54 protein-coding genes and 1 tRNA gene (2 of these 55 cut by a window edge) are annotated in these 55,300 nt (G+C 72.4%); 29 read left to right on the forward strand and 26 right to left on the reverse strand.

Annotation, left to right across the window (positions count from 1 at the left end; translation table 11 throughout):
• On the forward strand, positions 1–292 hold the end of the coding sequence (gene treZ, locus ACZ4SW_RS17375; RefSeq protein ID WP_468243568.1) for a malto-oligosyltrehalose trehalohydrolase. Its footprint begins 1,454 nt before the window's first position; 292 of the gene's 1,746 nt are visible here — the last part of the coding sequence; its start codon lies beyond the left edge, outside the window; it ends in the stop codon at positions 290–292.
• Positions 293–388: 96 nt separating this feature from the next.
• Here the strand turns inward: treZ and ACZ4SW_RS17380 are convergent, their stop codons facing one another.
• The 3 genes from ACZ4SW_RS17380 to ACZ4SW_RS17390 all read right to left on the reverse strand — a co-directional run bounded on the left by ACZ4SW_RS17380 (position 389) and on the right by ACZ4SW_RS17390 (position 3,573).
• Positions 389–1,309: an aminoglycoside phosphotransferase family protein gene (locus tag ACZ4SW_RS17380; RefSeq protein ID WP_468243798.1), complete on the reverse strand. Its 921-nt coding sequence runs from the start codon at positions 1,307–1,309 to the stop codon at positions 389–391.
• A 109-nt stretch (positions 1,310–1,418) separates the two neighbouring features.
• Positions 1,419–2,564 carry an aminopeptidase P family protein gene (locus tag ACZ4SW_RS17385; RefSeq protein WP_468243570.1) on the reverse strand — a complete coding sequence of 382 codons (1,146 nt, stop codon included), beginning with the start codon at positions 2,562–2,564 and terminating at the stop codon, positions 1,419–1,421.
• 127 nt (positions 2,565–2,691) lie between these two features.
• Entirely contained in the window at positions 2,692–3,573 is an 882-nt protein-coding gene (locus ACZ4SW_RS17390) for a LysR family transcriptional regulator (RefSeq protein ID WP_468243572.1), read from the reverse strand.
• Between the two features lie 95 nt (positions 3,574–3,668).
• Between ACZ4SW_RS17390 and ACZ4SW_RS17395 the strand changes: the two genes are divergently transcribed.
• On the forward strand, positions 3,669–4,406 hold the full coding sequence (locus ACZ4SW_RS17395) for a CTP synthase C-terminal region-related (seleno)protein (protein ID WP_468243575.1): 738 nt from the start codon (positions 3,669–3,671) through the stop codon (positions 4,404–4,406).
• Between the two features lie 67 nt (positions 4,407–4,473).
• Here the strand turns inward: ACZ4SW_RS17395 and cyc2 are convergent, their stop codons facing one another.
• Positions 4,474–6,642, reverse strand: a complete 2,169-nt coding sequence (cyc2, locus tag ACZ4SW_RS17400) for a germacradienol/geosmin synthase Cyc2 (protein WP_468243577.1) — start codon at positions 6,640–6,642, stop codon at positions 4,474–4,476.
• A 246-nt stretch (positions 6,643–6,888) separates the two neighbouring features.
• Entirely contained in the window at positions 6,889–7,431 is a 543-nt protein-coding gene (locus ACZ4SW_RS17405) for a hypothetical protein (RefSeq protein WP_468243580.1), read from the reverse strand.
• A gap of 174 nt (positions 7,432–7,605) precedes the next feature.
• On the opposite strand from ACZ4SW_RS17405, the gene ACZ4SW_RS17410 reads away from it, so the two are divergent.
• Positions 7,606–8,475, forward strand: a complete 870-nt coding sequence (locus ACZ4SW_RS17410; protein ID WP_468243582.1) for a lytic polysaccharide monooxygenase auxiliary activity family 9 protein — start codon at positions 7,606–7,608, stop codon at positions 8,473–8,475.
• Positions 8,476–8,530: 55 nt separating this feature from the next.
• Here the strand turns inward: ACZ4SW_RS17410 and ACZ4SW_RS17415 are convergent, their stop codons facing one another.
• Positions 8,531–9,196, reverse strand: coding sequence for a Tat pathway signal sequence domain protein (locus ACZ4SW_RS17415; protein WP_468243584.1), 666 nt, complete (start codon positions 9,194–9,196; stop codon positions 8,531–8,533).
• A 625-nt stretch (positions 9,197–9,821) separates the two neighbouring features.
• On the opposite strand from ACZ4SW_RS17415, the gene ACZ4SW_RS17420 reads away from it, so the two are divergent.
• A complete protein-coding gene (locus tag ACZ4SW_RS17420) occupies positions 9,822–10,502 on the forward strand; it encodes a DUF6230 family protein (protein WP_468243586.1) in 681 nt (226 codons plus the stop codon).
• Positions 10,502–10,921 (forward strand): DUF6114 domain-containing protein, encoded by a 420-nt coding sequence (locus ACZ4SW_RS17425; protein WP_468243589.1) that lies wholly within the window; start codon positions 10,502–10,504, stop codon positions 10,919–10,921. Before ACZ4SW_RS17420 ends, ACZ4SW_RS17425 begins: the two co-directional genes overlap by 1 nt.
• A 110-nt stretch (positions 10,922–11,031) precedes the next feature.
• Here the strand turns inward: ACZ4SW_RS17425 and ACZ4SW_RS17430 are convergent, their stop codons facing one another.
• The 3 genes from ACZ4SW_RS17430 to ACZ4SW_RS17440 form a co-directional block, all read right to left on the reverse strand.
• The gene (locus tag ACZ4SW_RS17430; protein ID WP_468243591.1) at positions 11,032–11,835 is read right to left on the reverse strand and encodes a VOC family protein; all 804 of its coding nucleotides are present in this window, start codon (positions 11,833–11,835) and stop codon (positions 11,032–11,034) included.
• Between the two features lie 161 nt (positions 11,836–11,996).
• Positions 11,997–12,476 carry a hypothetical protein gene (locus ACZ4SW_RS17435; RefSeq protein ID WP_468243594.1) on the reverse strand — a complete coding sequence of 160 codons (480 nt, stop codon included), beginning with the start codon at positions 12,474–12,476 and terminating at the stop codon, positions 11,997–11,999.
• Entirely contained in the window at positions 12,454–13,005 is a 552-nt protein-coding gene (locus ACZ4SW_RS17440) for an ATP-binding protein (RefSeq protein ID WP_468243596.1), read from the reverse strand. Before ACZ4SW_RS17440 ends, ACZ4SW_RS17435 begins: the two co-directional genes overlap by 23 nt.
• Positions 13,006–13,291: 286 nt before the next feature.
• On the opposite strand from ACZ4SW_RS17440, the gene ACZ4SW_RS17445 reads away from it, so the two are divergent.
• From ACZ4SW_RS17445 to ACZ4SW_RS17455, 3 genes are all read left to right on the forward strand, one after another.
• The gene (locus tag ACZ4SW_RS17445) at positions 13,292–14,167 is read left to right on the forward strand and encodes a helix-turn-helix domain-containing protein (RefSeq protein ID WP_468243598.1); all 876 of its coding nucleotides are present in this window, start codon (positions 13,292–13,294) and stop codon (positions 14,165–14,167) included.
• A gap of 26 nt (positions 14,168–14,193) precedes the next feature.
• Complete coding sequence (locus ACZ4SW_RS17450) at positions 14,194–14,406, forward strand: DUF397 domain-containing protein (protein ID WP_468243800.1); 213 nt, start codon at positions 14,194–14,196, stop codon at positions 14,404–14,406.
• Positions 14,407–14,612: 206 nt separating this feature from the next.
• On the forward strand, positions 14,613–15,428 hold the full coding sequence (locus ACZ4SW_RS17455) for an SAM-dependent methyltransferase (protein ID WP_468243601.1): 816 nt from the start codon (positions 14,613–14,615) through the stop codon (positions 15,426–15,428).
• Positions 15,429–15,523: 95 nt separating this feature from the next.
• Here the strand turns inward: ACZ4SW_RS17455 and ACZ4SW_RS17460 are convergent, their stop codons facing one another.
• Entirely contained in the window at positions 15,524–17,023 is a 1,500-nt protein-coding gene (locus ACZ4SW_RS17460) for an aromatic amino acid ammonia-lyase (protein ID WP_468243603.1), read from the reverse strand.
• 10 nt (positions 17,024–17,033) lie between these two features.
• Entirely contained in the window at positions 17,034–17,996 is a 963-nt protein-coding gene (locus tag ACZ4SW_RS17465) for an ABC transporter substrate-binding protein (RefSeq protein ID WP_468243606.1), read from the reverse strand.
• 419 nt (positions 17,997–18,415) lie between these two features.
• Between ACZ4SW_RS17465 and ACZ4SW_RS17470 the strand changes: the two genes are divergently transcribed.
• From ACZ4SW_RS17470 to ACZ4SW_RS17485, 4 genes are read left to right on the forward strand one after another with little or no spacing between them, the layout of a single operon-like run.
• Positions 18,416–21,094, forward strand: a complete 2,679-nt coding sequence (locus tag ACZ4SW_RS17470) for a sensor histidine kinase (RefSeq protein WP_468243608.1) — start codon at positions 18,416–18,418, stop codon at positions 21,092–21,094.
• Positions 21,091–21,549, forward strand: coding sequence for a roadblock/LC7 domain-containing protein (locus tag ACZ4SW_RS17475; RefSeq protein WP_468243611.1), 459 nt, complete (start codon positions 21,091–21,093; stop codon positions 21,547–21,549). Before ACZ4SW_RS17470 ends, ACZ4SW_RS17475 begins: the two co-directional genes overlap by 4 nt.
• On the forward strand, positions 21,546–21,983 hold the full coding sequence (locus ACZ4SW_RS17480) for a DUF742 domain-containing protein (RefSeq protein WP_468243613.1): 438 nt from the start codon (positions 21,546–21,548) through the stop codon (positions 21,981–21,983). Before ACZ4SW_RS17475 ends, ACZ4SW_RS17480 begins: the two co-directional genes overlap by 4 nt.
• Positions 21,970–22,569, forward strand: a complete 600-nt coding sequence (locus ACZ4SW_RS17485; RefSeq protein WP_468243616.1) for a GTP-binding protein — start codon at positions 21,970–21,972, stop codon at positions 22,567–22,569. The genes ACZ4SW_RS17480 and ACZ4SW_RS17485 overlap by 14 nt, the downstream gene beginning before the upstream one ends.
• 54 nt (positions 22,570–22,623) lie before the next feature.
• On the opposite strand, the gene ACZ4SW_RS17490 is transcribed toward ACZ4SW_RS17485, so the two are convergent.
• From ACZ4SW_RS17490 to ACZ4SW_RS17500, 3 genes are read right to left on the reverse strand one after another with little or no spacing between them, the layout of a single operon-like run.
• Positions 22,624–23,292: an ABC transporter permease gene (locus ACZ4SW_RS17490; RefSeq protein ID WP_468243619.1), complete on the reverse strand. Its 669-nt coding sequence runs from the start codon at positions 23,290–23,292 to the stop codon at positions 22,624–22,626.
• Complete coding sequence (locus ACZ4SW_RS17495; protein ID WP_468243623.1) at positions 23,289–23,999, reverse strand: ABC transporter permease; 711 nt, start codon at positions 23,997–23,999, stop codon at positions 23,289–23,291. The genes ACZ4SW_RS17490 and ACZ4SW_RS17495 overlap by 4 nt, the downstream gene beginning before the upstream one ends.
• Entirely contained in the window at positions 23,996–25,126 is a 1,131-nt protein-coding gene (locus tag ACZ4SW_RS17500) for an ABC transporter ATP-binding protein (protein ID WP_468243625.1), read from the reverse strand. Before ACZ4SW_RS17500 ends, ACZ4SW_RS17495 begins: the two co-directional genes overlap by 4 nt.
• A gap of 229 nt (positions 25,127–25,355) precedes the next feature.
• Between ACZ4SW_RS17500 and ACZ4SW_RS17505 the strand changes: the two genes are divergently transcribed.
• Positions 25,356–26,363, forward strand: a complete 1,008-nt coding sequence (locus ACZ4SW_RS17505) for a cytochrome c oxidase assembly protein (RefSeq protein WP_468243628.1) — start codon at positions 25,356–25,358, stop codon at positions 26,361–26,363.
• 183 nt (positions 26,364–26,546) lie between these two features.
• Entirely contained in the window at positions 26,547–27,458 is a 912-nt protein-coding gene (locus ACZ4SW_RS17510) for a polysaccharide deacetylase family protein (protein WP_468243630.1), read from the forward strand.
• 28 nt (positions 27,459–27,486) lie between these two features.
• On the opposite strand, the gene ACZ4SW_RS17515 is transcribed toward ACZ4SW_RS17510, so the two are convergent.
• From ACZ4SW_RS17515 to ACZ4SW_RS17535, 5 genes are all read right to left on the reverse strand, one after another.
• Entirely contained in the window at positions 27,487–28,065 is a 579-nt protein-coding gene (locus ACZ4SW_RS17515; RefSeq protein ID WP_468243632.1) for a GTP-binding protein, read from the reverse strand.
• Positions 28,052–28,408 (reverse strand): DUF742 domain-containing protein, encoded by a 357-nt coding sequence (locus tag ACZ4SW_RS17520; RefSeq protein WP_468243635.1) that lies wholly within the window; start codon positions 28,406–28,408, stop codon positions 28,052–28,054. The genes ACZ4SW_RS17515 and ACZ4SW_RS17520 overlap by 14 nt, the downstream gene beginning before the upstream one ends.
• Position 28,409: 1 nt before the next feature.
• Positions 28,410–28,838, reverse strand: a complete 429-nt coding sequence (locus tag ACZ4SW_RS17525; RefSeq protein ID WP_468243637.1) for a roadblock/LC7 domain-containing protein — start codon at positions 28,836–28,838, stop codon at positions 28,410–28,412.
• Between the two features lie 11 nt (positions 28,839–28,849).
• Positions 28,850–31,219 (reverse strand): sensor histidine kinase, encoded by a 2,370-nt coding sequence (locus ACZ4SW_RS17530; RefSeq protein WP_468243640.1) that lies wholly within the window; start codon positions 31,217–31,219, stop codon positions 28,850–28,852.
• 165 nt (positions 31,220–31,384) lie between these two features.
• A complete protein-coding gene (locus ACZ4SW_RS17535) occupies positions 31,385–32,389 on the reverse strand; it encodes a substrate-binding domain-containing protein (protein WP_468243642.1) in 1,005 nt (334 codons plus the stop codon).
• A 397-nt stretch (positions 32,390–32,786) separates the two neighbouring features.
• Here ACZ4SW_RS17535 and ACZ4SW_RS17540 point away from each other — a divergent pair, with 397 nt between their 5' ends.
• The 3 genes from ACZ4SW_RS17540 to ACZ4SW_RS17550 all read left to right on the forward strand — a co-directional run bounded on the left by ACZ4SW_RS17540 (position 32,787) and on the right by ACZ4SW_RS17550 (position 35,707).
• Positions 32,787–34,109, forward strand: coding sequence for a PP2C family protein-serine/threonine phosphatase (locus ACZ4SW_RS17540; protein WP_468243645.1), 1,323 nt, complete (start codon positions 32,787–32,789; stop codon positions 34,107–34,109).
• Between the two features lie 87 nt (positions 34,110–34,196).
• Positions 34,197–35,276 (forward strand): MASE1 domain-containing protein, encoded by a 1,080-nt coding sequence (locus ACZ4SW_RS17545; protein ID WP_468243647.1) that lies wholly within the window; start codon positions 34,197–34,199, stop codon positions 35,274–35,276.
• Between the two features lie 313 nt (positions 35,277–35,589).
• Positions 35,590–35,707 (forward strand) — tRNA-OTHER (locus ACZ4SW_RS17550).
• 16 nt (positions 35,708–35,723) lie between these two features.
• On the opposite strand, the gene ACZ4SW_RS17555 is transcribed toward ACZ4SW_RS17550, so the two are convergent.
• A complete protein-coding gene (locus tag ACZ4SW_RS17555) occupies positions 35,724–37,961 on the reverse strand; it encodes an FG-GAP repeat domain-containing protein (protein ID WP_468243650.1) in 2,238 nt (745 codons plus the stop codon).
• A gap of 211 nt (positions 37,962–38,172) precedes the next feature.
• On the opposite strand from ACZ4SW_RS17555, the gene ACZ4SW_RS17560 reads away from it, so the two are divergent.
• Complete coding sequence (locus ACZ4SW_RS17560; protein ID WP_468243803.1) at positions 38,173–38,988, forward strand: class I SAM-dependent methyltransferase; 816 nt, start codon at positions 38,173–38,175, stop codon at positions 38,986–38,988.
• Positions 38,989–39,154: 166 nt separating this feature from the next.
• On the opposite strand, the gene ACZ4SW_RS17565 is transcribed toward ACZ4SW_RS17560, so the two are convergent.
• Both ACZ4SW_RS17565 and ACZ4SW_RS17570 read right to left on the reverse strand, forming a co-directional pair.
• The gene (locus tag ACZ4SW_RS17565) at positions 39,155–39,895 is read right to left on the reverse strand and encodes a dienelactone hydrolase family protein (protein ID WP_468243652.1); all 741 of its coding nucleotides are present in this window, start codon (positions 39,893–39,895) and stop codon (positions 39,155–39,157) included.
• A 228-nt stretch (positions 39,896–40,123) separates the two neighbouring features.
• On the reverse strand, positions 40,124–41,071 hold the full coding sequence (locus ACZ4SW_RS17570; RefSeq protein WP_468243655.1) for a LysR family transcriptional regulator: 948 nt from the start codon (positions 41,069–41,071) through the stop codon (positions 40,124–40,126).
• Positions 41,072–41,213: 142 nt separating this feature from the next.
• Between ACZ4SW_RS17570 and ACZ4SW_RS17575 the strand changes: the two genes are divergently transcribed.
• From ACZ4SW_RS17575 to ACZ4SW_RS17600, 6 genes are all read left to right on the forward strand, one after another.
• Entirely contained in the window at positions 41,214–41,291 is a 78-nt protein-coding gene (locus tag ACZ4SW_RS17575; protein WP_353962189.1) for a putative leader peptide, read from the forward strand.
• A gap of 156 nt (positions 41,292–41,447) precedes the next feature.
• Positions 41,448–42,566 (forward strand): dimethylsulfone monooxygenase SfnG, encoded by a 1,119-nt coding sequence (gene sfnG, locus ACZ4SW_RS17580; protein ID WP_468243658.1) that lies wholly within the window; start codon positions 41,448–41,450, stop codon positions 42,564–42,566.
• Between the two features lie 50 nt (positions 42,567–42,616).
• Positions 42,617–43,834, forward strand: a complete 1,218-nt coding sequence (locus ACZ4SW_RS17585) for an acyl-CoA dehydrogenase family protein (protein WP_468243660.1) — start codon at positions 42,617–42,619, stop codon at positions 43,832–43,834.
• Positions 43,835–43,886: 52 nt separating this feature from the next.
• Positions 43,887–44,441, forward strand: coding sequence for an NADPH-dependent FMN reductase (gene ssuE, locus ACZ4SW_RS17590; RefSeq protein WP_468243663.1), 555 nt, complete (start codon positions 43,887–43,889; stop codon positions 44,439–44,441).
• A gap of 5 nt (positions 44,442–44,446) precedes the next feature.
• Positions 44,447–45,631, forward strand: coding sequence for an SfnB family sulfur acquisition oxidoreductase (locus ACZ4SW_RS17595; RefSeq protein WP_468243665.1), 1,185 nt, complete (start codon positions 44,447–44,449; stop codon positions 45,629–45,631).
• 32 nt (positions 45,632–45,663) lie between these two features.
• Positions 45,664–46,806 (forward strand): LLM class flavin-dependent oxidoreductase, encoded by a 1,143-nt coding sequence (locus tag ACZ4SW_RS17600; protein WP_468243667.1) that lies wholly within the window; start codon positions 45,664–45,666, stop codon positions 46,804–46,806.
• Between the two features lie 249 nt (positions 46,807–47,055).
• Here the strand turns inward: ACZ4SW_RS17600 and msrB are convergent, their stop codons facing one another.
• The 4 genes from msrB to ACZ4SW_RS17620 all read right to left on the reverse strand — a co-directional run bounded on the left by msrB (position 47,056) and on the right by ACZ4SW_RS17620 (position 50,455).
• A complete protein-coding gene (gene msrB / locus ACZ4SW_RS17605; RefSeq protein WP_468243670.1) occupies positions 47,056–47,463 on the reverse strand; it encodes a peptide-methionine (R)-S-oxide reductase MsrB in 408 nt (135 codons plus the stop codon).
• A gap of 13 nt (positions 47,464–47,476) precedes the next feature.
• Positions 47,477–48,868, reverse strand: coding sequence for a UDP-N-acetylmuramate--L-alanine ligase (gene murC / locus ACZ4SW_RS17610; protein WP_468243673.1), 1,392 nt, complete (start codon positions 48,866–48,868; stop codon positions 47,477–47,479).
• A gap of 76 nt (positions 48,869–48,944) precedes the next feature.
• A complete protein-coding gene (locus ACZ4SW_RS17615; RefSeq protein WP_468243676.1) occupies positions 48,945–49,418 on the reverse strand; it encodes an indole-3-glycerol phosphate synthase in 474 nt (157 codons plus the stop codon).
• 200 nt (positions 49,419–49,618) lie between these two features.
• The gene (locus tag ACZ4SW_RS17620) at positions 49,619–50,455 is read right to left on the reverse strand and encodes a pyrimidine reductase family protein (RefSeq protein ID WP_468243679.1); all 837 of its coding nucleotides are present in this window, start codon (positions 50,453–50,455) and stop codon (positions 49,619–49,621) included.
• 37 nt (positions 50,456–50,492) lie between these two features.
• Between ACZ4SW_RS17620 and zapE the strand changes: the two genes are divergently transcribed.
• The 5 genes from zapE to ACZ4SW_RS17645 form a co-directional block, all read left to right on the forward strand.
• Entirely contained in the window at positions 50,493–51,593 is a 1,101-nt protein-coding gene (zapE, locus tag ACZ4SW_RS17625) for a cell division protein ZapE (protein WP_468243682.1), read from the forward strand.
• Positions 51,594–51,780: 187 nt separating this feature from the next.
• Complete coding sequence (locus ACZ4SW_RS17630) at positions 51,781–52,182, forward strand: hypothetical protein (protein WP_468243685.1); 402 nt, start codon at positions 51,781–51,783, stop codon at positions 52,180–52,182.
• Positions 52,183–52,328: 146 nt separating this feature from the next.
• A complete protein-coding gene (locus ACZ4SW_RS17635) occupies positions 52,329–52,910 on the forward strand; it encodes a carbonic anhydrase (RefSeq protein ID WP_468243688.1) in 582 nt (193 codons plus the stop codon).
• 8 nt (positions 52,911–52,918) lie between these two features.
• Positions 52,919–54,403, forward strand: coding sequence for a SulP family inorganic anion transporter (locus ACZ4SW_RS17640; protein ID WP_468243690.1), 1,485 nt, complete (start codon positions 52,919–52,921; stop codon positions 54,401–54,403).
• A gap of 161 nt (positions 54,404–54,564) precedes the next feature.
• Positions 54,565–55,300: the 5' portion of a slipin family protein gene (locus ACZ4SW_RS17645; RefSeq protein WP_468243693.1), read on the forward strand. It continues 260 nt past the right edge of the window; 736 of the gene's 996 nt are visible here — the first part of the coding sequence; it begins with the start codon at positions 54,565–54,567; the stop codon falls past the right edge of the window.

A 55,300-nucleotide genomic window follows, 5' to 3' on the forward strand; every position in this document is an offset into this window, starting at 1 on the left:
GCGCGTGCTGGCCTGGTACCGGGAGCTGGTCGCCCTGCGCGGCGCCCAGCCCGACCTCTCGGACCCCGACCTCGGGGACGTGAAGGTCACCTACGACGAGGACGCGCGCTGGCTCGCCTTCCGCCGCGGGGACGTCCGGGTCGCCGTCAACCTCGCCAAGGAACCGGCGCGGATCCCCCTCGGCCTCCGTCGCGGGCGCGTACTGGCCGCCTGGGAGCCGGTCGCGCCGCCGGACGAGGACGGCGCGGTGACGCTGCCGGGCGAGTCGTGCGTGGTGCTGACGCAGGAGTGAGGCGCCGGCGTGAACGCTTGCGCGAGCGTTTGCGCACGCTTCTGACGTGACACCCGCCCGCCCCGGCACCCCCGCGCCGCACCCCGCCACGCCCGCCTACGGCGTCTCGTCGCCCGGCAGTTCCATGACGCGCTCCAGCAGGATCGGCTCCCAGGCGCGGCGCAGGCGGACCCGGAGGTCCGGCAGCGGGGCGCCGCCCCGGCCCTCGAGTCCTTCGGCCAGGACGACGAGCGCGTCGCAGCGGGCGAGCCACAGGCCGCGCAGGCAGGGGCGGGCAGCGTAGCCGGCGAGCGTGGCGGCGCGCACCGCGGCGGGGGCGCCGACGGCCGCCGCGAGTCCCGCGATGTCCTCGGCCGGGTCGCCGATCACCGCGTCGTGCCAGCCGAGGACGCCGCGCACCCGCCCGTCGTCGCTGACGACCAGGTGGTCGCCCCGGAGGTTGCGGTGCACCAGGACGGCCGCGCCGGGCTGGGGTGCGAGCTGACGGGCGGCCGGCGCCGGGAACTGGGCGAGCCGGGCGGGGTCGAACTCCTCCCCCGCGGCGAGGCGCTCCGCGGCGTGCGCGGCGGCGGTGCGCAACGCCTCCAGCGAGCGGGGCGGGACGCGCGGCACGCCGAGCGTCTCGGCCTGCCGTACGGGCACCTCGCGCAGCCCCGTCAGCAGCGCCGCGAGGTCCGCCTCGCCGAGCGCCGAGACGTCCCGTTCGGCCCCGGCGGTGCCGGGCAGCCGGGCGTCGAGGGTGTATGCGAGGCCGGCGGCCCACTCCCCGTGCGCCACGCTCATCGGTACCGCGGCCCCGATGTGCGGCCGCACCAGGGCCCGCAGCCGCAGTTCACGGCGCTGGCGGGCGGTGGCGTCCCGGTCGGGGGCCAGCCGCAGCACATGGCGGGGGCCGACCCACCAGGTGGCGTGCCCGCCCTCCGCGACGGGCGTGACGTCGGGTCCGTCGCCGTCGTGGAGCAGGGTGCGGACCAGTCGGCGTACGGTCTCCGCCGTCGGTGTCGGTGCCTGGGTCATGATCGCGCCGTTGTCGTCTCGGGGGCGTGCTGGGGGCTCCTGCTGCCGGGCCGACGCCGTCGCCGCCTCGCGGGCGCGCCGGCGGCCGGCCACTGCCTCCTTCAGTCCTTCACTCGACCATCGCCATCTCACGGGGCGTGTTGTTCAGGCGGCGTCCGCCGTCCTCGGTCACCGTCACGATGTCCTCGATGCGGACGCCGAAGCGGCCGGGCAGATACACACCGGGTTCCACGGAGAAGCACATGCCGGGGACGAGGGGCTGCTCCTCACCCTCGATCATGTACGGCGGCTCGTGCGTGGTGACGCCGATGCCGTGCCCGGTGCGGTGGACGAAGTACTCCCCGTACCCGGCGTCGGCGATGACCGCGCGGGCCGCCCGGTCGACGTCCTGGCAGGCCGCACCGGGCCTGACCGCGCGGAAGCCCGCCTCCTGGGCGGCGCGCACCAGGTCGTGCACCCGGCGCTCCTCGTCGGTGGGTTCGCCGACGTGGACGGTGCGGGTGGTGTCGGAGCCGTAGCCGTGCTTGAGGCCGCCGAAGTCGAGGACGACCATGTCGCCGCGTTCGATGACGCGCTCCCCGGCCTCGTGGTGCGGGTTGGCGCCGTTGGGGCCGGAGGCGACGATGGTGAAGTCGACCTGGGAATGGCCGAAGTGCCGCAGCAGATCGGCGAGGTCCGCGGCGACCTCGCGCTCCCGGCGCCCGGCGAAGGGCACCTTCCGGATCTCCTCGTAGGCCGCGTCCGCGGCGGCGCCCGCGGCGGCCAGCCGGTCGAGCTCCGCGGCGTCCTTGACCGCCCGCAGCATCGGCAGGGCCCGGGTGAGCGCCACGTGGCCGGCGTCGGGCAGCCGTTCACGCAGGCCGAGCAGGTGCAGGGCCCAGGCGTTGTCGCTGATGCCGTAGCGGCCGTCGGCGGTCAGCAGGGAGGCGGCCGCCTCGTAGGGGTCCTTGCCGTCGGTCCAGTCGCGCAGCGTCAGGGCGGACCCGCCGGGCGCCCGGGCGGCGTCGGGCGCCTCCAGGGTGGGCACGACGAGGACGGGGTCGTGCCCGGCGCGCAGGACCAGCAGGGTGAGGCGTTCGGTCTCCACCGGGCGGTATCCCGTCAGCCACACCAGGTCGGGTCCGGGCGCGACGAGGACCCCGTCGAGCCCGGCCTCGGCGGCGGCGCCGGCGGCGCGCCGCATGCGGGCCGCGTAGTCCTCGGCGGTGAAGGGCGCGGGACCGCCCGTGTCGGGCGATGCGGGCGTGCCGGTCATCCACAACCTCCGCTGGTCCGGGTCCTGGCAGGGTCCACGGGCAGCATCCTGCCCCTCCGCAGGGGCGGACGCGAGCCCATTGCGACCATGACGGCCCGCGGACCGGATCACCCGCCCGCGCACCGGGTCACCCCGCGGCGTGCGCCGCGGGCGCGAGCAGCCGCTCGGCCAGTGTCGCCGCGGCTCCCCTCAGTCCCCGGCCGTGGACGAGTTCCGTGCGGTGGACCACGCGGGGTGCCGTGAGCGGGACGGCGACCGTGCCCGGTACGCCGTCGGCAGCCGAGCGCGGCAGGACCGCGAGGCCGTGGCCGGCGGCCGCGAGCCCCGTGAGGGTCCGCAGATCGGTGCCCTCCTGGCGCAGGGCCGGCCGGAAGCCCGTGCCGCCGGCCACGGCTCGCAGTCGGTCCAGCGGTAGGCCCGCGTCGGGGGCGTCCAGCCAGCGGGCGTCGGCCAGGTCGCCGAGCCGGAGCCCGGCCCGCCGGGCGAGCGGATGGCCGCACGGCAGCAGGACGCAGACGGGCTCCTCGCCGGCGCTCCCGGTCACGAGCGGCGCCACGTCGGGCAGCCGCAGCGGATCACTGGGCGCGGCCAGGCCGTCCACGAGCCCGAGGTCCGCGCCGCCGGTGGCGACCGCGGCGGGGATCTCCTCCCGGGGGAGCACCCTCAGGGTGACGCCCGCGGCGGGCAGCGCGGTCAGGACGCGTGGCCCGAGCGCGGTCGGCGTCGCCGCGAGCGTCACGCCGAGGGTGGGCGCGGCCGCCATCCGCGTGACGTCGGACCGGGCCGCCTCCAGGCGCAGCAGCAGCGGACCGGCGTGTTCCAGGAGCCGTTCACCCGCCGCTGTGGGGGCGACCGGGCGCCGGGTCAGCAGCGGGGCGCCGAGGTCCTGTTCGAGCGCGGCGATGTGCTGCGAGACCGCGGACTGGGTGTAGCGGAGTTCGCGGGCCGCCTCGGAGAAGGACGCGAGCCGGGCGACGGTGACGTAGGTGCGCAGGAGGTGCGGGTCCATGGGCTCCAGCATGTCCGATGACATCAGCGTCGCTTATCGAGCGTGCAGGAATCATCGTTGGACGTGAACGACGCGGCGGGTCGAGCATGGCCGCCATGACATACGACGCGACGCACACCGCCCGTCTCGCCCTGGTCGCGGACCGCTCCCCCGCCGTGGTCTCGCACACGCGCATCCCCCTGCTGCTGGAGGCGCTCGCCGGGCGCGACCGGCTCGTCCTCGACGCCTACTGGATCCCCTCCGAGGAGGCCGCGGACGAGGGCGCCGTGCGCGGGTTCGACGCCGTCTGGGTGCTGCCGGGCAGTCCGTACCGGAGCGAGGCCGGGGTCCTCGCCGCGATCCGCACCGCGCGTGAGGAGGGCATCCCGTTCCTCGGCACGTGCGGCGGCTTCCAGCACGCGCTGCTGGAGTACGCCCGCACCGTGTGCGGTCTGCCCCGGGTGGCGCACGCGGAGAACGACCCGCATGCCGACGACCTCCTCATCGAGCCGCTGGCCTGCTCCCTGGTGGGCCACGAGGCGGCGGTCCACGTCGTCCCGGACTCGCTGGCCCACACGGTGATCGGCTCCCCGCGGACCGTCGAACGGTACTACTGCGCGTACGGCCCCTCCCGGCACCTGGACACACTGCAGGCGCACGGGCTGCGGTTCAGCGGACACGACGAGGACGGGCAGGTGCGGATCGCCGAACTGCCCGGCCATCCCTTCTTCCTGGCGACCCTCTTCCAGCCGGAACTCGCGGGCGACGGCTCGCGCCCGCACCCCGTCGTACGGGCGCTGGCGCACGCCGCGGTGGAGCACGCCGGGCGGCGCGCACGGGTGCAGCCCGTGTGACCACCGGTCCGGGCGCGGCGGACCGTCGGCCCGTGTGGCCGTCGTGTCCGCCGGGCCCGGCGGCGTGTCAGCGGGTCGCCGGCGCCCGCAGGGTGACGGCCGAGGCCAGGTCCGGGACGAAGCCGTGGAAGCGGCGGGCCAGATCGGCGGCGCCGTAGCGGTGGCAGTCGCGGTGCCAGTTCAGGATGGCCGCCATGTAGTTGCGCAGGTCCGCCACATAGCCGTCCATGGCCTCGCGTGCCTCCTCCGAGAGGGCGAAGTCCTCGAACAGCACCGGGAGTTCACGGGCGGCCACATGCTGGAACTGCTCCATGCGCTGGTTCATCAGGTCGCCCACGATGCGTACCGCCGTCGGGTGGTCGCAGCCGAAGAAGTGCTGCACCACGAGGAGCGCGTTGTGGATCTCGCCCTCGTACTGGATCTCCTTCTGGTACGAGAAGACGTCGTTGACGAGCATCGCGTAGTCGACGGCCGCGTTCTCCAGCGCGCGGACCGTGCCGCTGCGGTACACCTCGGGCGGGACCGCGGGGCCGTGGCCGAGGCGGCACAGGTTCTTGGTGAGGTCGGCACCGAAGGTGGCGCGGCGCATCTCCAGGTAGTCGACGGGGTCGGGGATGCGGTTCTGGAGCTGGTTGGACAGCTCCCACAGCCAGCTCACGGTCATGTCGTCCACGGCGGCGCGCAGCGATCGCCGCTGCTCACGGGTCATCCCGGCCGTGGTGCGCGCCCACAGGTCGATCAGCCCCCGTTCCAGCCCGTTCACGGGGACGGGGAGCTCCTCGCCGTCGAGGGGCATGCACGACGACAGCCGCTCGGTGCACAGCCTGGCCGCGGCGAGATCGCGGCGGTGGCCGAAGACGAGCGGGTAGTAGTCGTCGCCGTAGGTGCCCCAGGCCAGCCACGCGGAGCTGAGGTCGAGCGCCTCGGGGGTCGCGTCCGGGTCGAGCCCCGCCGCGCAGAGCGGGAGGTCGTACGCGGCCAGCTTGTCCTCGTCCCAGACGCCCTCCTGGAGCATGCCCATGCGGTGCATCCACGGGGTCAGCCGGCTGCGGGCGCCGTCCAGGTGGGGGCTGAGCTCCACCTGGTACGGCATGTGGAGGTCGGGGATCCGTGACGGGCCCACCTCCTGGAAGGGACGGTGGGTGTACGCCCGCAGGCGCTCCGCGCCGGCGTCGGCGAGCAGGCCGCGCAGGTCGGCGGCGGAGGTGCCGGGGTGGGAGAGGCCGAGGGGCCGCCGCCGGGCGCGGGCCTTCTCGTTCATGTACCGGCTGGAGCGCATGTGCCATTCGTGGCCGCCGGACTGCCAGTCCTGCAGCCCCTTCGCGTACGCCGCGACGGCGGCGAGCTCGTCCGGGGCGAGGCCCTTGTCCAGGGCCAGGGCGGGGACTTCGGTGAACGCGGTGTGCTCGAACTGGTGCAGGCGTGAGGTGAGGATGTCGTTGACGGCCTCGGCCGCCTGCTGGGTGGTGCAGCCGAAGAAGGTCTCCAGGACCAGGACGCCGTTGCTGTTCTCGCCCTCCTCCTCGACCTCGCGCTGGTAGGAGAAGAGATCGTTGCGCAGGTGGACCGCGTCGGCGAACGTCTCCATGAGCACGCGCAGCGGGCGGGAGCCAGCCACCCGGTCGGGCACCTCGGCGGTGGCGTACTCGACGAGTCCCGCGGACCAGGGGGCGCCGCCCACCTTGCGGCGCATCTCGATGTACTCGACGGGGTTGGCGATCCGCCCTTCGTTGATGTTGGACAGCTCCCACAGGGACTCGTTGAGCAGGTGCTCGGTGGCGACGGCGAACCGCCTGCGCCAGTCGGGGGACATGGACGGCACCGTGCGCGCCCACAGGTCGGCCAGGCCCGCCTCCACCGGGTTCTCCGGCTCCGGAACCGGGGCGGTGAGGTCCAGGGGCATGAACAGCGGGAGGCGGTCCAGATACGCTTTGCCGCCCTCGCGGTCCTGGGTGCGTTTGAAGGTCTCCAGGAAGTGGTCGTCGAAGAAGAACACCCACACGTACCAGTCGGTGATCAGGGAGAGGGCCGGGGCGTCGCAGTCGGGGTGGGTGTAGGCGCACAGCAGTCCGTAGTCGTGCGCGTCGAGGTCGGACTGCTCCCAGATGCCGGAGCCCTCCAGCATGCCCATGGCGCGGGCCCACTCCGTGGAGTGGGCGCGGGCCTCGTCGACATGCGGGTTCAGGCGTGCCGGGTACGGCATGTAGAAGTGCGGGAGGTCGAACGGCTGCGTCATGGCCGGGTCCTGCCCGGGCGCCGGGCGGGGCATCCACCGGGCGACGGTTGATCACACCATCGCGTCACCTTCACGGTCGTGTTCGACCGAACTTGTGCAGTCGGTCGAACGCACCGGCGGCGCGTCCAGGGCGCGCCGCCCGTCGGGTCCGTACGGAAAGACGTCCCGCACCGCGCGGATCAGCGTGGGACGGCGTGCCGAGAGCACGCCGTGCGAGAGGAGCCGTCTGCGAGGGTCACGGGTGCGTCAGGCATGGTCCCGGCCTCCGCCGGGGCCGGCCGGGATCCCGGGCGGCAGCTCCACGTCCGAGAAATGCTCCTCGAGCTGCTTGTCGTAGCCGGCCTCGGTCCACACGAACTTCCTGAACTGCTCCGGTGTCAGCAGGCCCCGCCACGGAGTGCCGCCGGGGCAGAACACCGACGCGCACCCGGCGCAGTGGTACGCCGGTCGCCACAGTGCCTCGGCGCGGGGCTCACCGGCGGTGACGAGGGCACGTTCGCGTGCCTCGCGGCGGACCACGACGACCGTCCCGACCAGCAGCAGGACGGCGAGGAGCGATCCACCGGCGGTGTAGAGCGGCTGGTGGTGGCCGATCCCGCCGTAGGCGAGGGCGACGCCCACGCCGGCCAGCAGCAGGCCCTCCAGGCAGTGCACACCGCTGTCGAACCGTGTCGGCGCGCCCGGCGACCGCGCCAGCCGGTCGGCGAGGCCGTCCCGCATGGACGCGTGGTCGGCGCAGACCTCCGGGACCGCCCGCACGGCGGCCGAGCCGCAACCCGGACATTTCACGTCAACCGCCTGAGGGGCGCTCTCCGTTGCCATGGGCCTACGCTAACCGGCGCGTCCGCGTGCCCTCGCGCCGCAGGTGCCCGTCCACTCCGTCTGAACGTGCGGCGCCGCATCCCCGTACTCCCCGGTGCGCCCCCCCGCGCCCGCCGGACCCGACGCGCCTGGAGACACCGGATGCCCGCTCACCGCACCGTCGCCACCGCCGCCGTCGCCCTGGCGGCCACGCTGCTTCCCGCTGCCCCGGCCCTCGCCCACGGTGCGCCCACGGATCCGGTCAGCCGGGTGGTCGCATGCTCGCCCCAGGGCGGTGAGCGGGCACGGTCCGCCGCGTGCCGGGCGGCGATCGCGGCGAACGGCGCCCCGTTCACGGCCTGGGACAACCTGCGGGTGGCCGACGTGAACGGCAGGGACCGGCGGCTGATCCCCGACGGCCGGCTGTGCAGCGGAGGGCTTCCGGCGTACCGGGGCCTGGACCTGGCGCGCTCCGACTGGCCGTCGACCCGGCTGGCACCCGGGGCCACGCTGACGATGACGTACAGCTCGACGATCCCGCACTCGGGCACCTTCAAGTTGTTCCTGACGAAACGGGGCTACGACCCCACCAAGCCGCTGACCTGGTCCGACCTCCCCGCCAAGCCGTTCGCGGAGGTCACGGACCCGCCGCTCAGGGACGGCGCCTACCGGATCAGGGCGACCCTGCCCGCGGACCGTTCGGGGCACCACGTGCTGTACACGATCTGGCAGAACTCCAGCACGACGGACACCTACTACTCGTGTTCCGACGTGGTGTTCGCCGCGTCCGGCACCGCGGGCACCGCCGCGGGCAAGGGCAGGCCCAGCGGCACGCCGGCCCCGTCGCCGAGCACCCCGGCTGCCACCGCGCCCGGCACTCCGGCGAACGCCGCGCCCGGTACCCCGGCCGCGGCCACCGCGCCCCGTGCGGACGGCGGCCCCTCCATGCCGCTGCTGGCGGGCGGCGCCGCGGCGGCCGCACTGCTGGTGGGGGGCGCGGCACTCGCCCTGCTGCGCCGCCGGCGCGGCTGAGACGGCCGTTTCCGGTCCCGCCGGAGACCGGAAACGGCCGTCGGCCGAGGGCGGGTCAGTTCACGGAGACGATCGGGCTGCCGGCCTGGCTGGTGTCGGTGACCGGGGCGTACCTGGCCGTGAAGTAGCCGTTGGCGAAGCACAGCGACGAGCCGGAGGACTTGGTGAAGTGCTGGCTGGTGAACGCGATGCTGTTGTCGGTGTTGCTCGCCGTGCCGGTCAGGCTCGGGGCCTGGTAGACGCAGGTGATCGAGCCGAGCAGGGTGCGCAGCTTCACCGTGGTCTGGATCGTGGAACCGGCCGCCGGGGTGACGGAGACGGTGCCGTCGGAGGCGACCTTGGTGGTGTAGGGCAGGTTGTCGACGGTGATGCTGCTGACGCCGAGGACGCCGGTGACGTTGGTGGTGCAGCTGCTGCTGTCGAAGCTGTGACCGGTGAGCGACTCGGTGGCGGTGCCGGGGGCGGCCGGGTTGTCGGTGACGGTCGCGGTGAACGTCGACGAGGTGCAGGAGACGCCGCTGGTGCCGGTGGCGCTGGAGTAGAGCGTGGCCGTGGTGCCACTGGCGAGCGATGCGTTGAGGACGTCGCCGACCGAGACGGCGGTGCCGCCCGCGCCGCCGGTGGTGAGCACCGCGCCGTCGGCGGAGGCGGGGGACGACGTGGCCAGGGCGAGGGCCGCGACGGCGCCGGCGACGGCGAGCAGGGATCGGGTGGTGCGCATGGGTGCCTCTTCTCGGAAGTGGGGGGCTGTGCGGGTGGGTGCCGCTGCCGTCCCGTCACGCCTTCTCCGTACGTGACGGGAGGGCAGCGGCGGCCGGGCCACCGGACGGTCCGCGGACAGGGGGAAGCGGCCGTGCCGGTGACGCGGAGGGGTGAGCGGATCGCGGGTGGATGTGAAGGATCCGTGCGGTGCACCGCGCGTGCGGGGGTGTCACAACACGCCCCAGGAGACAGGGGCCGGGAGGGTGACGTGCACCGTGCGACGGATCCGGCGCCACGGATCCGTGGGAAAACAGGGGATGTTGTAGACCTGATGGGTCGTCAACGTCAATAGTTCGCACAGAAGTTGGCGTAGTGACATGCGGCGGCGCAGGTGGGCCCCGGTAGGCCGGGGGGCCGGGACGCCCCGGCCGCTCACCCGTGTCACACAATCGACACGCTATGGCCACAACTCCCTTGACCCAGAGATGTAACCCCCGGTAACTTCTCGGTAGGCCACTGCCGCGCCACGAGCAAGCCCTTGCACACGCCGGGAGGTGTGAGGAGGCGTGCGCGGCAGGAGCTGTCCGCGCCAGGACACCGTGCCGGTGAAGCCCTATTCGCATTGACCATGCCCAGGAGCAGACATGGCTTCGTCCTCGGACGTCACGGCGTCCCCCGGTTCCATCCCCGAGCCCCCGGAAAGCGGTTCCGCCGGCGACGGGTCCCCCGGAAGACGCGGGCGGGTCCGCCTGCGCCGCGCCGCGGTGATGGCGCTGCCTGCCACCGCGATAGCCGCCGGTCTGGCGATCATGACCGCCCAGGGAGCGCTGGGGGTGCAGTTCTACATCTCCGGCATGCCCTTCACGGTCACGGCCACGGACCTGACGGGAACCGGCTTCGAGCAGTTCGGCAACCTCGACAACATGGCGGACGACAGCCCGAACGCCGGCGACACCGGCGGCCAGGTGCTGGTCGTGACCTCCGCGATCAAGGACGCGACGCTCACCAAGCTGTGCCAGAGCGTCGACCTCGGCGGCACCTACCTGAAGATCACCGCGGGCGGCGGCAAGGACAAGGTGACCGCGCACAACCTGACCACCGACTCGACCCAGCTCACGGGCGACGCGGAGTTCCACAAGATCGAAATCGGCAACGACGCCAGCACGCTGAGCAAGGCGGGGGTGAAGGGCAACAAGGGCGTCTTCGGCCAGCAGGCCGACACCGTTCACATCGCCAACCTGCGTCAGACCAACTACTTCACGACCGCGGCCGTGTTCAAGCTGCCCGGCCTCAAGCTCGGCTTCAGCGACTCGGACTGCCCCTGATGGCCGGCCGGGCGAGGACCGCCTTCCGGCGGTGGCGGGCGGGCAGGCCCTTCTGGGGCGGGCTGCTGCTGACACTGGGCGGGGCGGAGGTCCTCCTGACCGAGAAGGCGTCGCTGAAGGTGGTCGTGCACGTCGGCATGCAAGGTGTCGCGGGCTACCTGCTGCCCGTGGTGATGCTGCTCTGCGGTCTGCTGATCCTCTTCAGCCCGGCCCAGCGCCTGTTCTACTCGATCATCGGCGTCCTGGTCTCCCTGGGCACATGGGTCACGTCCAACATGGGCGGTTTCCTGATCGGCCTGCTGCTCGGTGCGGTGGGCAGTTGCCTGGCCTTCGGCTGGCTGCCGGACCAGGAGCCGCGCCGGGGCGTGCTGCGCCGCCGCCGCGACCGGACCCCCACCACCGGCTCGCCCGTGTCCTGACACCTCGCCCCTCGGCGGGCGGCCCCGGTCGCCCCGACCCCCACCGCGGCGGCCCCCGGAGCCCGCCCGCCGAGGCCGCACCGCCGAGCCGGTGCCCCCACGGCCGCCCCTCAGCGTTCCCGCTGCCTCGCGGTCACCGTGAAGCGTGCGCCGTCCGGGTCGGCCAGCACCGCCTCGCCCGCGCCCTCCTCCCACTGCAGGACGGATCCGCCGTGCGCGCGGGCCGCCAGGACGCAGGCCGTGACGTCCTCGACCGTGAAGTGGATCTGCCAGTGCGGGCGGATCGTGGGGTCGGGTGCGGCCTCCACGGCCCCCGAGTGGATCCGCGCCACCACCACTCCGCTGCTGCGCAGCACCACCTCGTCACCGTCGTAGTGCACCTCGCAGCAGCCGGGGCGCGCGGCGGCCCACTCCAGGACCTCGCCGTAGAAGATGGCGGCGTCGAAGGCGTCGCGCGTGTGCAGCCGTATGAAGGTGGGCGCGGCGGCGCGCCACTCCTCCCAGTCCGTGATGAGCGGGCCCTCCCAGATGCCGAACACGGCCCCGTCGCGGTCCGCCAGCAGGGCCGCCCGGCCCGGCGGGAGGGCGAGCGGTCCCACGGCCGTCGTCCCGCCGCGCTCCCGGCAGCGGGCCGCGGCGTCGTCGGCGCTGTCGACCGCGAAGTACACGGTCCAGGCCACCGCCATCTGCCACATCGAGGCCACGGCGGCGATCCCGGCCACGGGCACCCCGTCCGCGAGCGCCACCCGGAACCGGTCGCCGAGGCTGTTGGGCCGCCACTTCCAGCCGAACACGGCCTGATAGAACCCCTCCGCGCCCTCCAGGTCGCGCGTGGCCAGACTCACCCAGCACGGTGCGCCGTACACCGAGTGACTGGTTACTTCCCCCTTGCCGCGTGTCTCGTTGTTCGCCATGGACCACACCGCCCGGTTCCGAGGGGAGGCGCCGGGCACCTCCTGCTTCGTTCGCTGAGGGCCTCCGGGTACCCCGATCACACCCTTGCAAGGATGCGCCACCGAGCGCCGGGTTTCATCCCGAGACGGGGCGGTCGTGGCGCCTGAGGCCCGGAACCGCCTCAGGCGCCCACACCCAGCGACCAGTGCGGGGTGCTGCCGACCAGGCGGCAGGCGAGGAAGTACAGCGGGATGGGGGGCGTGTACGCACAGTCACCGTCCGGGCGGTGGATCAGCCGGGGGCGGCCGGGGCGCGGACCGCTCCAGGAGGGGTCGCGGCGGTGTGCGTCGGCCGCCGCGCCCGGCCCCACGCGCGCGTCGACGGCGTAGCTCGTCGTCGGCGGCCAGGTGATCCCTATGTCGGAGCCGGACGGAACGATCCACCACCAGCGCAGGTCGTCGGCGAAGACGCAGCCGACGCGCGGCAGGCATTTCATGATCCGTTCCCCGTGGTACCCGGGGATGCCCACGGCGTCGTAGCCGAGGGCGGCGGTCAGCTCCCCGGGGAGGGGCAGGCGGTCGGGCGGGTGGGCGGTGTGCGGGGGCGAAGGCGGGGAGGGGATCGGACGGGACAGCGGGTCAAAGACGTGCGGTCGTTCCATCGGGTACTGGTCCTTCGGCCGGGTGGGGGGCGGGCCTGAGGGCGGGCGGGAGCGGGGGCGGACCGGCGGTGACGGCCTCACCGGGTTCCGGTGCCAGTTCCGCCCAGACGATGCGGCCGGAGCCGTCCGGGGCGTCCCGGACGCCCCAGTCGCCGCTGAGCATGCCGACCAGCATCAGCCCGCGGCCGCCCTGGTCGTCCGGCCCGGGTCGGCGCCGGGTCGGGAGCGTGCCGCCGCGGTTCTCGTCCTCGACCTCGATGTGCAGCCGGTGGCCGTCGGTGCGGATCCGGCAGACGATCCGGTCGCCGGCACTGTGCTTGACCGCGTTGGTGACCAGCTCCGAGGTCACCAGCACGGCGTCGTCGATCGTGTCGTCCCCGGTGCCCCAGCGGCCGAGCAGCCGCCGGACGCTGCTGCGGGCCAGGCCGACGGAGGCGGGGACCGCCGGGAGGTCGAGGACACCGGTTCTCGGGTGTGCCGTGCCCGTGGGCATCCGGCCCACGGACTGGGGGAGGGAGGGCGGAGCCATCGCCGTTCGCCTTTCGTCTGCCTGGGAACCTGGCCGGTCCCCACCGCCTTCCGGTCACGGCGCGATCCGCACTTCGCGCCACAGGCGCCGAGCCAGCCCCGTCTCCCCCAACTGAGCTGTTCACCACCATGGTTCACCGTCCTGAAGCGGTAGGAACACTGTGGCACCTGGCAACAACGCACCGCAACCGGCAAGTTGAAAATTGCAATTCGTGAGGTGCATCCTGCTCCGGCCGGCGGAAGATCGTGACAGACTGCGACCGTGCATCCCGTGTGAGGGGGTAGGCGTGACCGCGGAAACCGACTGGGGCGGCGCCCCCACCGTTCTGCGCATGATCCTCGGACGGCAGCTCGAAGAGCTGCGCTCACGGGCCGGTCTGACGTTCGAGCAGGCCGCCGAGGCGATCGGGGTGAGCCACTCCACGATCCGCCGCATGGAGGCCGCCAAGGTGGCCCGGCTGCGGATCGCCGACGTCGAGAAGCTGCTGCAGACGTACGGCGTCACGGACCAGCAGGAGATCGACACGTTCCTGAAGTCGGTCCGCGAGGCCAACAAGCGCGGCTGGTGGCACACCTACCGCGATGTGCTGCCGGACTGGTTCGCCGCCTACCTCAGCCTGGAGCAGGCCGCCCTGCAGATCCGCGCGTACGAGGCCGAGTTCGTGCCCGGGCTGCTGCAGACGGAGGACTACGCGCGGGCCCTGCTGAGCGCCGGCAACCCGCACGCACCGGCCGAGGCGACCGAGCGCCGGGTGGCGCTGCGCATGCGGCGGCAGGAGCTGCTGTCGCGGCCCGCGCCGCCGCGCGTGTGGGTGGTGATGGACGAGACGGTGCTGCGCTGGCCGGTCGGCGGCCCGAAGGTGATGCGCGCCCAGATCGACCACCTGATCGCCATGAACGCGCTCCCCCATGTCACCTTGCAGGTCATGCCGTTCGCCAACGGCCCGCACCCGGCGATGCGGGCCGGTGCCTTCCATCTGTTCCGGTTCCGGGCGCCCGAGTTGCCGGACATCGTCTACCTGAGCGGTCTCGTGGGCGCCGTCTACCTGGACAAGGCGGACGACGTCGTGGTCTACCGCGAGGCCCTGGACCGGTTGGGCGCGCAGTCCGCGCCCGCGAAGAAGACCGAGGCAGTCCTCGGCGCGATCCGCAAGGAGTTGTGAGAGTGCACCACCCGATACGCACCTGCATGCCGTCCCACGCCCTGGGCGCCCGCGGCTGGTCCAAGCCCTGGAGCGACGACGCGGGCGGCGCCTGCGTGGAGGCGAAGAAACTGGCCGACGGCAGCGTGGCCCTGCGGCAGTCCACGGACCCGGACGGCCCGGCGCTGGTCCTCAGCCGGACCGAGATGGCGGGACTCCTGGCGAGCCTGAAGGCGGGCGAGGCCGACTTCCTGCTGTGAGGCGCGGCCGCGCGCCGCTGCCGACCCCCTTTTGCCTCCGCCGTCTCCGCGTTCTGCTATCTCTGCGTTCTGCTATCTCTGCGTTCTGCTATCTCTGCGTTCTGCGCGTTCCCCGTGTACCCCCGTGTTCCCCCTAGGCGTCTCTGCGTCCCCCGCAGAGCTCTCTCTCCCACTCCACAACCGAGACCCCGGAACAGGAGGCGGCGTTGTCCGACAACGGATGGCCGGCCGACCGCATCGACACCGAGAGCGCGCACTCGGCGCGCATCTACGACTACATCCTGGGCGGCAAGGACTACTACCCGGCCGACAAGGAGGCGGGCGACGCCATGGCACGGGAGTGGCCCGCCCTGCCCATCCACATGCGCGCCAACCGGGACTGGATGAACCGGGCGGTGCGCTGGCTAGCCGAGGAGGCGGGGATACGCCAGTTCCTGGACATCGGCACCGGCATCCCCACCTCCCCCAACCTGCACGAGATCGCCCAGTCGGTGGCGCCCGAGTCACGGGTGGTGTACGTCGACAACGACCCGATCGTGCTCACCCTGTCCCAGGGGCTGCTGGCCAGCACGCCCGAGGGGAAGACGTCGTACATCGAGGCCGACTTCCGCGACCCGGAGGCCATTCTGGGTGCCCCCGAGTTCCGGGAGACCCTGGACCTCGGCAAGCCGGTCGCCCTCACGGTCATCGCGATCGTCCACTTCATCCTGGACGAGGACGACGCCGTGGGGATCGTACGGCGCCTGCTCGAGCCGCTGCCGTCCGGAAGCTACCTGGCGATGACCATCGGGACCGCCGAGTTCGCGCCCGAGGAGGTGGGCCGGGTGGCACGGGAGTACGCGGCCCGCAACATGCCGATGCGGCTGCGGACGATCGACGAGGCCCACGAGTTCTTCGACGGACTGGAGCTGGTGGAGCCGGGGATCGTGCAGGTGCACAAGTGGCACCCGGACGGCACGGGCGAACAGGGCATTCGGGACGAGGACATCGCGATGTACGGGGCCATCGCCCGTAAGCCGTAGTCACGCACCGTGCCACAGGTGATCTTCGAGGGCGGGGCCGGAGCCGACGGTCCCGCCCGTCCTGCCGGACGGGCGCCGGTTCCGGGCGTCACGGGCTACAACTCCGCGAGCGCGGGCAGCAGTTCGCCCGCCGCCGTCACGTCCGCCGTCAGGGGGCGGTCCTCCGTGCCGTCCGGGAGGGCGGCGTCGGCCGTCGTGAAGGCCGGGACGGCGGGAGGGGCGGGGTGCAGGCGCAACGCCCGTACGGCGACGACCAGTTCCGCGGCCAGGACCGTGCGGTAGGGGTCCACCGCGCGCAGGGCCTGGCGCGCGGCCTGGGAGGCGAAGCTCGCCGCCTCCTCCAGGCCGTGGGACAGCACCGCGTGACCGGCCGACGCGGGGACGGCACAGGAACGCACCTCGGCGAGGGCCGAGTTGGCGGTGTACTCCAGGATCATCGTGCCCGAGCTGCCGGCCGGGCCCGTGGTGAGGTACGCGGGCAGTCCGGTCAGGTCGGGGCGGCCGAGCGCCGCCAGCCGCGCCGCGGACAACTGGGCCGTCTGCAGCAGGGCCAGGCACAGTCCGTCCAGGGCGAGGGCGAGCGGCGCCGCGAAGAAGCCGCCGTGGTGGTGCGCGGTGCCGTCCTCACCGATCAGGGGGTTCTCCGAGGGGCAGTTGACCTCCACCTCGATGATTCCGCGCAGCGCCTGAGCGGCCTCCAGCGCGGCCCCGTGCACCTGCGGGAAGGCGCGGAAGCCGTACGGGTCCTGGATCCGCCCCTGCGGCCGGGCACCCGGCCGGTCGGGGGCGCCCAGCAGCCGGCGCACCTCCGCGGCGGCTCGGGCGGGGCCCGGGTAGGGCCGTACGGCGTGCACGGGTGCCGCGTACGCCTCCAGGGAGCCGGAGACGGCGGCCAGCGACAGGGCCGCCACGGCGTGCGCGGCGTTCAGCAGGACCGTCAGGTCGTGGCAGGCGAGCGCCGCCTGGCCGAGCGTCAGGGCGTTGCTGCTGAGCAGGGCGAGCGCGTCACCGGGCTTCAGGGTCATGGGCGCGGGCAGGCCGCTGTTCAGGTCGCCTGTCCAAGGGTGTTCGCCGATGAGGGTCAGGCCGGTCTGGGCGAGCGCGGTCAGGTCGCCGGTGCCGAGGCCGCCGTACTCGTGGACGGCGGGGTGGACGCCGAGCCGCAGTGCCTCGGTGAGCGCGGTGACGAAGGCGGGCTGGATGCCGGAGCCGCCCGCGAGCAGTTGGTTGGCGCGCACGGCCAGCATCGCCCGGACCTCGCGTGCCGGGAGCAGGGCGCCCGCGCCGCCCGCGTGGCTGCGCAGCACCCGCAGCCCGTGGCCGCCCTCGTCGTGGGCCGCGACCGGCACCGAGCGGTGCGCGCCGACGCCGGTGCCGCGGCCGTAGAGCCGGCCCGTGCGGGCGAGCCTGTTCGCCGTGCGCCACGAGCGCCGGGCCCGGTCGAGCGCCTCGGGCGCCACGGCGGGCGCGGCGGTGCCGTCGGCGAGGCGGACCACCCCGCCGACGTCCAGGCCGGTGCCGTCCAGGACGACACGGGCCCCGGCCGCGTCATGGGGCGCGGGCACCCGTGTCGGTCCGTCCGTGGTGGTGTCCACGGCGCGGACGTCAGACCAGGCCGGCCGACTTCAGCCAGGCCTTGGCGACGTCGAGCGGGTCCTTGTTCTCGAGCTGCACCTGGGTGTCCAGGTCGAGCAGGGTCGCCGTGTCCAGCTTGGCGGAGACCGCGTTGAGGGCGTCCACTCCCTTCTGGGAGAGCCCGCTCTTGTAGACGAGCGGCTGCACGTTCTCGTACCCGAAGAGGTTCTTCGGGTCCTGCAGGACGACGAACTTCTCCTTGGTGATGGTCGCGTCCGTGGTGAAGATGTCGGCCGCCTGCACGGTGTTCTTCTTCAGCGCCGCCTCGGTCAGCGGGCCGCCCGCGTCCAGCGCCTTGAAGGACTTGAACTCCACGCCGTAGACCGACTTCAGGCCGAGCAGGCCCTGCTGCCGGGTCTGGAACTCCGGGGAGCCGCCGATGACCAGGTCCTTGGCGATGGCCTTGAGGTCCGCGATGGAGGACTTCTCGGTGAGGTTGTACTTCTTCGCCGTGTCCTGGTTGACGGTGACGGAGTCCTTGTCCTGCGCGGGCGCCGGTTCCAGGAGCGTCAGCTTGGGGTCCAGCTTGGCGTTGATGGCGGCCGTGGTGGCGGCGACCGTCTTCGGGGCGGCGTTCTTGTCGAGGTAGGCCAGCAGCGCGCCGTTGTACTCGGGCAGGACGGTGATGGAGCCGTTCTTCAGCAGGCCGTAGGTGGTCTCGCGGCTGCCGATGTTGGGCTTGTAGGCGACCTTGACGCCCTTGGCCTTCAGGGCCTCGCCGTAGATGTCGGCGAGCAGGATGCTCTCGGAGAAGTTGTTGGAGCCGACGACGACCGTGCCGCCGTCCGCCTTGTCCTGCGCGAGCGGGTTCTTGTCCGTGCCGTTGGAGGACGAGGAACACCCCGCGAGCAGTGCCGCCGTGGCGGCGAGTGCGACGGCGGCCGCTCCGGGGAGTCTCCTGCTGGACGTGCTGGTGTTCGCGGTAGAAGTCACGGTTGCCGTTCCGGGCTCGGGTGTCGGGCAGGGCGGGGCAGAGCTGTGCGGGGTGCGGGCACCGCACGATGTCGATCCAATCCAGCAGGTTCTCGGTCAGTCAAGAGCATTCCGATCACCGATCGGCCTCGATCTGTTGCTGGTTGTGAACATTCCGTTGTGAAGGAATGACGCGCGGATGGAGGCGGAACCGGGCGTTCTTCGTAATGGATTCTTGACGTGGGGCCACAGAAAGCGGTCACCAAGAGGCGGTAGTCTCCCCGAAGTTGGCGACGGGCTGCAGTGTGGGCCGACAACGGCGTTCCGGGCCGCCTTGTGCCGTTTCACGCCGACCCCCGAGGGTCTCCCGTGCGCCCCCGGCCGATTCATGACGATCACGTGAAATCCCCGCGCCCGCAGACACCCCCGAAGGAGGCTCGGTGTCCACGAACGATGTGGACGCGCCGGCCCGTCCGGCGCCGCCCCCGGAGGGCGGCCCCCGCGGCTTCGCCGATCGGTGGCCGTTCAGGCGCAAGCTCGACGTCCTCGTCGGCGTACCGCTCGCCGTGGTCGCCGTGCTGCTCGCCTACCTGATCGCGGGACTGGTCGAGGAGTCGAGCGGCGCCGGGTCCGCGGCGCGGCTGGTCCGCGACAGCACGCAGGTGGCGCGGCTGGTCAACGAGGTGGAGGCGGAGCACCAGCAGGCCGTCCTGCTCTCCGTGCGCTACGAGGCGAAGGCGGGCGGCACGGCGTCCTCGCTGGCCGCCTACCGCAGGGCGCAGGCGGCGGTGGACTCCCAGGTGAAGAAGGTGCGCAGCGCCTTCGGCGACCGGCTCCCGGGCACCGAGGCGCAGGCACTCAAGGAGGTCGAGGGCCTCACCAGCCTGCGGCAGACCGTCGAGCAGGGCTACCTGCCCGCCGACAACATCGACCCCGCCTACACAGGCGCCGCCGACGGCCTGATCGACGGTCTCGGCCTGGACCGCGACGAGGCGCTCGCGTCCACGTTCACCGGCAACCTGCTGGACTCGCTGCTCCGCGCCGACGCGGCCCACAGCGCCTTCGAGACCGGGGTGTTCTCGGCGACGACCGGTGACTCCAACGCACTGCTGGAGTTCACCGGCGCGGTCGGCTCCTACGAGCTGTACACCTACCAGGCCGACCGGTTCGCACGGTTCGCCACCGACGAGCAGGCGGACGAGCTGTCCGGGATGGAACACACCGTCGCCCAGCGGGAGATCGCCCAGGCGTACGCGGAGCTCCAGGTGGACGCCGGCGGGCTGCAGGCGGGCACCCCGGCGCAGATCCGGCGGTCGTTCGCGGACGCGCTGAGCGACTACCCGGCCTACCCGCGGCAGGCCGAGAGCCGGCTGCGGATCACCACCTCGCTCATCGGCCAGATCGCCGACCGGGCCGATGACGCCGCCGACAGCGCCAAGTGGCGGGCGGGCCTGCTGCTGGGCCTCGCGCTGATCGGCTTCATCGTCTGGATCGCCCTGTCCGTGCTGGTGCGCCGCTCGGTGGTCCGGCCGGTGCAGGCCCTCACCGGCGCCGCCCGGGAGGTCGCCGACGTGGCCGGGCGGGAGCTGGCCCGGGTGGCCGACGACGACGCCGAGGACGCCGGGCGACCCCGGCTGCGGGAGGTGCCGGTCACCGCGCGGGACGAGATCGGCGACCTCGCCGAGGCGTTCAACCGGGTGCAGACCACCGCGGCGGCGCTGCTGGAGCGGCAGGTGCTCAGCCGGCGCAACGTCGCCGAGATGTTCGGCAACGTGGGACGGCGCGTCAGCAACCTGACCACCCGTCAGCTCGCGTTGATCGACGCGGTGGAGCGCGGCGAGACCGATCCCGCGCTGCTCGAACGGCTCTACTCCATCGACCACATCGCCGTACGACTGCGGCGCAACGCGGACAGTCTGATGCTGCTGGCCGGCATCCGCGAGACGGTCGTGGACGCCGGTCCCACCGCGCTCACCAACGTGGTGCGGGCGGCGCTCGGGCAGATCGAGGGCTTCCAGCGGGTGCGGCTGCGGGCCGAGTCCGAGGTCATGGTGGAGCCCGACGTCATCGGCGACCTGACGCTGATGGTCGCCGAACTCCTGGAGAACGCCGTGTCGTTCTCCCCCGCGGGCAGCCCCGTGGAGGTGACCGTACGGACGGGCGGCGAGGGCGCCGTCATCGACGTCATCGACCACGGCCTGGGCATGAGCGCCGAGCGGCTCGCCGAGGAGAACGCCCGCATGATCCACCGCGAGCGTCTGGACGTGGTGCCGACGAAGGTGCTGGGCCTGTTCGTGGTCGGCGCGCTGGCACGCCGCCGGAAGATCGGGGTGGTGCTGTCCCGCACCCCGGGCGGCGGCGTCACGGCGACCGTGGAGATCCCGTCCTCGCTGCTGCTGACGACGAGCCCGGTGGACCCACGGGAGGCGCCCGCCGCGCACGGGCCGACGACGGGCCCGGCGCCGGCCCGCCCGGCCGGCAAGGCCCGGTCCTCCGTCGCCGCGACACGACCGGGCACGGCAACGGCGGCGACCGCCGTGCGGGGGCCGGAGCCGGCCGCCGCCCCGTCCGGTCCCGCCGGCTCGCCGGCCGCCGAGGCCGGGGACGCACCGGCCGCCGGACGGTCCGCCGCCGAGGCCGACGGGTTCGCGGCCACCGGGCGGCCCGCCGCCCTCCCGGCCCGCGGCAGCGCCGAGGAACGGCCCGGAGCCCTGCCCCGGCGGATCCCCCGGCGCGAGGCGGAGCCCGCGGCCGGGGCGGCGGACACGGGCCCCGCCGACCGCGCGGAGCGGCACGACCGGGCGCACACCCCCGACCGCGCCGACGGCCCCCCGCTCCTCCCCCGCCCCCGTGCCGACGAACCCGGCGCGGGCTCCGGCGACTCCCCCCGCCCCCTGCGCCGACGCGTCCGCGGTGCGACCCTGCGGAGCACCGGCGTTGCGCAGACCGCCGCGACCCGGCAGGCCCCCCGGCCCGCCGACGCCGACCAGGTGCGCGCCGCGCTCGAGGAGTTCGAGGCCGCGGTGGAGCGTGCCCACCGTGACAGCGCCGCCCCGCACGCCACCGATCCTCACGACACGCACCACCAGAACCACCTCCCGGAAGGAGCGGAACAGTGAGTACGTCCACAGGTGATTCTCCGGCCGATCTGCAGGCCGCCGCAGCCGACTTCACCTGGCTGCTCAACCGTTTCGCGACCGAGACCGCGGGTGTCGTGGACGCCATCGCCGTCTCCTCCGACGGGCTGCTCATCGCCGTCTCCGAACTGCGCGAACACGCCGACTCCGAGCGGCTCGCCGCGATCGTCTCCGGCATCACCAGCCTGGCCGCCGGCGCCTCCGGCAACTACGGCCTGGGCGGCCTCAACAAGGTCATCATCGACCTGGAGGGCGGCCACGTCCTGGTCTCGGCGATCGGCAGCGGCGCCGTCCTCGGCGTGGTCACCGGCAAGGAGGCCAAGCTGGGCAACATCGCCTACGAGATGACCCTGTTCGCCAACCGCGCCGGCGCCGCCCTCAGCCCCCAGCTCGTGCTGGAACTGAAGAACAGCGTCGGCGCCGGCTCGACGGGGTGACCGGTCTCCGCCCGGCCGAGGAGGGCGGCGGCAACGACGGCGACCGGGAGCCCGTGGGCCCCGCCTCCGCCGTACGGCCGTTCCTGCTCACCGCCGGCCGGGTGGCGCCCACCGCGTCCGGCCGGCCGGTCCCGGTCGAGACCCAGGTGGTGGCCACCGCCGCGGGCCTCGAGGCCCTCGACCGGCTCTCGTTCGAACAACACGACATCGTCGCCGCCTGCCGCCGTCCGCAGTCCGTCGCGGAGATCGCGGCCCGGCTGCGGCTGCACCTCAACGTGGTCCGGGTGCTCGCCGAGGACCTGCGCGCCGAGGGGCACCTGACGGTGCACGTGCCGCACACCGACGTCACGCACGACGCATCCGTCCTGCGCAGGGTTATCGATGGCCTCCGCGCCATTCCCGACTCCCGGGGGGTACTCCGTGACACCGACTGAACCGGTCGCCGGCGGCACGGTCGCGCGGACCGCCGTACGTCCGCCGCTGCCGGTCAAGATGGTGATCGCGGGCGGCTTCGGGGTGGGCAAGACCACCGCGGTCGGCTCGATCTCCGAGATCGAGCCGCTGACCACCGAAGCCGCCATCACCGAGGTCGCGGCGGGCGTGGACGACCTCACCCACACCCCGCGCAAGACCACCACCACGGTCGCGATGGACTTCGGCTGCATCACCATCGACCCGACCCTGAAGCTGTACCTGTTCGGCACGCCCGGGCAGGAACGGTTCGGCTTCATGTGGGACGACATCGTGGAGGGCGCGGTCGGCGGGCTCGTCATCGTCGACACCCGCCGCCTCGACGACTGCTACGCGGCCGTGGACTACTTCGAGCACAAGGAGATCCCGTTCGCGGTCGCCCTCAACGCCTTCGACGGGAAGGTGGAGTACGACGTCCAGCAGGTCCGCTGGGCCCTCGACGTCTCCGACCACGTCCCGGTCGTCGTGTTCGACGCCCGCGAGCGCGGCTCGGTCCGCGACGCGCTGCTCGTCGTGCTGGAGCTGGCGCTGGCCCGTTCGGAGGGATGACGCCCATGGCGCGGGCCCGGGGAGCCACACGTTCCCCGGGCCCGCGCGTGCCGTTCAGGCGCTTCTGCGCACTCCCGGCGACACCACCGTCCGCGACACCGCCCAGAACACCGTGAGCGTGGCGAGCGCCAGCACGGCGACCAGGGTGGCCCCGCCCACGACCTTCTCGTAGTCGCGCTGGTAGAGCCCGTCCACGATGTAGCGGCCGAGCCCGCCGAGACTGACGTACGCGGCGATGGTGGCCGTCGAGACGATCTGGATGGCCGCCGAGCGCAGGCCGCTGAGGATGAGCGGCAGCGCGACGGGCACCTCGACCTGGAAGAGGATCCTGGGCTCGCTCATGCCCATGCCCCGCGCGGCGTCCACCGGGGACGGGTCGACGGAACGCACGGCCTCGTACGTGGTCACCAGGATCGGCGGCACGGCCAGCACCACCAGCGGGATCATGACCGGCAGCAGCCCGAGGCCGAGCAGCACGAACATCAGGACCAGCAGACCGAAGCTGGGCAGTGCGCGGGCGGCGGTGGCGACGAACGCGAGGACGTTGCCGCCGCGCCCGGTGTGGCCGGTGAGCAGGCCCACCGGCAGTCCGATGGCGGCGGCGACGGCGAGCGCCGTCAGGGAGTACTGGACGTGTTCGAGCAGGCGTTGCGGGATGCCGTCGTAGCCGTGCCAGTGGGCGCTGTCGCTGAAGAAGGCGTTGACGAAGTTCAGGACGTTCACCGGGCCACGTCCTCGAGGGCGAGTGCGGACGGTTCGGGCCGTGCGGCGGCCTTCCGCTTCCTGCCGGTGCCGGGTGGCATCCACGGCGTCACCAGCACGCGTACCAGCACGAGGAGGGCGTCCACGAGGATCGCGAGGACGGCCGTGGTGACCACGGAGTTCACCGCGAGAACGGGCCGGTGGTAGAACATCGCGTCGGCGAGGAGGTTCCCGAGCGCGCCCTGGTTGCCGATGAGGGCGCCCACGCTGACCAGTGAGATGCTCGAGACGGTCGCGACCCTGAGGCCGGCCAGGATGGCGGGCGCGGCGATCGGCAACTGCACCTGGAGGTAACGCCGTACGGGCCCGATGCCCATGGCGGTGGCCGCCGCCAGCGTCTCCTGCGGCACCGAGCGGACGCCGTCCACGATCGCGGGGACCAGGACCACCAGGCTGTACACGGCCAGCGGGATCATCACGGTGAGCTCGCTCTGGCCGGTGTAGTCGATGAGCACGACGAAGAACGCCAGCGACGGGACGGCGTACAGGACCGTCGTCACCCCGAGGACGGGCGGGTAGAGCCAGCGGAACCGCACGCACAACTGGGCGATCGGCAGGGCGGCGACCAGGCCGGCGAGCACCGGCAGCAGGGACTCCCGCAGGTGCAGCCCGATCAGGCCCAGCCAGCTGTGCTGGAGGTCGCTCGGGATGTCGAAGAACCCGTTCATCCGGCGACCTTCGTCTCGCTCAGGCCCGCGGCGTGGGCGCTGCGGATCGCCTCGCCGATGGCCGCCTGCGAGACCACGCCGACCACCCGGCCGGCGTCGTCCACGGCGACGGCCCACCCGGTCGGCGAGAGCACGGCGCCGTCGAGCGCGGCCCGCAGCGAGTCCTTGCCGTGGGCGAACGGCCGCCCGTACGGCAGCAGTCGCTCCGGCGCGATGTCCCCGGCGGTCAGGTCCCCCGCCTCGCTCCAGCCGAGGGGTCTGCCGTCGAGGTCGGTGACCAGCAGGTACGGCACCTCGGGTGTGACCCGGGAGGCGATCTGCTCGGCGGTGGAGTCGACGGCGACGACGGGGGTCTTGTGCAGCTCCAGCGTCTCGGAGGTGAAGAACGACAGCCGCCGGATGCCCCGGTCCGCGCCGAGGAAGTCCTCCACGAACGCGTCGGCGGGGGACGACAGCAGTTCGGCGGGCGGCGCGAACTGGGCGAGCCGCCCGCCGGTGCGCAGAACGGCGACCATGGTGCCGAGCCGGATCGCCTCGTCGATGTCATGGGTGACGAAGACGATGGTCTTGCCCAACTCGTCCTGGATCCGGAGCAGTTCCTCCTGCAGGCCCTTGCGCACGATCGGGTCGACGGCGGAGAACGGCTCGTCCATCAGCAGCACCGGCGGGTCGGCGGCGAGCGCCCGGGCCACGCCGACGCGCTGCTGCTGTCCTCCGGAGAGCTGGTACGGGTACCGCTTGGCGAGGGAGGCGTCGAGCCCGACGCGTTCCATCAGCTCCCGGGCCCGGGAGCGGGCACGGTCCTTGCTCCAGCCGAGCAGCCGGGGCACGGTGGCGATGTTGTCGACGATGGTGCGGTGCGGGAAGAGCCCGGCGTTCTGGATCACGTACCCCATGGACCGGCGCAGGACGTCGACCGGCTGCTCGCCGATGTCGACGCCGTCGAGGGTGATCGTGCCCTCGCTCGGCTCGACCATCCGGTTGATCATGCGCAGGGTCGTGGTCTTGCCGCAGCCCGAGGGGCCGACGAGGACGGTGATCGCGTGGTCGGGTATCTCCAGAGACAGCCTGTCGACCGCCACCGTGCCGTCCGGATACCGCTTCGTGACTGAATCTATCCGTATCAAAACGCCGAATGCCCTTCGGATGTGGCAGGAGCGGCCTCAGGGGTCCTTGCACTGTGCCCGCCCGGGTCGGGCGCTCATCGTGCGAGGACCCCTCGACCCGGCCGATGTCGCACGGGCCGTTGCGGGGAGAGTGTAGACGGCGTGTGTTGCGGCACCATGGCGGGCGAGGTGCCCCCGGGCGTGCGTCCAGGACTTGCCGGTTTGCGCAATTCGGCAGGCGAGGGAGAACATGACCGGCATGCCGCTGAACGAGACGGCCGTGACGACGGCGAGCCTGCCGGAGCTCACCACGGGACGGCTGCTGTCCTCGTGGCACCTCGACGTCCCGGCGCTCCTCCTCGTCCTCCTCCTCGCCACGCTGTACGGCTGGGGCGTGTTCACGCTCAGGCGCCGGGGCGACCACTGGCCGACGGCCCGTACCGCGACCTTCGCGCTGCTCGGCCTCGGCACGCTCGTCGTGGCGACGATGTCCGCGCTCGCGGTCTACGACCGCACGCTGTTCTGGCCCGCCGCGGTGCAGAACGTCCTGCTCGACCTGATCGCGCCGCTCGGCCTGGCGCTGGGCGACCCGCTGCACCTGGCGGTCCGCGCGCTGCCCGAGCGGGGCGCGGGGCGCGTGCGGCGGGCGATGACCGGACGGGTGGTGCGGCTGCTCACCTTCCCTCTGGTCAGCACGGCCCTGGTGCTCGCCACCGAACTGACGGTGTACTTCACCCCGTACTTCGCGACCGCGCTGCGCCTCGGCTGGCTGCACGAGCTGATGTATCTGCACCTGCTGCTCGCCGGGACCCTGTTCGTCGTGCCGGTCCTCACCCACGAGGGGGCGCTGCCCGCCTGGTGCACCCACCCGGTGCGCGCGGCGCTGGTGTTCCTCGACGGGATCGTCGACGCCGTACCGGGGATCGTGGTGATGACCCACGGCACGCTGATCGCCGGGGCGTGGTACCTGCACCACGCCCCGCCGTGGGATCCGGACGTGCGCCACGACCAGCAGCTCGGCGGGGGAGCGATGATCAGCATCGCGGAGCTGGTGGCGCTGCCCTTCCTGCTCGCGATCCTGGTGCAGTGGGCGCGCGCCGAACGCGCCCAGACCGTCGCGCTGGACCGCCGCCTGGAGACGGAGCTGGTCCCCGCCGCCCCCGCCCCCGGGCAGACCGCCGACGAGGACCGCGTACGCCCGTGGTGGGAGACCGAGGACAACGAGGTGGCCCAGCGCATCCGCCGGCAGCGGAACTGACGTCCGGGGCGACGCCCGCACGGCCGCCCGGGGCGCGCCGCCGCCGTCCGGCCATCGGGCGACACGACCGGATTGTTGGCGAACCCTTACCGGTGCCTTCCCGGTCGTGGATCTTCCGCCCCGTACCGTTGCGGTGGTGCGGCACCCGTCAGCGGCCGCCCTTTCGACCAGGTGGGAGTGTGGATGAGGACCGGTCGCCGGGCCGTGCTGGCCGCCATGGCCGGAAGCGTGCTCGCCGGATGCGCGGGCCCGGGGAGCGCGACGGGCGGCGGGACGCCCACGTCCGGCCGGCCCACGTCCCGCCCGCCCACGTCCGGCCCGCCCGCGGCGGCCGCACCGAACGCCACGGCCGCCCCGACGTCCGCCGCGCCCTCGGCGACGGCTCCTGCGGTCACCCGCGCCGAGATCGTGGCCCGTTACGGACACGCCGTCCCGCACACCTGGGGCTTCCGGGCGCCCGGGGTGGTGCACGCGCTGCCGGACGGGGCACGGGAGATCGCGCTGACCTTCGACGCCTGCGGCGGCCCGGGCGGCAGCGGCTACGACAAGGCGCTGATCGACTTCCTGCGCAGGCGGGAGGTACCGGCGACCCTCTTCATCAACTCCCGCTGGATCGACGCCAACCCGGCCCTCTTCCGCAAGCTGGCCGCCGAGCCGCTGTTCGAGATCGCCAACCACGGCACCCGGCACCGTCCGCTGTCGGTCACCGGGCGCTCCGCGTACGGCATCCCGGGCACCCGCGACGCCGGAGAGGTGTACGACGAGATCGCCGGCAACCGGGCCGAGCTGACCCGGCTGCTGGGCGCCCCGCCGCGCTTCTTCCGGTCCGGCACCGCGTACTGCGACGACGTCGCCGCGCGGATCGTCACCGACCTCGGGGAACGCTTCGCGAGCTTCTCCGTCAACGGTGACGGCGGCGCCACCTTCACCCCCGAGCAGGTGCGCACCACCGTCGCGGCGGCGCCCGGCGGCTCCATCGTCATCTGCCACATGAACCACCCCGAGGGCGGCACCGCCCGGGGCATCGCCGCCGCCGTACCGCGGCTCCTGGCGCGCGGTCACACCTTCGTCCGCCTGTCGGACGCGTCGGCCTGACGGGGCGTCGGGTCCCGAAGGCGCCCCCTCACACCACCGAGGCGATCAACTGGTCGATCAGGGCGATCAGGACGTCCCGGCACGACTCGCGCTCGCGGGCGTCGCACAGCAGCACCTGGACGTGCTCGGGCAGGGCCAGGGCGTCCCGGATCTCCTCGGGCGGGTACGGGTGCCGCCCGTAGAAGCCGTTGACGGCGACGACGAAGGGGATGCCGCGGCGTTCGAAGAAGTCGATGGCGGCGAAGCTGGACTCCGGGCGGCGGACGTCGATCAGGACGACGGCGCCGAGTGCGCCGATCGCCAGGTCGTTCCACATGAACCAGAACCGCTGCTGACCGGGCGTGCCGAAGAGATACAGCACGAGGTCCCGGCCGATCGTGATGCGGCCGAAGTCCAGGGCCACGGTGGTGGCGCGCTTCTCCTCGATGCCGACGAGGTCGTCGACGCCCAGACCGGCCATGGTCAGGGGTTCCTCGGTGCGCAGCGGGACGATCTCGCTGACCGACCCGACCATGGTGGTCTTGCCGACGCCGAAGCCCCCGGCGATCAGGATCTTCACCGTGTCCGGGGCCGACGCCGGACCGGTGGCGGTGTCAGAGCCGGCCAAGGCCGTCCCTCACTTTCTGCAGCAGTTGAAGGTCCGGAGTGCGGGAAACGGGGTGCGGCGGGCGGATCGTGATCCGGCCCGCCTCCAGCAGATCGCACAGCATGATCACGACCACACTCACCGGCAGGTCGAGAAGGGCGGCGAGCTCCGCCACGGCGATCGGCTCGGCGCACCGCTTCAGGATCCGCGCGTGCTCGGGCTGGAGCCGGGGCGCCCACGCCGGCGGCGGCTCCACCGCCGTCACCGTGGTGATGAGGGTGAAGTCGGCGCGGCTGGGCCGGGTCCGTCCGCCGGTCAGCGTGAACGGCCTGACCAGCCGGCCCGCCGCGTCGCCTCCGCTCACCTCACTCGCCGCTGTCCGAGGCGCCGACACCCGCGCGCGGGGCGGCACTCAGGTGCTCGCCGATCTTCTTCACCAGCATGTTCATCTGGTACGCCACGACACCCACGTCGGCGCCCGGGCCGGTGAGGACGGCGAGATGGGCGCCGGGCCCGGCCTGGGTGAGGATCAGGTAGCTGTGGGCCATCTCGATGAGCGCCTGACGCACGGGACCGCCGCGGAAGTCCATGCTGACGCCCCTGCTGAGGCTCATCAGGCCGGACGCGGTCGCCGCGAGGCGTTCGGCGTCGTCGCGGACGAAACCGGTGGAGTGGCTGACGACCAGTCCGTCCTCGGAGAGCACCACCGCGTGGGCGACGCCGGCGACCCGGTCCACGAGTCCGGTGAGCAACTGGTCGAGCTGGCTGTGCGTGGCAGGGGTGGAGCGTGTCATGTCGGTGTCCTTCACGAGCGGTCGGCGAGCGGTGTGGACGGTGGGGCGGCACCGGACGTGTCCGGTACGGCGGGCTGGTCCAGTTCGTTCTGCCCCTGCGCGTCGTCGTCACGCGCCCGGAGCGTGCCGCGCTGGAAGCCGGCGAGTGAGGAGGCGGCGCGTTCCGCGGTGAACTCGTCCAGCACGCCGTCCTCCTCGCCGGGCGGGGCGTCCTCCAGCAGTTCGGCGACCAGGCTGGTCTGCGGCACCCGGCGCGGCAGCGGGGGAAGCCCGCCCGCGAGAGCGGCCTCATGGGACCGCGCGGCTCCACGGGGGTGCCCCGTGCCTTCGCTGCGGGTGGGCTCCGGGTGCCGGGCGCCGGCGGCGGGAGCGGCCCCGGTGGTGCGGGCCGGGCGGGCGGACCGGGGCTGCCGGGCGGGCTCCGCGTCAGGTGCCCGTGGGGAGTCGGGGGCCTCGCGCACCACGATGTCGTGCGGGACCAGCACGATCGCCGTGGTCCCGCCGTACGGCGAGGGGCGCAGCGTCACGGCGATGCCGTGCCGGGTGGCGAGGCGCGCGATCACGAACATGCCGAGCCGGAGGTCGTCGGCGAGAGCCACCACGTCGAACTGCGGCGCCACCGCCAACTGGGCGTTGAGCTGGGCGTAGTCCTCCTCGGGCAGGCCGAGTCCACGGTCCTCGATCTCGATGGCGAGGCCCTTGGCGACCAGCGTGGCCCGCACCTGGACGGGGCTCGGGGCGGGCGAGTACACGGTCGCGTTGTCGATGAGTTCGGCCAGCAGGTGGATGACGTCGGCCACCGCGGGCGGGGACACGTACAGGTCCTCGTCGGTGTGCACCTCCACCCGCTGGTACTCGGCGACCTCGCCGACGGCGCTGCGCAGGATGTCGATCAGCGCGACCGGTTCGGTCCAGGTGCGCCGGGGCTGCTCGCCGCTGATGATGACGAGGTTCTCCTCGTAGCGGCGCAACTGGCTGGCGGTGGAGTCCAGTTCGTACAGCCCCTTGAGGACGTCCGGGTCCTGGTGCTGTCTCTCCAGCGCGTCCAGCTTGGTGAGCTGCAGGTTGACCAGGTTCTGGCTCTGCCGGGCGATGCCGAGGATCACCTTCTGGAAGCCGCGCCGGGTCTCGGCGAGTTCGACGGCGGTGTGGACGGCGGTGCGCTGGGCGGTGTTGAACGCCTGGGCGACCTGGCCCAGTTCGTCGCGTCCGTAGTCGAGCGGCGGTGTCGCGGACTCCACGTCGACCTTCTCGCCCCGCTCGAGGCGGGCCACCACGTCGGGCAGCCGCTCCTCGGCCAGCGAGAGCGTGGCGAGCCGGAGCCCGCGCAGCCGCCGGGACAGGGAGCGGGTGATCCGCCAGGACATGCCGACGCACAGCAGGAGGGCGGCGAGCCCTCCCGCGCTCAGCGAGCCGGCCTTGATCAGCAGGCCGTGCGAGGTGGCGGCGCTGCGGTCGAGCAGGTCCGCAGTCTGTTCCCGGATCAGCGCCGAGTACCGGTCGGCGAGCGTGTTCATCGCCGTGCTCCACCGCTGCCGGGCATCCGGCAGCACGACCCCGCGGCCGCCGGGCGCCGGCCGGGCCGCGAGCACCTGGTCCTCGACGTTCTGCAGGGTCCCCCACTCGGCCGACTGCAGGATCCGTTCGGTCTGTGTCTTCATGCTGCCCTGGAGCGAGGGCAGGATCTGGTCCTCGACGAGCCAGCGGCGGGCGTGGACCAGTTGCATGAGCCGGTCCCAGGACGCGTCGTCCATGTGACGCGACGGCCAGGCCAGGGTGAGCTCCGCGTCCTCCTGGGAGGCCAGCTCCGCGGCGTGCTCCAGCGCGACCAGCGGACCGGCCTGCGAGGTGAGGTCTCCGTCGTCGACCTGGGACAGCTCCTGGAAGGCCTGGATCTGCCGGCCGATGATCGCGGTGTACTGGTCCAGCGCCTGCTGGGCGGTGATGTCGGTGGGACGGTCCACCTGGCCGCGGTAGTACTCCAGGCTGCCCACCGACGCGACGACGGAGTACATCGGGTCCTTGATGCGGGAGGGGGCCCGCTTGATGGCGTCGGCCTGCCCGGTGAGCTGCGCCACCGCCGCGTCCGTCGCCCTGCGCTGCGCGTCCAGGGCGGCCCGGGAGCCGTGCGGGGAGGCCAGCCATGCCGCGGAAAGCTGCCGCTCCCGCTGCAGGGCGAGCGCCGCTTCGGTGCCCATGGCGCCGGTGGACCTGCTCAGCCCCGTCTGTGCGCGCAGCCGCAGCCCCTCCGAGAACATCTGGGTCGTCGTCACGGCCCAGACGGCGGCGAGCGTGACGCTGGGGACCAGGGCCAGCAGGATCAGGGAGAGGCGTATGGAGCCGAGACGGCGCCGGGTGGGTGTCGGTGTCCGTCGAGACATCGTCGTCCTAGAGCGGTACGGGGGATTGCGGGAGGGGGACGGACGCGGGGGGTGAGTGCGTGTCCGGTGCGGCACAGGGGGTGCGCAGGATGTTATCCGTACGTGTGAGCTCGCGCACCGACGGCGACGGAATCGTTTTGGCGGGTCCCGGGTCGAGGTGTGCGCTCAACGGGTGCCGCCGGCCGCGAACTTCGCCACCGAGGCGATGTTCGCCTTCGTCACGAACGCGGGACCGGTGAGCACCGGGGCGGTGCCGCCGCCGCTGACGTTGCCGTTGGTCTTGTACAGCCACAGCGCGTCCACGGCGAGATAGCCCTGCAGATACGGTTGCTGGTCCACGGCGAACTGCACGTCCCCGTTCTGCACGGCCTTGACCAGGTCGGTGTTGAGGTCGAAGGTGGCGACCCGCGCCTTGCTGCCCGCCTGCTGCACGGACTTGACCGCGGCGAGCGCGAACTGTGCGCCCAGCGTGACCACTTCGTCGATGGTCGGGTCCTGCCGCAACTGGGCGGCGATGGCGCCGGTCACCGCGTCCGTGTCGGTGCCGTCCACGTAGAGCAGGTCGGTCTGGCCGCCGAAGGCCTTCTTCACTCCCGCGCAGCGCGCCTCCAGGGCGACGTTGCCGCGCTCGTGGATGACGCAGAGGGCGTGCTTGGCGCGCAGGTCGTCCAGCTTGTCGCCGACGGCGCGGCCCGCGACGCTCTCGTCCTGGCCGAAGTACTCCAGGACGTCCTCCGAACGCCAGGCGTCGATGCCGGAGTTGAGCCCGACGACCGGTATGCCCGCCGCCCTGGCGTCGGCGATCGCCCCCTTCATCGCGTCCGGCTTGGCCAGCGTCAGCGCGATGCCGTCGACCCGGTCCTTGACGGCGTCACGCACCAACTCGGCCTGCCCGGCGGGGTCCGGGTCACTCGCGTACGTCAACTCGGCGCCGTCCTTGGCCGCGGCCGCCTCGGCACCCTTGCGCACCAGTTGCCAGAAGGCGTCGCCCTTGTCTCCGTGGGTGACCAGGGCGACCTTGAGCCGGCCGGGGCCGGACGCCTTGGCGTCGGAGCCGGAACCGCCGGAACCGGAGCAGCCGGCCAGCAGCAGGCAGGCGGCGACAGCGGCGGTCAGGACGGTGCCGAGCGGGGTTCTGCGGGACCTGCGCGGAGAGGGAGGGGTCTTCATGGGGGTGCGGCACCTCGCTGTGCGGCCGAGCCGGAGGCCGGCGGTCGTACGGGAACAGCGCAGCGAGCCGGGGGCGTACCGGCTCGGCGGCTCGCGCTGAGCCGGAGCCAATCGCGGGTGACCGCCCGTGGTCAAGTGAGCGACCCCCGGTAATCGGCTGTTGCTGCCGCATTGTGATGATCTCCGCGACGCCGGGGCCCCGACACCCGCGCCCGGCGGCCCTCGGCCGACGGCGGCTTCCGCGGCGGGGCCTTCCCGGCGAGGACGACTGCCTGTAGCTTTTGCCCTAATAAGGGCGATAAGCACCATTGCGTTGTGCCATGTCGTCGCCCCGATCACGGTCGTGCCAGGAGGCCGGGGTGTACCGTCCGCGTGAGTGGCCGCAAGGGCGTCCGTCATGACACGGCACCCACGCCAGTCGAGCCCCCGTGACCTGCGGTTGCTGCTGCGCGACGAGCTGGGCCGGATCGACGAGCAGTTGCGCGGCCTGCTCGCGGCCATGGACCGGTTGCAGGGCCTGCTGGACGCCGTGGTGGCCATCAGCCGGGAGGTGGAGCTGCCCGGGGTGCTGAACCGCATCGTCACCACGGCCATGGACCTGGTGGGCGCCCGCTACGGGGCGCTCGGAGTGCTCGACGAGTCCGGGCAGTCCCTGACGGAGTTCATCCCCGTCGGCCTGTCCGAGCAGGAGTACGCGGCCCTGGCCGAGGTCGGCCTCCCCGAGGGCCGGGGCGTCCTCGGGGAGCTGATCAGCCACCCCGCACCCCTGCGCGTCGACGACATCCGCTCGCATCCGTCCTCCGTCGGCTTTCCGCCGGGCCACCCCCACCTGCACTCCCTGCTCGGCGTGGCCATCAGCGTGCGCGGCGCGATCTACGGCGACCTGTACCTGTCCGAGCGGCGCGACGGACGGCCCTTCGACGTCCACGACGAGAACATCGTCGTCGCCCTGGCCGGCGCCGCCGGCATCGCGATCGAGAACGTCCGCCTGTTCGAGCAGGTGCGCACCGCGTCCGAGCAGTTCCAGCGGCTTCTGCTGCCGGCCCTGCCCGATCTGCGGCCGTTCACCGCCGCCGCCATCTACCGGCCCGCCGCCGAACCCAGCCGGCTCGGCGGCGACTGGTACGACGCCATCCTGCTGCCCGACGGCGCGGTGGCGGCCGTCATCGGCGACGTGGTGGGCCACGATCTGGAGGCCGCGGCCGCCATGGCCTCCACCCGCAACATGCTGCGCGCCCTGCTCTTCGACCGGTGCACTCCGCCGAGTGCGATCCTCGCCCAGCTCGACCGCACCCTCCAGGGCATCACCCAGACCCCCGTCACCACCACGAGCCTGACGCGCATCGAACCCGACGGGCAGGGGTGGCGGCTGCACTGGAGCGCCGCGGGCCACGTCCCGCCCCTGGTCATCGCTCCCGGCCGAAGAGCGGAGTACCTGTTCGCCGAACCCGGGCTGCCCCTCGGGGTCGACACCGAGCAGGCCCGCCCCGACCATGTCCACCCCCTGCCCCCGGGCAGCACCGTCGTGCTGTTCACCGACGGCCTGGTCGAACACCCCAGCCACCCGATCGACGCGTGTCTGGACCAACTCGCCGATCTCGCCACCGCCCACGCCGGACTGCCCCTGGAGGACTTCGTCCGGACCCTCGCCGACCGCGGCCCGAGCGACGGCCACGACGACATGGCCATCCTCGCCCTGCGCGCCCCGCCCGCCCCCTGACCCCGCAGGGCCTGCGCCCCGCTTGGTGGATTCCGAGCGGCCGACGGACCATGGAGTACGGGGTCCGAGCCGATGGGGAGACTCCCGATGTCCGTCGCGCGGCAGGAAAGGCTCCGGCGCGGTGGCGTGACCGCCCTGGAGATCTGCGTCATCGCCGCGCTGTACTACGCCTCGGGCAGGCTGGGGCTGCTCCAGCAACTGGTGCGCGGCCAGGTCACCCCGCTGTGGCCGCCGACCGGGATCGCGCTCGCCGGGCTGCTGTTCTTCGGGCCCCGGGTGTGGCCGGGGATCACACTCGGCGCGTTCCTGATCAACATCTCTCTCGGACCCTCGGTCCCCGCCGTCCTCGCGATCGCGGCCGGGAACACGCTCGCGCCCCTGTGCTCCTACGCACTGCTGCGCCGCGCCGGGTTCCGCACCGAGATGGACCGGCTGCGGGACGCGCTGGCGCTGGTGTTTCTCGGGGCCTTCACCGGCATGCTGGTCAGCGCCACGGTGGGCTGCTGCACCCTGCTCCTGGCCGGTGCGCTGTCCACCGGCGCGTTCTGGCCGACGTGGTCGGTGTGGTGGACCGGCGACGCGATGGGGGTGCTGCTGGTCACGCCGGTCCTGCTGGTCCTGCGCTCCGCACACCGGCCGAGGGACGTGCCGCTGTCCCGGTGGGCGGAGGGCTGGCTGCTCCTGGCGACCACCATCGGCGTCGGGTTCCTCGAGGCCAGTCGCGTACCGCTGCTCTTCCTCGGGCTGCCGGTGCTGATCTGGGCGGCCTTCCGCTTCCAGCGGGCCGCGGCCGCTCCCTGCGCACTGGCGGTGTCGACGTTCGCCATCCTCGCCGCGGCCCGGCGAACGGGCCCGTTCGCCGGGCACGACCTGCTCATCGCCATGATCACGCTGCAGGCGTTCAACGGCTCGGTCGCGCTGACGGCGCTGCTGCTCAGCGCGACGATCAGCGAGCACCGGCAGAACCGGAAGGAAATCGAGCAGGCATGCCGCCAGCTCGCCGGCATGGTCGCGAGAATCACCCACGAGGAGACGCCGAACACGACGCGGCCCGAGAGCGAGCACGACCACGACGAGGACACCGGCCACCCCCACGACCACGACATCCCTTCCGCGGCCGACCCCGAAGGGGGGCACCGCCGCGCCCACCGCCCCCGCTCCCCTTGACCGCGAGCCGGTCGCGTGCCACCCGAAAGCCGAAACCGGACCGGTCGACCGTGGCCACCCGGAACGCCGACGACGCGCCTCGCCTCCCCACCTCGGACGAGCTGGAGCTGCGGCCGACCACGCTCGCCGAGCAGGCATCGGTGGCCGCGCCGCATGAAGACTCAGCGCCGGCACAGCCCGCTCCCGCACGACCCACTGCCTTCCGCGCGGTCGACCGTGCACACCCCTGGCGTGCACGGAAAAACCGGGTGGGATCACCGCGCTGAGGGCTCTATGGTCTGGGAACCGGGATCGCGCGGTCCCGGCAGGCTGCGGCGCCGTGGCAGAGCGGCCCATTGCAGTCGTCGTGCGGAAGGCCCTCCGCACGACGACTGATGAGGCCCGGGCGGGCCTGTCCGTCCTCGTCCACGGGTTCGAATCCCGTCGGCGCCCGCAGCCGCGCCTGAACTAGGCGATGGTGTTGAACTTGGTGCCCTCGCCCGCGTAGAGGTTGGTCGTCAGCCGGCTGAACACGGCCGTCGTCGAGCCGGTCGAGCGGTAGACGTACGTGCCGTTCGGACCGTAGGCGATCAGGTCGGGGCGGCCGTCGGCGGTGACGTCGCCGGCGCCGACGAGGTGGGAGAAGGCGTTCCAGCCGGAACCGATCCTGACGCGGGGGCTGAAGCCGCCGGTGCCGTTGCCCTGGTAGAGCCAGAGGACGCCCGAGGTGTCACGGGCGACGAGGTCGCCGGCCGTGGTGCCCGCGATGTTGCCGACGGCGGTGATCTGGTTGTAGATCTGCCAGCCGGTGCCGATCTTGACGCGGCTCGCGAAGGGGGCGGACGAGCTGCCGGTGCCCTTGTAGAGCCACAGGACGCCGGAGGCGTCGGTGGCCAGGAGGTCGGATCGGCCGTCTCCGGTGAGGTCGCTGCCACCGGTGATCTTCTTGTAGATCTGCCAGCCGGTGCCGATCTTGAGGCGGCTCGCGAAAGTGCCGTCGCCCTTGCCCAGGTACATCCAGAGGACGCCCGAGGTGTCGCGGGCGACGAGGTCACCCGTCGAGGTGCCGGCGAGGTTCCCCACGGCCTGGATCTGGTTGTAGATCTGCCAACCGGTACCGACCCTCGTCCGCTTGGCCGTGGTCACCTGGCTGCCCGACGGCCAGTCGAAGAGGTCGTCCCGCCACAGCACACCCGAGGCGTCCCGCGCGAGGACGTCCGTCGAACCGTTGTCGTCGAAGTCGTGCGGGTTGGCCTGGCGCGAGACCTGGAAGCTCCCCTGGGCGGTCGCCGGGGCGCCGACGCCGTCGGTCGGGGTGGCGGTGATCTGCCAGGTGTAGGCGCCGTTCGGGGCGCTGATGCCCTCCAGGACGCCGTCCCAGGCGAAGGCGAAGCGGCTGTCGGAGACCGGCTGGGACAGGCGCTTGGTGAGCTTCTTGCCGGTGGCCGTGTGCGTGAGCGTGAGGTCCACGGTGGCGTTCGCGCGGGACAGGGTCCACTCCATGGGGACCGTGGTGCCCGGCTTCTCCAGGCTCACCGCGGTGGGGACCTTCGACTCGGTCACCCTGACGGGCATGACCCGGCCCGTGTCCGCCACGAGCGTGGCGCTCGGGAGGCCGTCGTTCCCCTCCCAGATCCGGAACAGCCCGTCGGCGTCGGCCGTTGTGCCGCGCACGAGCAGGCCGCCGTCCGGCGCGTGGGCCACGCTGGAGAAGTCCTCCAGGAGTTTGTACGGCGCGGCGGTGGAGTCGGTGACGCTCCGGGCGTACAGCGGGCTCTGCGTCTCGTCGCCGGCCTTGCCCGGGAGCCCGTAGAGCAGCGTGTCCCTGGTGATGCCGACGATGACGGCGCCGCTCATGGAGCTGTCCATGGCGAACCTCTGGTGGACGTACGTCCCGTCCACGACGAGTTCGGTGACCCCGGACCGGTAGTCGACCCACGCCTCGTAGTCGGCGGTGTAGGCGCCCGTCGAGGCCTGGGTCCACTGGGGGATGTTCCGCCTGCTGCCCGACTCGATCGTCGCGTCGCTGTCGACGGTCGTGCGCGTCTCCCAGTACTCGGTGGAGAAGGTCGTCGAGTTCGGGAAGACCCGGTTGCTGCTCAGGACGAGCATGACGCTGCTGGTGGAGGCGACGACCTTGAAGTCCATGCTGTAGGAGTTGGACGAGCGCTTCGTCTTCTTGGTGACCCCGTCGACCTGGGTGAGCTGCCACAGCTCGTTGTAGCCCCCGCTGCCTGTCGGGACCTTCACGAAAAGGTTGTCGCCGACGACGCCGACGAGCTTCGCGCCGGGCTTGAACTCGGACGCGAGGTCGTAGGACGCGGACCAGGTGGCGCCTTCCCTCATGTCCCGCAGGAAGACCATGCTGCCGCCGTCGCTGGTCACGACGAAGTCGGAGTTGCTGTCGTAGCCCGTGGTGCCCGTGCTGATCGGCAGCACCGAGCCGTCGGCGTACTTGTGCCACTCCAGGACCTTGTTGCCGGAGTCGTCCGTCCGGGACGTGAGGTATCCGGTGTCGCCGGTGCTGACGATTTCGGCACCGAGGGGCAGATTCGCCTCGCCGGTGGCGGCGGCGGTGGCCCCGGTCACGGCGGCGGGAGCGGCCACGGCCCCGGGCGAGGCCAGGACACCGGCACCGACCGTCACGGCGAGAACGGTGGCGACGGAGGCGCCGAGACGGCGTCGGGTGGTACGTGGGGAAGCCAAGGAAGTCCTTCCTGATGAGCCGAGCGGCACGCACATCCGTGCGTGCCGCTCGATCAGACCTGGGAAGGGGGACGGTGGTTGTAAGAAACTCTTAACTTTTTCTGGGACAACGGGCGGACCGGGCGCCCAGGGCAAGCCTCCTCTGCGGGAGGAACCGATCACCTAGGCTGGTGCGGTGACTGGTGAGCAGCAGCGGGTGCAGCCGTCGGGAGTGTGGGCCACGGCGGTGGGGGTGGCCAGGGTGCGGGCGCTGGAGACCGAGCGGGAGAACCCGCTGTTCCGCGACCCACTGGCACAGGCCTTCGCCGCCGCCGGCGGCCTGTGGCCCTCCTCGCCGCCGCTGCCCGATGACGAGGCCGCGCGACGCCGTCGGCTGGCCGTGTCGTTCTCCATCGTCATCAGGACGAAGTTCCTCGACGACCTGTTGCAGCAGGCCTCCGCGTCCGGGGTCCGGCAGGTCGTGCTGCTCGGCGCCGGCATGGACAGCCGGGCCTTCCGGATGGACTGGCCCGAGGGCACCCGGCTGTTCGAGGTCGACACCGCCGCGCCACTGGACTTCAAGGCATCGGTGCTGCGCCAGGAGCGGGCCGTCGCACGCTGCGAGCGGATCACCGTCGCGGTGGACCTGCGTGAGGACTGGCCGGCCGCGCTGGCCGCCGCAGGGCACGACCCGGCCGTGCCGACCGTGTGGATCGCCGAGGGACTGCTGATCTATCTGCCCGAGGACGCGGTGGAGTTGCTGCTGGCCCGGATCGGCGCGCAGTCGGCGCCCGGCAGTCGGATGGGGCTGACGTTGGGCTCGCGCGGCGTGATCGAGCGGTTCGGCGCGGACGCCGTGCCGGGATCGGCGGCGTCCCTGTGGGTTTCGGAGATGCCCGACGACCCGGTGGGCTGGCTGGCCGGGCACGGCTGGGAGGCCGAGTGCCACACCCTGCGCGAGCGCGCTGCCGCCTACGGCCGCCCGATCAGCACCCCGCCGCAGCGCGAGGAGCGCCCCGGCGGACTGATCTCGGCGGTCCGCCGGTAGAGCGCCTCCCGGTTCCCTGGGTGATCCATTGGGCAGCACGGTCCCCTGCCAGGCGTCTGGCAGGGGACCGCGGTGTGGGGAGCCGAGGAGGGCCGGGACCTGCCCCTGGACGATCGGCATCCTGGCCGGCACGGCTACCGTCTGCTGGTGGCCTGACGGCCCGGCGTCACTTCAGGTGCCGGGTGAAGAACTGGGCCGCGGCGTCCGCCGCGAACTGCGGGACGCCGGTGTGCCCGCCCATATTGGCGTGCAGCGTCTTCTCCCTGGAGCCGAAGGCGTCGAACAGGTCCAGGGCCGCCTGCCGGTCGTTCCCCTCGTCGTCCCACTGCAGCAGGACGTGCAGGGGAATGGTGACCTGGCGGGCCTCCTCGAACATGACGCGAGGGACGAAACTCCCGGCGAACAGAACAGCGGCCGAGATGCGCGGCTCGATCACCGCCAGCCGGGTCCCGATGGAGATCACTCCCCCCGAGTAGCCGACCGGGCCGCCGATCTCGGGCAGTGACAGGAGGGCGTCCAGAGTGGCCCGCCATTCCGGGACCGCCTTGTCGACCAGGGGGAGGATGAGGGCGTCGATGATCTCGTCGCCGACCGGCTCGCCGGCCTCCATGGCCCGGCGCAGGTCGGCGAGGGCCTGCTCGGCGGCGGGCCAACGGGGCCGGTCGCCGCTTCCGGGGAGCTCGATGGCGGCCGTGGCGAAGCCGTCCGCCGCGGAGTGCCGGGCTCGGGCCAGCAGTCGGGGGTACGTCTTGCGCAGCCCGAGAGGAGGGGGGCTGAGCAGGATCAGCGGCGCCGGTGCGGACGCGGATGCGGATCCGGGCGTCCACAGGATGCCGGGGATGTCGCCCAGGGTGAAATCGCGCTCGAAGACAGCGTCGTCCAGACGCCGTTCAGAAGTGAAGTGCATGGTCGTGCCTTTCGGGAGTGCCATGGAACGGCGCTCCCGGACGACCTATCGCCCGACCGTGACCCCGGAGGGGAGCACCCATGTCGATACGTTCACGGGTACCACCTCCTCGCTCTCTTGCACGGCGTCCGGAAACGTAGCAGTGGCTGCCGTGGTTCCGCCAACGGGTTTTTGCGGAGGTCCTGTGGCCGAACACCACCGCCACGGCACCGGCACCGCCACCGGCACTCAGTCAGTCGCCACATCTGCCCCCTGGTTCGGCGACGAGCTCAGCGTCCCGCCCAGCTCCCCGGCCCGGCGCACGAACGTCTCCCGCAGGTCACGCGCCGCCTGCGGCACGGACTCGGCCCTGCGCCCTTGCAGCATCAGCAGCACCCGGGTCGGAGCGCCCGCCAGCGGCCGGTACGTGATGGCGCCGAGCCGTTCCAGCGGATCCCCGATGACGCTGAAGTCCGGCAGCACAGTGGCCCCGAGTCCCTCCGCGACCATCAGCTTGCCCATCTCCGCCCCGTCCGTGGAGTACGAGAAGGACGGGGCGCGGCCGTTCAGGAGCCGGTGCACATAGCGGTTCATGACATAACCGGAGCGCATCGCGATCAGGGGCTGGGTCAGCAGGTCGTCCACGCTCACCGCGACCCGGGACGCGAGCGGGCTGTCCGGCCGTACGCACACCACCGGCAGCCCGTGCAGCAGTCGAGTCGACTCCAGGGCGGCCGGCACGTCGTCGCCCTCCAGGTGGTTCACCAGGCCGAGGTCGAAACCGCCCTCCACCAGGGCCCGGTGGATGTCCGTCTGCTGCGCGGCGACCACCTCCACCTGCGTGACGGGATGCGCGGCACGGAAGGCGCGCACCACCGGAATGAGCAGCGGCACGGTAGCCGCATTGACCGTACCCACCCGCACCATGCGGCTGATGCGGTGCTGCTCGCCCGCCGCGGCCCGCAGCCGGTCCACCGCCTCCAGTACGCCGACGATGTGCGGCAGCAGCTCCCGGCCCTCCGCGCTCATCGTCGCCCCGGTGCGTTTGCGTTCCAGCAGATCGACTCCCAGTTCGCGTTCCAGGTTCCTGACGGTTTCGCTCAACGCGGGCTGGGACAGGCGCAGTTCCTCCGCGGCGCGGCGCAGCGAGCCGAGACGCGTCACTGCGGCGATGTATTCCAGCTGTTCTGTCCGCACGGCAGCAGAATTCCCGCGCCCTGGGACCGGTTCAAGGGTTTCCCTGTCACACCTTCGTGAAATTCGGTGGTCCGCGATACGAAACCGGTCGGATTTCCCTTGACTGTCCCGAGCGGCGACTGCCACGATCGACGCCATGAAGATGCGACTGGACCTCACGCGGCGACGCCATGTCGACCTCGCGCGCGTCTCCAGCGCCTCCTGTTGCTCAGCGGCCTGATCCACGCGATCCGCCGCACTTCTCCACGCCACGGCTGTCGCCGCACAGGCCACTGCCACGTTTTCACAGCGCCGCCCGAACCGTGCGCTGCCACGCCCTCCCATTTCCGGGATGCGGCGTTTCTGAAAACCATGCATTCCGCAACAGGAGTTCCGCATGCCCGCGCCCGTCAAATTCGCCTACTGGGTCCCCAATGTCAGCGGGGGACTGGTCACCAGCACGATCGAGCAGCGCACGGACTGGGGGTACGACTACAACCGAGAACTCGCCGTCCTCGCAGAGGACAACGGCTTCGAGTACGCGCTCAGCCAGGTCCGTTACATGGCCAGCTACGGTGCCGAGTTCCAGCACGAGTCGACCAGCTTCAGCCTCGCCCTGCTCCTCGCCACCGAGCGCCTGAAGGTCATCGCCGCGGTCCACCCCGGCCTGTGGCACCCGGGCGTCCTCGCCAAACTCGGCGCCACCGCCGATCACCTGTCCGGCGGCCGTTTCGCGGTCAATGTCGTCAGCGGTTGGTTCAAGGACGAGTTCACCGCCCTCGGCGAGCCCTGGCTGGAGCACGACGAACGCTACCGCCGCTCCGAGGAGTTCATCCGCGCCCTGCGCCAGATCTGGACCGAGGACCACACCGAACTCGCCGGTGACTTCTACCGGCTGCGTGACTTCTCCCTCAAGCCCAAGCCGCTCAACACCCCTGAGCGCCCGCACCCGGAGATCTTCCAGGGCGGCAACTCCACCGCCGCCCGGCAGATGGCCGGCCGGGTCTCCGACTGGTACTTCTCCAACGGCAGGGACTTCGACGGAGTCGTCGAGCAGATCGACGACGTACGCGCGGCGGCGGACCGAGCGGGCCGCACGCCACCCAGGTTCGGCCTCAACGGCTTCCTCATCGCCCGCGACACCGAGGCCGAGGCCCGCGACACGCTCCGGGAGATCGTCGCCAAGGCCGACTCCGACGCCGTCGAGGGCTTCGGGGCGGCCGTGAAGCAGGCGGGCCGGTCCACCGCCGACGGCAAGGGCATGTGGCAGGACTCGACCTTCGAGGACCTGGTCCAGTACAACGACGGCTTCCGCACGGGACTGATCGGCACTCCCGAGCAGATCGCCGAGCGCATCGTCGCCTACCGCAGGCTCGGCGTGGACCTCCTTCTCCTCGGCTTTCTGCACTACCACGAGGAGGTCGCGTACTTCGGCAAGCGCGTGCTGCCTCTCGTACGGCAACTGGAAGCACAGCTTCCCGAGGACGAGCCCCACTCCGCCCCCGCGCCCGCCTGACCGCACCTCTGCCTCCCACACCGCTCCGCACCGCGAAAGAGGTCACCCGTATGAGCGCCACCACGGCCATCGCATGGCAGACCCGCCCCGCCCCGACGACCGCCCAGGACTGGATCGCACGCGCCGCCGAGGTCGCGGCGGTCCTCGCCACCGACGCCGCCGCACGCGACCGCGCCGGTGCCACCCCGTACGCCGAGGTGCAGCTTCTCAAGGACTCCGGCCTGGTCACCCTGCTCGGCCCCGTCGAGCACGGCGGCGCCGGGCAGGACTGGACCACCGCCTACCGCGTCGTACGCGAGGTCGCCAAGGCCGACGGCTCCATCGGCCAGCTCCTCGGCTACCACTACCTGTGGAACTGGGCCGCCCGCCTGGTCGGCACCCGCGAGCAGTGGGAGCACGTCGAGGCCGAGGCCGCGCGCAACCGCTGGTTCTTCGGCGGGGCCGTCAACCCGCGCGACAAGGACGTCGTCGTCACCGAGGACGGCGACGACCTGGTCTTCACCGGCGGCAAGACCTTCTCCACCGGCAGCAAGGTCTCCGACGTCACCGTCCTCGAAGGCGTCCTGGACGGTACCGACCAGCATGTCTTCGCGATCGTGCCCTCCGACAGCGAGGGCCTGACCTTCCACGACGACTGGGACAACATCGGCCAGCGGCTCACCGAGAGCGGGAGCGTCACCCTCGACGGCGTCCGCGCACCGTGGTCCTCGGCGGCCGGCTATGTCGACAAGCAGTTCCAGCCGCGCACCTACAACACCCTCAACGTGCCCACCATCCAGCTCGTCTTCGTCAGCTTCTACCTGGGCATCGCCGGCGGCGCGCTGGAGACGGCGGCCACCTACACCCGGAGCAGGACCCGGCCATGGCTGCACGGCGGCCACGAGCGCGCGGTCGACGAGCCCCACGTCATCGACACCTACGGTGACCTCACCGCGAAGCTCTGGGCAGCCGAGGCGCTCGCCGACGCCGTCGCCGCCGAGGGACAGAAGCTGCACGACGACCCCGACGCGGTCACCGAGCAGGCCCGCGGCGAGTTCGAGGTGCGCGTGGCGGCCGTCAAGGCCCGTGCCACCGAGGTCGCCCTGGAGATCACCAGCCGCATCTTCGAGGTGACCGGCGCCCGGTCCACCACCACCGCCGAGAGCCTGGACCGCTTCTGGCGCAACGTGCGCACCCACACCCTGCACGACCCCGTCGCCTACAAGCGCCGTGAGGTCGGCCGCTGGGTCCTCGAAGGCGCACTGCCCGAGCCCACCTGGTACTCCTGACCCTTCCCGGGGGGCCCACCGTGTGGGCGCCCCTGCCCCAGAAAGAGGACCCATGGCCACCGTCCTGTCCGTCTCCGGCAGCCCTTCCGCCTCCTCCCGCACCAACCGCCTGCTCCGCCACCTCGACGAGCGGCTCCTCGCACAAGGCCACGCAGTGATCCCGCTGGACGTCCGCACCATCCCCGCCGAGGCCCTGCTCGGCGCCGACTTCCGGCACCCCGCCATCGTGGCGGCCACCGAACTGTTCGCCCGCGCGGACGGCGTCGTCATCGGCACCCCCGTCTACAAGGCGTCGTACTCCGGTGTCCTCAAGGCACTCCTCGACCTGCTCCCGCAGTACGCCCTCACAGGCAAAACCGTGCTGCCGCTGGCCACCGGCGGATCGACGGCCCATGTCCTGGCCATCGACTACGCGCTCCGCCCGGTCCTCAGCTCCATGGGCGCGGCCCACATAGTGCAGGGCTGGTTCACCCTCGACAAGGACATCACCGTGCAGGACGACGGCTCCCTCGCCGTCGCGGCGAGTGCTGCCCGGTCACTCACCCAGGTGGTCGACCAGTTCTCGGCGGCACTGCGCCGCAGCCCGGTCCTGGCCGCGGCAGGCTGAGCACCATGTCCGCGCACGTGATCGCCGACGACGCCGAGGCCCTCGCCGTCGCCGCCGCCCTGGCCGAGGAGTTCCGCGCCGGGGCCTGCGTACGCGACGCCGAACGCAGGCTCCCGTGGGCGGAGGTGGACAAACTGTCCGCGTCGGGGCTCCTCGCCGTCACCGTCCCCGCCGAGCACGGCGGTGCAGACGTCAGCACGCTCACCCTCGCCGAGATCTTCCGGCTGCTGGCCTCGGCCGACGGCAGCCTCGCCCAGATCCCGCAGAGCCACTTCGTCTACGTCAACGTGGTACGCCGTCAGGGCAGCGAGAAGCAGCGAAGGTTCTTCTTCGCCGAGGTGCTCGCCGGACGCCGCTTCGGCAACGCCCAGTCCGAGGCGGGCACCAAACACGTCCAGGACATCCGTACCCGCCTCGAACCGCGCTCCGACTGCTCCTACGTCCTCACCGGCGTCAAGCACTACGCCACCGGTGCGCTGTTCGCCGACTGGATCCCGGTCCTCGCCCGCGCCGAGGACGAGAACCTGCACGTGGCGTACGTCCCCCGGGACGCCCCCGGCCTCTCCGTGGTCGACGACTGGGACGGAATGGGTCAGCGCACCACGGCCAGCGGCACCGTGCGGCTCGACGCCGTGCCCGTCCCGGCCGAGCATGTCCTGCCCCACCACCTCACCTTCCGGGGACCCCAACTCCACGGCGCGGTCGCACAGTTGCTGCACGCGGCCATCGACGCGGGAATCGCCGGGGGCGCCCTGGCCGAAGCCGCCGAGTTCGTCCGCACCAAAAGCCGCCCGTGGTTCGAGAGCGGCGCCGAGACGGCTGCCGAGGACCCGCTGCTGATCCAGCGGTTCGGTGAACTCGCCGTACAGTTGCGGGCGTCCGAGGCGCTGCTCCGCGAGGCGGCCCGCACGGTGGACGCGGCGCGCGCCGACCTCACCGACGACTCGGCGGCCGAGGCGTCGATCGCCGTGGCCGCCGCCAAGGCACACGCGGCACACGTCGCGGTCGAGGTGACCGGCGCCCTGTTCGAGGTGGCCGGCACCCGTTCCGCGCTCAACTCCCTCAACCTCCATCGCCACTGGCGTGACGCCCGCACCCACACGCTGCACGACCCGGCCCGCTGGAAGCTCCAGCACATCGGCGGATACGTGCTGAGCGGCACCCGGCCACCGCGCCACGGCCTGCTCTGACGGGCAGCGGACCATCAGATCGGAGACCTCACGTGTCCCTCACCTTCCACTGGTTCCTTCCGACCAACGGAGACAGCCGCCATGTCGTCGGCGGCGGCCACGGAACCCCGGCCACCCCGTCCGGACGGGACCGGCCGCCGACCGTGGCCTACCTGAGCCAGATCGCCCGCGCAGCCGAGGACCTGGGGTTCGCGGGTGCGCTCACCCCGACCGGTGCCTGGTGCGAGGACGCGTGGCTGACCACGGCCATGGTCTCCCAGCAGAGCGAGCGCCTGAAGTTCCTGGTCGCCTTCCGCCCCGGCCTCGTCTCGCCCACCCTCGCCGCGCAGATGGCCGCCACTTTCCAGCGGCAGACCGGCGGACGGCTCCTGCTCAACGTCGTCACGGGCGGCGAGGGCCACGAGCAGCGCGCCTACGGCGACTTCCTCGACAAGGACGCCCGCTACCGCCGTACCGGTGAATTCCTCCACATCGTGCGGGAGTTGTGGGACGGAAAGACCGTCGACCTGGCGGGGGAACACCTCCGGGTGGAGGAGGCGAAGCTCGCCCGGGTGCCCGACCCGGTGCCCGAGGTGTACTTCGGCGGCTCGTCCCCCGTGGCGGGCGAAGTCGCCGCACGGCACGCCGACGTGTACCTCACCTGGGGTGAGCCGCCCGCCCAGGTCGCCGAGAAGATCACCTGGATCCGGGCGCTGGCCGCGCAGGAGGGCCGTACCGTCCGCTTCGGCATCCGCCTGCACGTCATCACCCGCGACACCTCCGGACAGGCATGGGCCGAGGCGGACCGCCTGCTGGCGGGCTTCGACCCGCAGACGGTGCAGTCGGTGCAGGCCGGACTGGCCCGCAGCGAGTCGGAGGGACAGCGGCGCATGCTCGCCTTGCACGGAGGGAGCCGGGAGGGCCTGGAGATCCACCCGAACCTGTGGGCCGGCATCGGCCTGGTGCGGGGCGGCGCGGGCACCGCCCTGGTCGGCAGCCATGACGAGATCGTCGAACGGATCCGGGAGTACCACGCCCTCGGCATCGACGAGTTCGTGCTGTCCGGCTACCCGCACCTGGAGGAGGCGTACTGGTTCGGTGAGGGAGTGCTGCCACGGCTGGCCGCACTGGGCCTGTGGCACCACCCGTACGACTCCCGGCCCGAGCAGACGGCGCAGGTGCCGTTCGCGAGCTGACCGTTCCTGCGCATGCCCGGGGCCGGCCGGTAACCCGGCGGAAGTCGAGGCGTCCTGGGCCCGCGGCCGCCTGCCTCGGAGACCCCGCGACTCCTCCTGCCCGCGGCGTCGTCCGTGCGGAGGCCGTCGAGGCTGTGGTCGGACGCCGGGAGCCTGCACCGCCTGCTGCCGGCCGGCCGGGGCGAGGTGGCCGATCGCTTGCCCGGTTCGTGGCCGCGGGGGACGGCGCTCAGCCGGAAAGCGCGGGCCTCAGTCCTCCGTCGGCTGCAGCCGCAGCGAGATCGAGTTGATGCAGTACCGCTGATCGGTGGGCGTCGGGTACCCCTCCCCCTCGAACACGTGTCCGAGATGAGAGCCGCACCTGGCGCACCGCACCTCCGTCCGCACCATGCCGTGCGAGCGGTCCTCCAGGAGCTCCACCGCGTCGGTGTCCTTCGGGTCGTAGAAGGACGGCCAGCCGCAGTGGGACTCGAACTTCGTGTCGGATGTGAAGAGCTCGGCGCCGCAGGCGCGGCACGAGTACACGCCCTTGGTCTTGGTGTCGGTGTACTCACCGGTGAAGGCGGGCTCCGTGCCGGCCTGGCGCAGAACCGCGTACTCCGCCGGGGTCAGCTCCGCGCGCCACTGCTCGTCCGGCTTGTCGACGTCGTACGACATGAAGGCCAACCCCTTAACTGTGTGCGAGACGGTCCAGGATCCGCGGGCCGAGGTCGGTGACGTCACCCGCTCCCATGGTGAGAACGAGATCTCCCGGCTTCGCCATTCCCGCGACGATCGCCGGGACCTGCGCCTTGTCGTGGACGGCCTGCACGTCCGCGCCCGCCGCCCGCGCCGCCTCGACGATCAGCTCGCTGGTCACGCCCGGGATCGGGTCCTCGCGGGCCGGGTAGATGTCCAGGACCACGGAGGAGTCCGCGAGTGCCAGCGCCTGGCCCATCTCCTTGCCCAGTTCCTGCGTGCGGGAGAACAGGTGGGGCTGGTAGACGACCAGGATGCGGGACTCGCCGGCCGCCGACCGCATCGCCTCCAGGTCCGCCGTCATCTCCGTGGGGTGGTGCGCGTAGGAGTCGACGACCTGGACCCCGGCCTCCTCGCCCTTGAGCTGCAGACGGCGCTTGACACCCGTGTACGCCGCCAGGGCCGGGGCCAGCTCCGCCGCCGGGACGCCGAGCGCGACGCCTGCCGCCAGGGCCGCGACCGCGTTGGCCGCGTAGTGGCGGCCGGGGACGGACACCGTGAAGGTCAGCTCCGAGCCGTCCAGGTCCACCGTCACCCGGCTCTTCAGGCCCTGCGGGACGATCGAGAGGATGCGCACGTCGGCGTCCACGGCTTCGCCGTACGTCACCGTCCGCACCGAACCGGCGAGCCGCCGCGTCAGTTCGCGCGCGCCCTCGTGGTCCGCCGAGACCACCAGCGTGCCGCCGGGGACGATCCGGCCCGCGAAGGTCTGGAAGGACTCGTAGACCTCCTCCATCGACGCGTAGTTCGCGTGGTGGTCGAGTTCGACGTTGAGGACGATGGCGACCTCGGGGGCGTACTTGTGGAAGCTGCGGTCCGATTCGTCCGCCTCCGCCACGAAGATGTCGCCCTCGCCGTGCAGGGCGTTGGAGCCGGGGACGTCCAGGTCGCCACCGATCGCGTACGACGGCTTCAGGCCCAGCTCGGTGAGGGACACCGCCAGCATCGACGTGGTGGTCGTCTTGCCGTGGGTGCCCGCGACCGCGATCGGCCGCAGGCCCTCCATCAGGGCCGCGAGCGCGTCGGCGCGGTGGACCACGGGGATGCCCAGCTCGGCGGCGCGGGCCAGCTCGGGGTTGTCCTCGCGGATCGCCGAGGAGACGACGACACAGCTCGCGTCGTCGGCGAGGTGCCCGGCCGCGTGCCCGATGTGCACCGTCACGCCCAGCGCGCGCAGGGCCTCGGCGGTCGGCGAGTCCTTGGCGTCGCTGCCCGCCACCCCGGCCCCGCGCTGCGCGAGGATCTTCGCGATGCCCGACATCCCGGCGCCGCCGATGCCGATGAAGTGCGGTCGGTCCATGGCGGTGGGGAGGCCGGGTGCCATGCGTGTCTCCTGGGTGCTGGTACGGCGGACGTTCAGCGACACACCCTAGTGCTTCCCGGAGGAGTCCCGGTGACGCTCACGCCTTGCTGTGCGAGAACAGCTTCAGCACCGGCACCCCCACCTTGTGCCGTGCCCTGGACGCCCAGTCGCGGTGGAAGAACTCCTCCACGTAGTGCGGGTCGGTCAGCACGATCACCTCGTCCGCGCCGACCTCGCCGACCAGCCCCTTGAGCGCGTCCAGCGGGTGGTCCTCGACGAGGCGCCCCTCTGCCTCGCTGCCCGCCGCGCGCAGCGCGGTCAGCGACACCTCCAGGGCCTGCCGCCCCAGCTCGGCGGCGTCCTTCCCCTCCGGTGTCTCCCGCTCGTGCGCCGCCTCGTCCAGCTCGCCCAGGGCGATGTCGTCGATGGCCCGCAGCAGGCGGTCCGCCTGGTCGCCGCGGGGCTGCAGCAGGACGTGGAAGGAGACCGGCTCGTCACCGTGCAAGGTGGTGACGAACTCCACGTCGGCGGACGTGAGGGCCTTCTCGATCATCAGTACGCTCGTGAACACGACAGGCGCCCTTCTCCTTCATGGACCGCGGGCCTTTCCCGGTGGGCCGTGACGGCCCCTGCGGAAACCATCCTGCCCCGGCTCCGGCACGGGATCCGCCAGAACTAGTGTGCCCGCCGAACACTCCACGGAACGGGTGATTCCGCACCGTCACGGCACATCGGGAGTTTCCGGCACAAACGCCAGTACGCGCGGATCGCTCAGCTCCGGCGGTACCGCGCGAAGAGGAATCCCTCCTCCTCCAGCAACGACGCCAGCGCGAAGCGCCTGGGCACCGTGAGCGAGGGGCCCCCCGCGATCCGCTGCGCGTCGCCCGCCGTGAGCATCGGGGAGACGGTCAGGCACAGCTCGTCCAGCACTCCGGAGACGACGAGCTGGCCCAGCAGGCGCGGACCGCCCTCGGTGAGCAGCCGGGTCATCCCGAGGTCCGCGAGGGCGCGCACCGCGCGGACCGGGTCGACGCCCATGCCGTCCCCGGCGATCACCACCCGGGCGCCCGCCTTCTCGGCCGCCGCCACCCGGTCCGGTGCCGCCGCGGCCCCGGTGAGCACCAGCGTGGGTACCAGCGGCGAGGTGAACAGCGGCCAGGAGAAGTCCAGCTCCAGGCTGGAGGTGACCACGGCGATGGCGGGCACCGGGCCCTGTCCGGCCGCCCGGCGCATCGCCACGAACGCCTCACGCTCGCGCGCCGGACGGTACCCCTCCTGCCGTACCGTTTCGGCACCCACGACCACCACGTCGGCGAGCGCCCGCAGCGTGCCGAAGATCCGCATGTCGGCGGCGCTGGAGATCGGGTTGGACCGCCCTTCGTGCTGGGCGGCACCGTCCAGCGTGGAGACCATGTTGGCGCGCAGCCAGGGCTGCCGGCCGCCGGGCGGGGGCTCCGGGTAGGCGTACGCCGCGGCGAGCTCCTCCAGCGACCACTCGCGGTCGACGGAGCCGTCCGCCGCGCCGGCGCCCGGCACCTGCCCGGTCTCCGGGGCCGGGGCACCCGGCCGGGCCGCTGTTTCGTCGGTCACAGGGAACAGGCGTCGCATGTCGTGCAGTGTGGCACGACACGTACAGTGGGGAAGCGTGTCGTCCTCCACCGCCGCCTCCCGGACCGAACCGATAGCCGACGCGGCTCCGCTGTCCCTGTGCGCACGCGAGCCGCATGTCCCCGCCGACCGGCTGGTCGCCGAGATGGTGCCCCCGCCGCGCTTCGACTCGGTCCGCTTCTCGACGTACCTCCCGGACCCGAACCAGCCCAGTCAGAGCGAGGCCGTCCGGGTCCTCGAGGGCTTCGCGGCCGGGCTCGGCGGGGAGCCGGCCACCGGCAGGCGGGGGTTCCTCGGGTTCGGCCGGAGCAGGGCCCCGAAGCCGCCCGCGGGCCCGCGCGGCGTCTACCTCGACGGCGGCTACGGCGTCGGCAAGACCCACCTGCTCGCCTCCCTGTGGCACGCCACCCCGGCCGACCCCTCGCTCAAGGCCTTCGGCACCTTCGTGGAGCTGACGAACCTGGTCGGCGCGCTCGGCTTCCAGCAGACCGTGCAGACGCTCTCCGGCCACCGCCTGCTGTGCATCGACGAGTTCGAGCTCGACGACCCCGGCGACACCGTGCTCGTGTCCACCCTGCTCGGCAAGCTCGTCGAGGCGGGCGTGGCGCTCGCCGCCACCTCCAACACCCTGCCGGGCAAGCTCGGCGAGGGCCGCTTCGCCGCGGCCGACTTCCTGCGCGAGATCCAGGGCCTGTCGGCCCACTTCCGCACGCTGCGCATCGACGGCGAGGACTACCGCCACCGCGGCCTGCCGGAGGCGCCGGCGCCGTACACCGACGCCCAGGTGACGAAGACGGCGTACGCCACCGAGGGCGCCTCGCTCGACGCCTTCCCGCAACTGCTCGAGCACCTCGCGCGCGTCCACCCCAGCCGGTACGGCGCGCTGACCGACGGGGTGAAGGCGGTGTGCCTGACGGACGTGCGGCCGGTGCCGGACCAGTCGACGGCGCTGCGGCTGGTCGTGCTCGCGGACCGGCTCTACGACCGCGAGGTGCCCGTGCTCGCCTCCGGACTGCCGTTCGACAGGCTGTTCAGCGAGGAGATGCTGAACGGCGGCTACCGGAAGAAGTACTTCCGCGCCATCTCCCGCCTCACCGCGCTCGCACGAGACGCCGCTAGCCTCGTTCGGACGCAGTAGCACCACAGGCCCGTTCACCCGTAGCAGTCTCAAACAGACGTGCTCCAGCGGCGACTTCAGGCCACCCCCACCTCCATTTTTGGGCTTTCCTTTACCTGAAACGTAAAGTTAACCCTGCAAAGGCGGTTGCCGGGTTAACGTGTTGGCCAGACACCTTCGGCGGACGCCGGCAAGGGGAGGGAGGCGCATGGTACGCGGTGCGACGGTCCGGTTCGTGCTCACGATCCTCTCCGCCGTCCTGCTCGCCCTGCAGCTCTTCGCTCCCACCGCGTCCTTCGCCGCCTCCGCTCACCAGGCCCATGTGAGGGCCGCCGAAGCCCCGGAGGCGGTCATCGGCAAGCGCGCCGACGAGACGGACGAGGTCGCCACCTGCGGCGATCACGGACACCCGGCGGGCCCCACCGGCCCGCTGCGCACCCGGGACCGGCACCGCACGGCGGGGGACTCCGCCCCGGAGCCCCCCGCGCTCGTGCCGCTGGCACACGACGTCACGGCCGTGCGGCCACCGGCCCTCTCCCCCGACGCGCTGCACATATCCAGATCCTCGACGGCTCACACCGCCGCGGCACTTCAGGTCTTCCGCTGCTGAGCCCTTCACCCGGTACGGACTGACCCGGCCTCCCCTCACCACGCCACGTTGGCCGAGCGCGTCGACGTGGGTCGTGTCGCCGTACCCGCATATGCCACGTTTCGTACACCGACGCGCCATCCAGGGCGCGCCAGGAGGAACTGACAATGCAGCCCCTCATCGACAACGCCCGTGCGCACGGTCAGCGCCCGGAGGACTTCGCCCGGCTGGCCGAGGGCCAGTCCCCGCAGGTCCTGTTCATCACCTGCTCCGACTCCCGGGTCGTGCCCGCGCTGATCACCGGAGCCCGGCCCGGTGAACTGTTCGAACTGCGCACCGCGGGCAACATCGTGCCTCCGTACGCCTCCGAGCACCCCACCAGCGAGGCGGCCACCATCGAGTACGCCGTGGAGGTCCTCGGCGTCCAGGACGTCGTGGTCTGCGGCCACTCCCACTGCGGAGCCGTCGGCGCGCTGGTGCGCGGCGACGATCTGACCGCCGTGCCCGCCGTGCGTGACTGGCTCGCGCACGCCGCGCCCGAGCCGCGGTCGTCCGCCGCGGACGACCCGACGGTCGCGGAGGCCGTGCAGAACCACGTGCTCGCGCAACTGCTGCGCCTGCGCTCCTACCCGTGCATCGAGCAGCGCCTGAGGGCGGACCGACTGCGCCTGCACGGCTGGTACTACGAGGTCCACACGGGATCGGTGCGCGAACACCGCACCGAGACCGACACGTTCGAGGCCCTGTGAGCGGCGCCATGACCAAGTTCCCTTACCTCAAGCAGGACTTCGCCGCCTCCCTCGTCGTCTTCCTGGTCGCGCTCCCGCTGTGCGTGGGCGTGGCCGTCGCCTCCGGCGTTCCCGCCGAACTGGGGCTCGTCACCGGCATCGTGGGCGGCATCGTCACCGGGCTGATGCCCGGCAGCAGCCTGCAGGTGTCCGGTCCCGCCGCGGGCCTGACCGTGCTGGTCTTCGAGGCGGTCAGCGAGTTCGGACTGCCCGCGCTCGGTGTGATCGTGCTGGCCGCCGGTCTCCTCCAGCTCGCCATGGGCGCCCTGAAGCTGGGGCGCTGGTTCCGGGCGATCTCCATATCCGTGGTCGAGGGCATGCTCTGCGGCATCGGTCTGGTGATCATCGCCGGGCAGGTCTACGCGGCCGCCGGCCTGAAGGCCCCGGCCTCCGGCATCGACAAGATCGTGGGCCTGCCGAGGGCCGCCGTGGACGCCCTCGGCAGCACCACGGCGCTCGCCTCGCTCGCCGTCGGCGCGGGCACCATCGCCGTGGTCGTGCTGTGGAAGAAGCTGCCGAAGAAGGCGCAGGCCGTGCCGGGCGCCCTCGCGGCCGTGCTGCTCGCGACGCTCGCCTCGCTCGCCTTCTCGCTGCCCGTCGCCACGGTCAAGGTGGAGGGCCTGCTCGGTGTCGTCCAGCCGCCCGGCTCCGACGCGTTCGGGACACTCGCCCACCCGGCCGTCTACGGCACCATCCTGGCGTTCACGCTGATCGCCTCGGCGGAGAGCCTGTTCAGCGCCGCGGCGGTGGACCGCCTGCACGACGGTCCGCGCACCCGGTACGACAAGGAGCTGATGGCCCAGGGCGCGGGCAACACGGTGTGCGGCCTGCTCGGCGCCCTGCCGATGACCGCGGTGATCGTGCGCAGCTCCGCCAACGTCCACGCGGGCGCCAGGACCAAGGCGTCGCGGGTGCTGCACGGCGTGTGGCTGCTGCTGTTCGCGGCGCTGCTGCCGTCCGCCCTGGCGCTGATCCCGCTGCCCGCCCTCGCCGGCATCCTCGTGCACGCGGGCTGGAAGCTGATCCCGTTCCGGCAGATCGCCTCGCTGTGGCGGACCCACCGGGGCGAGGCGCTGATCCTCGTGGTCACCGCCGTCTCGATCGTCGCGGTGAACATGTTCGAGGGCGTGCTCATCGGTCTGGCCCTGTCGGTCGTCAAGACCGCCTGGGAGGCGTCGAAGGCCAAGCTGGAGATCATCGACAAGGGCGCGGGCCCCATCCAGGTGTACCTGTCGGGCAACGCGACGTTCCTGCGGCTGCCGAAGATCCTCGACAGCCTGGAGGCGCTGCCTCAGGACCGCCCGGTGGAGCTGGACCTGTCCGGGCTGCACCACCTGGACCACGCCTGCCGCACGGCCCTGGAGAACTGGGCGGAGCGGCACAGCGTGCCCGGGACGGAGCCGGTGCGGATGACGTCCGGCACGGAGCCGCTGCAGGTGGCGTCCGGAACCTGACGGCACGCGGCCGTTCGGCCCGCGACGGCCTGGGGCCCGCCGGTGCTGCACCGGCGGGCCCTTCCGCGTCGAAGGCTCCGGCTCGTGCCTCGCCTGGCGGCCTCCCGCGGAACTATCGTGGCAAGTGCACACATACCGGGCCTCTCGACGAGGGGGTCGTCATGCTCCAGGAGCTGGTGGGTGCCGTTGTGGGAGCCGGAGTCGCAGGACTCGTGGGGCTCGCGGCGGCGGCGCGGGTCGTCAAGCAGTACGAGCGCGGAGTGGTCTTCCGCTTCGGGCGGCTCCTCGGGGCGCCCCGGCCGCCGGGCTTCACCGTGATCGTGCCCTTCGTGGACCGGTTGCAGAAGGTCAACATGCAGATCGTGACGCTGCCGATCCCCGGGCAGGAGGGCATCACCCGGGACAACGTGACCGTGCGCGTGGACGCCGTCGTCTATTTCAAGGTGGTCGACCCGGCGAACGCGCTGATCCAGGTCGAGGACTACCGCTTCGCGGTGTCGCAGATGGCGCAGACCTCGCTGCGGTCCATCATCGGCAAGAGCGACCTGGACGACCTCCTCTCCAACCGGGAGAAGCTCAACCAGGGGCTGGAGCTGATGATCGACAGTCCGGCCGTGGGCTGGGGTGTGCAGATCGACCGGGTCGAGATCAAGGACGTGTCGCTGCCGGACGCGATGAAGCGGTCGATGGCCCGGCAGGCCGAGGCCGACCGCGAACGCCGGGCGCGCATCATCAACGCGGACGCGGAGCTGCAGGCCTCCAAGAAGCTGGCGGAGGCCGCGGGAGTGATGTCCGACCAGCCCGCCGCGCTGCAGCTCCGGCTGCTGCAGACGGTGGTGGCGGTCGCGGCCGAGAAGAACTCGACGCTGGTGCTGCCGTTCCCGGTGGAGCTGCTCA

Source organism: Streptomyces sp. NPDC028331 (assembly GCF_055565775.1).

Bases quoted from the DNA above. Each gene is read 5' to 3' on its own strand.
- ACZ4SW_RS17380 (WP_468243798.1), bottom strand. From the start codon at position 1,309: ATGACCCAGGCACCGACACCGACGGCGGAGACCGTACGCCGACTGGTC.
- ACZ4SW_RS17385 (WP_468243570.1), bottom strand. From the start codon at position 2,564: ATGACCGGCACGCCCGCATCGCCCGACACGGGCGGTCCCGCGCCCTTC.
- ACZ4SW_RS17390 (WP_468243572.1), bottom strand. From the start codon at position 3,573: ATGGACCCGCACCTCCTGCGCACCTACGTCACCGTCGCCCGGCTCGCG.
- ACZ4SW_RS17395 (WP_468243575.1), top strand. From the start codon at position 3,669: ATGACATACGACGCGACGCACACCGCCCGTCTCGCCCTGGTCGCGGAC.
- cyc2 (WP_468243577.1), bottom strand. From the start codon at position 6,642: ATGACGCAGCCGTTCGACCTCCCGCACTTCTACATGCCGTACCCGGCA.
- ACZ4SW_RS17410 (WP_468243582.1), top strand. From the start codon at position 7,606: ATGCCCGCTCACCGCACCGTCGCCACCGCCGCCGTCGCCCTGGCGGCC.
- ACZ4SW_RS17415 (WP_468243584.1), bottom strand. From the start codon at position 9,196: ATGCGCACCACCCGATCCCTGCTCGCCGTCGCCGGCGCCGTCGCGGCC.
- ACZ4SW_RS17420 (WP_468243586.1), top strand. From the start codon at position 9,822: ATGGCTTCGTCCTCGGACGTCACGGCGTCCCCCGGTTCCATCCCCGAG.
- ACZ4SW_RS17425 (WP_468243589.1), top strand. From the start codon at position 10,502: ATGGCCGGCCGGGCGAGGACCGCCTTCCGGCGGTGGCGGGCGGGCAGG.
- ACZ4SW_RS17430 (WP_468243591.1), bottom strand. From the start codon at position 11,835: ATGGCGAACAACGAGACACGCGGCAAGGGGGAAGTAACCAGTCACTCG.
- ACZ4SW_RS17435 (WP_468243594.1), bottom strand. From the start codon at position 12,476: ATGGAACGACCGCACGTCTTTGACCCGCTGTCCCGTCCGATCCCCTCC.
- ACZ4SW_RS17440 (WP_468243596.1), bottom strand. From the start codon at position 13,005: ATGGCTCCGCCCTCCCTCCCCCAGTCCGTGGGCCGGATGCCCACGGGC.
- ACZ4SW_RS17450 (WP_468243800.1), top strand. From the start codon at position 14,194: ATGCCGTCCCACGCCCTGGGCGCCCGCGGCTGGTCCAAGCCCTGGAGC.
- ACZ4SW_RS17495 (WP_468243623.1), bottom strand. From the start codon at position 23,999: ATGAACGGGTTCTTCGACATCCCGAGCGACCTCCAGCACAGCTGGCTG.
- ACZ4SW_RS17505 (WP_468243628.1), top strand. From the start codon at position 25,356: ATGACCGGCATGCCGCTGAACGAGACGGCCGTGACGACGGCGAGCCTG.
- ACZ4SW_RS17510 (WP_468243630.1), top strand. From the start codon at position 26,547: ATGAGGACCGGTCGCCGGGCCGTGCTGGCCGCCATGGCCGGAAGCGTG.
- ACZ4SW_RS17525 (WP_468243637.1), bottom strand. From the start codon at position 28,838: ATGACACGCTCCACCCCTGCCACGCACAGCCAGCTCGACCAGTTGCTC.
- ACZ4SW_RS17530 (WP_468243640.1), bottom strand. From the start codon at position 31,219: ATGTCTCGACGGACACCGACACCCACCCGGCGCCGTCTCGGCTCCATA.
- ACZ4SW_RS17535 (WP_468243642.1), bottom strand. From the start codon at position 32,389: ATGAAGACCCCTCCCTCTCCGCGCAGGTCCCGCAGAACCCCGCTCGGC.
- ACZ4SW_RS17540 (WP_468243645.1), top strand. From the start codon at position 32,787: ATGACACGGCACCCACGCCAGTCGAGCCCCCGTGACCTGCGGTTGCTG.
- ACZ4SW_RS17545 (WP_468243647.1), top strand. From the start codon at position 34,197: ATGTCCGTCGCGCGGCAGGAAAGGCTCCGGCGCGGTGGCGTGACCGCC.
- ACZ4SW_RS17565 (WP_468243652.1), bottom strand. From the start codon at position 39,895: ATGCACTTCACTTCTGAACGGCGTCTGGACGACGCTGTCTTCGAGCGC.
- ACZ4SW_RS17575 (WP_353962189.1), top strand. From the start codon at position 41,214: ATGCGACTGGACCTCACGCGGCGACGCCATGTCGACCTCGCGCGCGTC.
- sfnG (WP_468243658.1), top strand. From the start codon at position 41,448: ATGCCCGCGCCCGTCAAATTCGCCTACTGGGTCCCCAATGTCAGCGGG.
- ACZ4SW_RS17585 (WP_468243660.1), top strand. From the start codon at position 42,617: ATGAGCGCCACCACGGCCATCGCATGGCAGACCCGCCCCGCCCCGACG.
- ssuE (WP_468243663.1), top strand. From the start codon at position 43,887: ATGGCCACCGTCCTGTCCGTCTCCGGCAGCCCTTCCGCCTCCTCCCGC.
- ACZ4SW_RS17595 (WP_468243665.1), top strand. From the start codon at position 44,447: ATGTCCGCGCACGTGATCGCCGACGACGCCGAGGCCCTCGCCGTCGCC.
- msrB (WP_468243670.1), bottom strand. From the start codon at position 47,463: ATGTCGTACGACGTCGACAAGCCGGACGAGCAGTGGCGCGCGGAGCTG.
- murC (WP_468243673.1), bottom strand. From the start codon at position 48,868: ATGGCACCCGGCCTCCCCACCGCCATGGACCGACCGCACTTCATCGGC.
- ACZ4SW_RS17620 (WP_468243679.1), bottom strand. From the start codon at position 50,455: ATGCGACGCCTGTTCCCTGTGACCGACGAAACAGCGGCCCGGCCGGGT.
- ACZ4SW_RS17630 (WP_468243685.1), top strand. From the start codon at position 51,781: ATGGTACGCGGTGCGACGGTCCGGTTCGTGCTCACGATCCTCTCCGCC.
- ACZ4SW_RS17635 (WP_468243688.1), top strand. From the start codon at position 52,329: ATGCAGCCCCTCATCGACAACGCCCGTGCGCACGGTCAGCGCCCGGAG.
- ACZ4SW_RS17640 (WP_468243690.1), top strand. From the start codon at position 52,919: ATGACCAAGTTCCCTTACCTCAAGCAGGACTTCGCCGCCTCCCTCGTC.